This window comes from Aquitalea sp. USM4, assembly GCF_004328945.1.
In the GTDB taxonomy this organism is placed as follows: Bacteria; Pseudomonadota; Gammaproteobacteria; order Burkholderiales; family Chromobacteriaceae; genus Aquitalea; species Aquitalea pelogenes.
Genome location: NZ_CP029539.1, coordinates 1,773,873 through 1,831,543 on the forward strand (window position 1 = coordinate 1,773,873; position 57,671 = coordinate 1,831,543).

The following is a 57,671-nucleotide window of genomic DNA, read 5'->3' on the forward strand; positions in this document are numbered from 1 at the left end:
AGCGGCAAGTACGACGGCAAGTCCTTCTACGAAGCCTTCGATGCCATCGTCGGTGATCTGGAAGCCAAGGCTGCCGGCCAGAAGAAAACCCAGTACCGCCTGCGCGACTGGGGCATCTCCCGCCAGCGTTACTGGGGTTGCCCGATTCCCATCATCCACTGCCCGACTTGTGGCGATGTGCCGGTCCCGGAAAAAGACCTGCCGGTAGTACTGCCGGAAAACGTGATTCCGGATGGTGCCGGCTCGCCCTTGGCCAAGATGCCGGAATTCTACGAAACCAGCTGCCCCAAGTGTGGCGGTGCCGCCAAGCGCGAAACCGACACCATGGATACCTTCGTGGAATCCAGCTGGTACTACGCCCGCTATGCCAGCCCCAAGTGCGACACCGCCATGCTGGACAAGGCAGCCGCCGACTACTGGCTGCAAGTGGACCAATACGTGGGTGGTATCGAACACGCCATCCTGCACCTGTTGTACGCACGTTTCTTCCACAAGCTGATGCGTGACGAAGGCCTGGTATCCAGCGACGAGCCGTTCAAGAGCCTGCTGACCCAGGGCATGGTGATCTGCGAAACCTTCTACCGCGAGCTGCCCAACGGCAGCAAGGACTGGATCGCCCCGCAAGACGTGGTGCTGGAACGTGACGCCAAGGGCAAGATCACCGGCGCCACCCATCGTGTGGATGGCCTGCCGGTGGTGGTGGGCGGTGTGGAGAAAATGTCCAAGTCCAAGAACAACGGCGTGGACCCGCAGGAATTCATCGAGAAATACGGTGCCGATACCGCGCGCCTGTTCATGATGTTCGCCGCCCCGCCGGAGCAAAGCCTGGAATGGTCCGACGCCGGTGTGGAAGGTGCCTTCCGCTTCCTCAAGCGCCTGTGGAAACTGGCCAAGGAACATGCCGACGCGGGTGTGGTGGCCGCTTATGCCGGTGGCGAGCTGAATGCCAGCCAGAAGGAACTGCGCTTCAAGCTGCACAGTACCATCCAGAAAGTGGCCGACGACTATGGCCGTCGCCAGCAGTTCAACACCGCCATTGCCGCGGTGATGGAACTGTTGAACACCTACGACAAGACCGACCGCAGCGATGCCGCCGGCCGTGCCGTGGCACAGGAAGTGCTGGAAAGCGTCACCCTGTTGCTGTCGCCCATCGTGCCGCACATCACTGACGCCATCTGGTCGGTGTTGCAGCCGGGCAGCGAGCTGCTGGCACAAGCCTGGCCGAAGGTAGACGAGGCTGCGCTGGTGAAGAGCGAGATCGAGATGATGGTGCAGGTGGCTGGCAAGCTGCGTGGCAGCATCACCGTGGCTGCCGATGCCGCCAAGGATGTGATCGAAGCTGCCGCACTGGCGCACGAAAACGTACAGAAGTTCATGGAAGGCAAACCGGCCAAGAAGATCATCGTGGTGCCGGGCCGTCTGGTGAACATCGTCGTGTAAACCCCGGTCCGCCCTTGACGGGGCGGGCCAGCAATCCTGCCGGTCAGCTTTTCCTTCCCCTTCCCGTGGGGCAGGGCCTGACCGGCTCCTGTTACGGAGAACAGGCATGAAGCGAATCCTGCGCGGACTGGTCCTGACCAGCCTGGTGTTCCTGCTTGGCGCTTGCGGTTTTCATCTGAAGGGCATGGGCGGCAATGTCCGTCCGCTGCCGTTTGGCAGTGTGTATGTGGATGAGGGCAGCAGCAAGCTGGGTGGCGTGCTGCGCGAAACCCTGGCCCATAACGACAAGCTGATTGTTCTTTCGGCTCCGAAGCAGGCCGAGGCAGTGGTCAGCGTGGTGAGTGAAAGCCAGTCCAAGGACGTTTCCACCATCAATAGCGGTGGCAAGGTCAACGAGTACCAGCTGAGCTACAGCGCGACGGTGCGTACCGTGATTGGCGGCGTACCCGTCGAGCCGGACATGAACCTGACCGTGCGCCGTTACATGAATTATTCCGACAGCGACGTGCTGGGCAAGGAGCAGGAAGAAACCCTGCTGTGGAACGACATGCGTCACGACGCCGCCGAGCAGCTGGCCCGCCGCCTGTCCTATCTCAAGCGTCCGGGCGCACAAGGCCAGTCCGGCCCGCAAAGCCTGAAGCCAGTCAATGCCCAGCCTAAGCCCTGATGCACTGGCAGCGGTGCTGGACAAGGGTCTGGCGCCGCTTTATCTGATTCATGGTGAAGAAACCCTGCTGGCGCTGGAAGCTTCCGACAGCCTGCGTCAGCATGCCCGTGACCAGGGTTATCTGGAACGGGAAGTGCTCACCGTGGAGGCAGGTTTTGACTGGTCGCAATTGCGCGATGCCATGAGCAGCGTGTCGCTGTTTGCCAGTCTCAAATTGCTGGAAATCCGCATCCCTGGTGGCAAGCCGGGTACCGAAGGCGGCGAGGCGCTGCAACAACTGGCCGCCAATCCTCCGCAAGACACCATCACCCTGATTACCATGCCAAAGCTGGAAAAGACCCAGCTGCAATCCAAATGGTATCTGGCGCTGGAAAAAGCCGCTGTGGTGGTGGAAGCCAAACCGGTCGGGCGGCATGAGCTTGCCGGCTGGATTGCGCGTCGTCTGAAACGCCAGCAACAGCATCTGTCACCGGAGGCGCTCAGTTTTTTTGCCGACCGGGTGGAAGGCAATCTGCTGGCGGCACGGCAAGAAGTGGACAAACTGGCCTTGCTGTATCCGGCTGGCGAACTGAGCCTCGAGCAATTGCGCGAAGCGGTGGCCAATGTCGCCCGCTTCGATGTGTTCCATTTGTCCGAAGCCTGGCTGTCCGGCGATGCCGCACGGGTGGAGCGCATGCTGGAAGGTTTGCTGGCCGAAGGCGAATCGCCTGTGCTGGTGTTGTGGTCCTTCACCGAAGATGTACGCATGCTGCTGCGCTTGCGGCAGGGCTTGAAGGACGGGCGTCAGCTGCGCGATCTGGCGCGCGAGCTGCGTTTGTGGGGTGACAAGCAAAGGCTGGCGGAACCGGCCTTGCGTCGCATCGGTCCACGCAAGCTGATGACGGCCCTGACCGAATGCGCGCGCATAGACCAGCAAATCAAGGGGGTGGCCAATGGTGACCCCTGGCATGCCCTGCGCGGTCTGGCCATGTTATTGGCCGCCTGATGCAAAAAAATACAGTCATTTGAAACGGTCAGCGCAAGCTGGCCGTTTTTTTTTCAACTGATTTTCCATTTAATCTGTTTTGTTTAAATTTCTTTTAAGGAAGTATTGAGATTGAACAAGGCCTGCCATATGATAAGGATAAGTTAATACATTTTAAACAAAATAACATAAAGAACAAAGCATGATGCAAGACGAGGGAGTGCTCAGTGTGGCTGTTGCAGGTGAACACCGTACCCGCAGCAAAATTGTTTTGGTTGAAATCATTCACCAGACCCTGGATGTCCTGTTGACGGCAGAGGATGCGCGGCTGGTGCATTGGGATGGCCGTATCCTGCGGGTTCACAAACTGACATCGCGCAAGGCCAATCAGATTCTGCATGCGCCGGATGCCTATCCCGGGTTCCTGGGGGTGTTTGATCACCGTGCCCGCTATCGGGACCTGGCCGAGCCACTGAGCGAGATTGTGGGCGTGCAGCTGTGAGACCACAGCGCCTGCAGCGCGCATGGCGATAAAAAAGACCTGCGATTGCAGGTCTTGCGAGAGGGATGACCGGAACGGCTTGTCCTGCCCAGCTTTTGTTTTATAGTGCCGACGCCTGAGCATTGCTCAGTGCCGCAGGCAGCGGCAGTTTCTTGCTGCGCAGGATGCCGCCAGGCAGGCTGTCACGGAGGCCGGTGCCACTGCGCGTACGGTAGGACGCCAGCACCTTGGCAACGTAATCGCGTGTCTCTTCATAAGGCGGAATGGTATTGCGGTATTTCTGCACCGCCCCTTCGCCGGCATTGTAGGCGGCAATCACCAGCGGCAGGTCGTTGTTGAACTGGCTCAGCAGAAAACGCAGGTAGCGCGCACCGGCACGCAGGTTTTGCCGCGGGTCATCCAGCCGGCTGACGCCAAAGCGCTCACCGGTGGCCGGAATCACCTGCATCAGGCCAATGGCACCCTTGGGCGACACCGCCTGCGGGTTGTAGCCGGATTCCACCGTCACAATGGAGTGCAGCAGATTGGCATCCAGCTTGAATTCGCGCGCGGTCTGGTCGATCAGCGTCTTGTACTGGGCTGCCAGGTGCGGGTTGACCACCGGGGCCGCTACGGTTTTGAGGCCGTCCACCCGCGGGGCAGGCGGGCGGTTGTCGCCGCTCAGCGTTGCACCCAGGCCCGGTGTGGTGGCATCGTCCAGCGCAGCATTGGCGCTGCTGCCGGATAGCTGGCTTTTCTGATAGAGCTGATAGCGCTCGTCCACCTGCCGGTTGGCAAGGTGAACCTGGCCTTGTTCGTCGACAAAACCGTAAAGATCGGCATGTACGCTGCTGGCAGCAAGACAGGCCAGCAAGGCCAGAAGTCCGTTCAAAAAGCGCAATTTTTTCAAGATCAGCCAGTAAGAATTGGTAAAGTGAGCGCTATTGTACTGATTTTTCTATGCTATTTGGCAAGCAAGAATTGCTGAAGACATTTTAAAGCAGTTTTCGACGAGAGGATGAAAAATGAGCCTGTTTGATCAGTTGGGTGGTTTGCTGGGCGGTTCGGGCAACGAGATGACCGGTGCCGTTGCCGGCTTGCTGGAGCAACACGGCGGGCTCTCCGGCTTGCTGGAGAAGTTCAATAGTGGCGGCATGGGCGAGCTGGTGTCTTCCTGGGTGGGTAACGGCAGCAACCTGCCGGTATCGGCCGAGCAGATCCAGCAGGTACTGGGCAGCGAGCAGGTGAGCGCGCTGGCGCAGAAGTTTGGCCTGGACCCGCAACAGCTCAGCCAGGGACTGGCTGATTACCTGCCGCAGGCAGTGGACAAGCTGACGCCGGATGGTCAGTTGCCGCAAGGTGGTGATCTGCTGTCCCAGGGGCTGGGCATGTTGCAGGGCTTTTTCAACAAATCCTGAACAAACTGCCGCGTCATCTCCCGCAAGCCGCCTTTCAGGGCGGCTTTTTGCTGTGCTGGCCGTGGTATGACGACAACAATTCAGCCATTTCTGAATGAAAGATTCCGGTTTCTGGCGCAATGACAGCGCTTGCTGGATTCACGGCAATAGGAAATTTCTATTTTTAACATTTAAACAATCAAGTAGATCAATTGGTGCGGCATGCTTAAGATGCACCCATCGAATGCAAACGCAGCCAACCACTGCACTTTCTTATTTCACCGACTGGAGAACAACATGTCCGTATCGCTGATCAACACCGAAGTCAAACCGTTCAAGGCTACCGCTTTTCACAATGGCAAATTCATCGACGTAAGCGATGCCGACCTGAAAGGCAAATGGTCGGTAGTGTTCTTCTACCCGGCTGACTTCACCTTCGTCTGCCCGACCGAACTGGGCGACCTGGCTGACAACTACGCTGAATTCTCCAAGCTGGGCGTGGAAATCTACTCCGTTTCCACCGACACCCACTTCACCCACAAAGCCTGGCACGACAGCTCGGAAACCATCGGCAAGATCAACTACCCGATGATTGGCGACCCGACCGGCATCATCAGCCGCAACTTCGGCGTGATGATTGAAGAAGCCGGCCTGGCCGAACGCGGTACTTTCGTGATCGATCCGCAAGGCAAGATCCAGATCATCGAAATCAACGCCGGTGGCATTGGCCGTGACGCCAGCGAACTGCTGCGCAAGGTAAAGGCCGCCCAGTACGTAGCCAGCCACCCGGGTGAAGTATGCCCGGCCAAGTGGAAAGAAGGCGAAGCTACCCTGGCTCCTTCGCTGGATCTGGTTGGCAAGATCTAAGAACCAATTCATGGTCTGCTGCGCTTCGGCGATACTGCGTTAAAAACGCCTTCGAAATGCTCATTTACTGCCTGTAAATTCCGCTTTCTCAGTCGTTTTCGCCTTGTCTCGCTCTAGCTCGCGAGACCCTGAACAGGTTCTACGCCAACCTTGACTGCCGCATCGTCATCCCGGTGCGGCACTCCCGGGCAGTCGCCTCCTGGCTGCCCACCCCTACCACCCGATTGCAGCGGCAAGCTGTTGGCAGCGCATGAGCTTGCCAGTGCAATTGCCTGAGGATATTCCCATGCTCGACACCACCATCAAGACCCAACTGACCGCCTACCTGGAAAAACTGCAGCAGCCGATCGAACTGATTGCCAGCCTGGATGACAGCGCCAAGGCGCAGGAAATGTTCAGCCTGTTGCAAGACATCGCCAGCCTGTCGCCCAAGGTAACGCTGAACAGCAATGGCCAGGCCGCGCGTCGCCCGTCTTTTGCCATTGCCCGTCCGGGCGAAGCTGGCCGTATCGAGTTTGCCGGCATCCCGATGGGCCACGAATTCACCTCGCTGGTGCTGGCCCTGCTGCAGACCGGTGGCCATCCGCCCAAGGTGGACGAGGACACCATTGCCCAGATTCGCGGCCTGCAAGGCAGCTACCAGTTTGAAGTGTTTGTCTCGCTCAGCTGCCACAACTGCCCGGACGTGGTGCAGGCCGTCAACCTGATGGCAGTGCTCAACCCCAATGTACGTAGCGTGATGATTGATGGCGGTGTGTTCCAGCAGGAAGTTACCGACCGCCAGATCATGGGCGTGCCGGCCATCTACCTGAATGGCGAACAGTTTGGCAGTGGCCGCATGGGCCTGGAAGAAATCATCGCCAAGCTGGATACCGGTGCCGTGGCACGTGAAGCAGAGAAGATTGCCGCCAAGGAAGCATTCGACGTGCTGATCGTCGGCGGTGGCCCGGCCGGCGCTGCTGCCGCCATCTATGCGGCGCGCAAGGGCATCCGTACCGGTGTGGTGGCCGAGCGTTTCGGCGGCCAGGTGCTGGATACGCTGGCGATTGAAAACTTCATCTCGGTGCAGGAAACCGAAGGGCCGAAGCTGGCGATGGCGCTGGAACAACACGTCAAATCCTATGATGTGGACGTGATGAACCTGCAACGCGCTGCTGCGCTCAAACCGGCGCAAAACGGCCAGCTGGCCGAGGTGACGCTGGAAAGCGGTGCCGTGCTCAAGAGCAAGGCGGTGATTGTGGCCACCGGTGCGCGCTGGCGCGAAATGAATGTGCCGGGCGAAGCCGAGTACCGCGCCAAGGGCGTGGCTTACTGCCCGCACTGCGATGGTCCGTTGTTCAAGGGCAAGCGTGTCGCGGTGATTGGCGGCGGTAACTCTGGCGTGGAAGCCGCCATCGACCTGGCCGGCATCGTCACCCATGTCACCCTGCTGGAGTTCGGCGACAGCTTGCGTGCCGATGCGGTGTTGCAGAAGAAACTGCACAGCCTGCCCAATGTGCGCGTCATCACCAATGCCCAGACCACCGAAGTGACCGGTGATGGACAGAAGGTGAATGGCCTGAGCTATCAGGAGCGCATTACCGGGGAGACCCACCATGTGGCGCTGGAAGGCATTTTTGTGCAGATCGGCTTGCTGCCCAATACCGACTGGCTGAAAGGCAGCGTTGCCCTGTCGCCGCGCGGTGAAATCGAAGTGGATGCCAAGGGCCAGACTTCGGCTGAAGGCGTGTTTGCTGCCGGTGATGCCACCACGGCACCGTACAAGCAGATCATCATCGCCATGGGCGAAGGTGCCAAGGCCAGCCTGTCCGCCTTTGACTACCTGATCCGCAGCTAAGCCCTGCTGTAATCAAGCAAAAATCCCCTTGGGTCCGCGATGGACGCAAGGGGATTTTGTCATCTGTCACGCCACGTCCAGAGTGTGCTTTGGCACGGCTGACAGGTTAGTGTAGCGTCGCTGGGGCAAGGCGGCGCAATGCAGCAACAGGGTTTTTGTCAGCGGCGCTTAGTGGTGGTGTGCCTCGCCCGGCTCGGTCACCTGCAACACTGCGGCAGGGGACTTCAGGCTGTGGGCATCCTGGCCTTCGGCCGGAATCTCCACCCAGTTGGTGCTGCCCTGCGCGCATTGCTGCTTCACCTTGAAGAACAGCTTGCCCGGCTGGGCAGCAATGCGGGTCTGGAACACGAATTCATCGTAAAAATCAGCCGGCAGATTGCCACCGCTCCAGCTGATGCGGCTGACATCTTCCTTCACCAGCGTGCCATGATTGTCGAACGGCTTGACTGCGGATTTTTCCACTTGCACCTGCCAGCCGGCCTTGGGCATGGGGCGGGCCAGCTGTGCGCCTGCCGGTAGTTCCACGCTGATGCCGGTGGTGGGGCTGCCATCGCAGCCATGGCCCACTTTCAGCACGGCCTTGTAATAGCTGCCGCTGGCGGCAGTCGGGGTTTCCAGCGTGACGTGTGCCTGTGCGCTGGCGGCCAGCAGCAGGGCAAGGATGGCGAGCTTTTGCATGCTTGATTCCTGGATGAGAACGGTTATCAGCCATGGATTGTAAGGGAAGTCCATGGCCTTACCCTGCGACATCTTGTCGCAGTCATGGCTGCCGCGGTGCGCCGGCTGTGGCATGCTGAAGGCTTATTGCAGCAAAGGAGTTGTCGTGCAGCATTACCAGGACATCGAGGATTATCTGTATCAGGCCATCCCGCTGGCACAGGCCATGGGGGTGAAAGTACGTCATGCAGCAGAGGATGCCGTCACCCTGTGGGCACCGCTGGAGCCGAACATCAACCATTGCGCCACCATCTTTGGTGGCAGTGCTGCCGCTGTGGCCACGCTGGCGGGCTGGCTGCTGGTGTATCGCAAGTTGCAGGCCCTGGGGATCCGTGGGCAGGTGATGGTGCGACGCAGCCAGATGGATTATCAGAAGGCCATGCACGGCGCGTTCACTGCCAGCACCCTGACGGTGGCCGACACGGTCTGGCAGCGCATGGCTGGCGCCTTGGCCAAGGGCCGCATGGCGCGGGTGCAACTGGCGGTGGAACTGGAGTGCGGCGGGGTGAGTGTCGGTCGGCTGGATGGCGAGTTCGTGGTGCTGCCGCCCAACTGAGTGCAGCAGGCAAGGGGCGTGGAACCGCTAACAAAACCTTGTTCAGCGCCGATGTTGAGCACCCATGTCGATAACCGCGGCCAAGGCGGCCAGGTGCTGGCGCGCTGGTTTTGTACCGGGTTTTGATTCCGGGTTTTATTCGCGGTGGTAGGGGTGATTGTTGAGGATGGAGTAGGCGCGGTAAATCTGCTCGCCCAGCATCACCCGCACCATGCCGTGCGGCAGGGTCATGGCCGATAATTGCAGCAGCACGTCGGCACGCTGTTTCAGCTCGGCCGACAGCCCGTCGGCACCACCGATGATGAAGCACACGTCATCACCACCGGCCATCCAGCTTTTCAGCTCTTCGGCCAGCCGCACCGAAGTCCAGTTCTTGCCGCGTTCATCCATCACTACCAGCTTGCAGCGCGCCGGAATGGCCGCCATCAGCCGTTCGTGCTCGGCGGCAATGCCTTTTTCCGCCGTGACGCCACCACCACGTTTTTCCGGCTTGATTTCTTTCAGCTCCAGGCTGATGTCGCGGCCAAAGCGTTTGGCGTAGTCGTTATAGGCTTCGTCAACCCAGCGCGGCATTTTGGTACCGACGGCGAGAATGGTGATTTTCATGGCAGGAGTCTGGCAGGGCAGGGCAAAGAACAGCGGTGGCAGGAGGGCACCGTGACGGCAGGCGTGCCGTCACGGGCGGATCAGACCTGCAAGATCAGGAGTTGGCTTGCCAGGGACGGCCGCCAGCCGGGGTGAAGCTGGGCTTCTGGCCACCCCACAGCTGTTCCAGATCGTAGTAGTCGCGTACGGCCGGCAGCATGACGTGAATCACCACGTCGCCTGCATCCACCAGTACCCATTCGCCACTTTCCTGGCCTTCCGTACCCACCAGTTCCACACCGGCTTCTTTCAGGGTAACGGCTACATTGTTGGCCAGGGCTTTTACCTGACGGTTGGAGTCGCCGGTGGCCACGATCATGCGCTGGAACAGCGAAGTCAGCGTGGTGGTATCCATTTCGATGATGTCTTTGCCCTTGATGTCTTCCAGGGCGGTGACTGCCAGTTTGGCAATGTCTTGAACTTCCATGATGTCCTTTTGATGTCAGTCTTGATACATGGCGGCAGCCGGGCGGCCAGAGGTATCCGGTAAAGAGCGTTTGCCACGACCTGTGGCAAAAACGGGCAAGCGCTGCCCCGCATGCGGGACAGGCCTTGCGGCAGTGTCTGAATTTGCCCTGCCGGGCAGGCCTTGCTAGAGATATAGCCCGTGCTGACGGATATAAGCCAGCACCGGCGCACTCAGCAGGGTGCCGGTATCGGCACCGCTTTGCAGGCGCTGGCGTATGGCGGTTGCCGATACATCCAGCGGTGGCAGGGTCAGGGGGCGCATTGTACCGGAAGGCGCGCCATTTGAAAAATCAGTGACTTGGCGTTGTTGCCATTGTGTGCGCACGGCAGCCGGGAGCCGGGTTTCGTCGAAGCCCGGACGCAGGGCAACGGCGATATTGGCCAGCGCGAACAAATCCTCCCAGCGTCGCCAGGTGTGCAGGCTGGCGAGTGAGTCGCCACCGATCAGCCACCACAAGGGGCGCTCCGGGCCGATTTCGGCGCGGATTTCTTCCAGGGTGTCGACGGTATAGGCCGGTTTGTTGCGTTGTACTTCGCGCGCGTCCACGGCAAGGCCGGGCAGGCCGGCAATGGCCAGTTGCACCATCTCCAGCCGTTGCGCCGGGCTGGCATGCGGGCCTTGCTCGCGGTGATAAGGTTGACCGGCGGGAATCAGCCGTACCTCGTCCAGCTGCAATTCGCTGCGAAAGGCCTGCACCATGCGCAGGTGGGCGCTGTGGATGGGGTCGAATGTCCCGCCGAACAGGCCCAGTGCCGCCCGGGTGTTCATGCGTGCACGGGGGCCTTGCCGGTGTAGCCGTCGATGATCAGTTCCAGCCGGCCGGTAGAGGGATGAATCACCATGCCGTGCACCGGAATGTCCTTGGGCATCAGCGGATGGTTGCGGATGGTCTGCACGCTGTGGCGCACGCTGTCCGACACATTGTCAAAACCCTTCAGCCAGTTGTCCAGGTCGATGCCGGCATTGCGCAGGGTATCGATGGTTTCTTCGCTGATGCCGCGCTCGGTGGCATGTGCCAGAATCTTGTTGGGGTCGATGGCGCGCATGCCGCAGTCGCGGTGGGCCACCACGCAGATTTCCTCGGCACGCAGCTCATATACCGCCACGATGAGGGAACGCATCACCGAACCCCAGGGGTGGGTAATCAGCGCTCCTGCGTTCTTGATCAGCTTGGCATCGCCGTTTTTCAGGCCCATGGCCTTGGGCAACAACTCAACCAGACGGGCATCCATGCAGGCGAGCACGGCCAGGCCCTTGTCGGGAAACTTGTCGGTCTTGAATTGTTCGTATTCGTGATTTTCGACGAAGCTCCGATTGTGCTCGAGAATGGTATTCAGCACACCCATGCGCGTGATCTCCTGGCTGAGGTTAGATTGTATGCTCTAATCGCGGCGCCATGCTAACACGGAGTCAGCAGCGAAGAAGGGGTATTTCGCCATGGCAGCCGGCTCGGCAGCGGGGGCTATGGTAGCCAGTTTCCGGGGTGAGGGCCAACTTTGCCGACAGCAGATGATGCGGTGGAGACTGCGTATGTGACGGACCGGCGTGTCGCTCAGTCCTTGGTGTCCAGCTGCTTGCGGAAGGTGCGCTGGCTCAGTGCATAGCCCTGGCGCTGGTAGAAGTCTGCCGCTTCGTCGCGATGGATGGCCGCACGCAGGGTGACGGTGGTGGCCCCTTTGGTGCGGGCCCAGCGCTCCGCCACATGCACCAGCGCCCGCCCGGCACCATGCCGTCGCCAGCGCAGGCTGATGGCCAGTCCGCCTATTTCTACTGCCGCCGGGGCATCCAGCAGCGGCCGCCAGAACGCATGCAGCCAGCCGGCCACTTCGCCCTGGATTTCTGCCACCCACAGCTGGTGCAGGTCCGGACTGCCCAGCAGCATGGTCAGCCGGTCGCTCAGGGCCTGGCTGTCCGCGGGGTAGCCCATTTCCTCGGTCAGCGCGGTCAGTGCGGGGACATCCTGATAACTGGCGGGGCGGATGATGACAGTCATAGCGTTACCAACGGGCATAGTGGTCTTCGGTTACCCCGCTCAGCCCCTGCACCACATGACGTGCACCGCTGACGGGATGGACAAGATGGCCGTCGAAACGACCAATAACCTGAATATAACGGCTAGCGGCGATCAGAAGGTTCTGATTTTTCCGGCACAAGCCTTCCGGGGTGAACTGCAAGTCCAGCAAACCATCGTCATCGCTGATATGCCAGGGACGCAAGGGCTGCTGCGGCTCGAAGTGAAACTGTACACCTTCCAGCGCAAACAGCTGCTGTTCCAGCCAGACGGCGTTTTCGTGCTGGGCCATGTAACCCTGTTGCAGATTGAAGCCAAGCCCCGCCCGGTGCGCGCTGGCCCAGCGCCAGGCCGTCTCGCGGGGCAGCAAGCCGTTGCTGTAATCCAGGCTGGCCACCGCCCCGTCCAGCGAGTAGCGCTGGCCATGGCAGTCGGCAAAACCGCTTACCGCCAGAGCGCCGGATTTGTGCGTGCTGTGGCTGTGTGCACCTAAAGGTGCAATGGCGGCCAGTACCGGCGGCATGGTGCCGATGTCCACATGGGCGGCCAGTTTCAGGGCGGGTGATTGCAGGTCTACCGCCAGATAGCTGCCGCAGGCACTGAAGCGGATGGCAAGGGCGCGGCTGGAAAATGCGGCATCGGCAAAGGGCTGGTCGGCGACTTCTGCACCATGGCGGGGAAAGCTGTCGGTGGTGACATCTGCCAGCAGCCGTCCAGTGCGCCGATCAAACAGATAGGCAAAGGCGGCACCGGTCCAGCCGACATCCACCACCGCCAGTGCAATGACATAGTCCGGATGGGTCAAGGCCAGATACTGCCAGCGTTTGTGGCGCAGACGTTGCAGCATGCGCTGCCAGCGGCCTTCGGGCCGGGGCCAGTCCAGCCGGGCAATACAGCCCTGGTAGCGGCCGAACCTGATGTGGCCGTGTGCATCCTGCATACAGTCCGGTGCGGCGGGTAAAACGGCTGCTGGCATGACAGGGAGGTCCGGTTTGAAACACACGTTTGAGTCTACAACATATCCAGCGGTATTTTCAGGTAAGCCACGCCATTGCTTTCTGCTGCCGGAAAGCGCCCGGCGCGGATATTCAGCTGGATGGCCGGCAGGATCAGCAGCGGCATCTCCAGTGTGGCATCGCGTGCTTCGCGCAGGGCAATGAAGTCAGCCTGACTGATGCCTTGATGCAGGTGGATATTGTGCTGTTTCTGCTCCGCCACCGTGCTTTGCCAGGCAATGGCGCGGCCATTGTTCGGGTAGTCGTGGCACAGCAACAGGCGGGTATCGTCCGGCAGCGCCAGCAGTCGCTGTACTGATTGATACAGCGTGGCCGCATTGCCGCCGGGAAAATCACAGCGTGCGCTGCCTACATCGGGCATGAACAGCGTATCGCCGACAAAAACCGCATCGCCAACCTGATAGGCCATGTCCGCCGGGGTGTGGCCGGGAACCGACAGCGCCCGTGCCGGGAGGGTGCCGATGTAAAAATCTTCCTGATCGGCAAACAAGTGGTCGAACTGGCTGCCGTCGGTGGCAAAATCATGCCCCAGGTTGAACACCGCCTTGAAAATGCCTTGTACCTGCACAATGTCCTGCCCGATGCCAATCAGCCCGCCTGCCTGTTGCTGTAGCCAGGCGGCGGCGGACAGGTGGTCGGCATGGGCATGGGTTTCCAGTATCCATTGCAGCGTCAGGCGCTGCGCTTGCAGGAAGTCCAGCAATTGTTGTGCGCTGTGCCGGGCGGTACGGCCGGATTTGGCGTCGTAGTCCAGCACCGGGTCGATAATGGCGGCATGCCCGCCGGGATGGTCGTACACCACATGGCTTGCCGTGGCGGTGGCCGGATCGAAAAAAGTGGCGATTTCAGGTTTCGGCATGATGGATTCGGCGCTTCCCTTGGCGGTGTTCGTTAGGGCAGGGCTGACCACAGCGGTCAGCAATACAATATACTATAATATATATTATAATTTGCTACGCATCCTTGCCACGTTCAAGAGACAGTGGCGTGCGGAGTGCCAGAGGGGTGGATAACATGGATTTGAATGTGCTGCGGGCAAATGCCGGCCGGGCTGCGGCCTTGCTCAAGAGCCTGGCCAACCAGGACCGCTTGCTGTTGTTGTGCCAGTTGGTAGACGGCGAAAAGACGGTTTCCGAGCTGGAGTCGCTCACCGGCATCCGGCAACCCACCTTGTCACAGCAACTGGGCGTGTTGCGCAACGAAGGTCTGGTGAATACCCGGCGCGAAGGCAAGTGGATTTACTACAGCATCGCCAGTATCGAAGCGATGACCATGCTGTCTGCCTTGCATGGCCTGTTTTGCGCGGACGAGGCGGCCACGCTGCCTGCCGCCCATACCGAGGAGTGAATGTGAATATTGCCTGGGCTAGCTTTACTCCGGCTGCCGCACTGGCCGGTGGCCTGCTGATTGGCGTAGCTGCCAGCTGGCTGGTGTTGTTCAACGGACGGATTGCCGGTATCAGCGGCATGCTGGGCGGCCTGCTGGACCGGGCGAGTGACTGGTCGTGGCAACTGGCCTTTGTATTGGGCCTGCTGCTGGCACCCTTGTTGTGGTCGGGCCTGATTGGCCCGCTGCCTGCCATGCAACTGGACGCACCATTACCGCGCTTGCTACTGGCCGGCGTACTGGTGGGTGTCGGTACGCGCCTGGCATCCGGCTGCACCAGCGGACATGGTGTGTGCGGCCTGTCCCGCTTGTCGCCGCGTTCCCTGCTGGCCACGCTGACTTTCATGGCCAGTGCCATGTTGACGGTGCTGGTGGTGCGTCACTGGCTGAACGGGGGCTGAACATGAGCAAATTACTCTCTGCCGCACTGGCCGGCCTGTTGTTTGGCCTGGGCCTGCTGCTGTCCGGCATGAGCAACCCGGCCAAGGTGCTGGGTTTTCTCGATGTCACCGGCCAGTGGGACCCCAGCCTGATGCTGGTGATGGGCGGTGCCATTGCCATTGGTTTTTTCGCTTTTCGCCGGGCCGAGCGGCAAACGCACAGCCTGCTGGGGGAACCCATGCAATTACCGGACAAAAGCAGGCTCACGCCAAGGCTGGTGGTGGGCACTGCCCTGTTTGGCATTGGCTGGGGTCTGGCTGGTATCTGCCCGGGGCCGGGGCTGGTGCTGGTGGGCATGGGGCAGGCCGGAGGCGTGTATTTTGTCGTCGCCATGTTGCTGGGCATGTGGTGCGCCCGCCCGCTGATCAAATGGCTGTCCTGAACCGGGTCTGGCCGGTCTGGCTGACCGCTTACCGGCGGCAATGGCTGGCCGGTGACCTGAGCGCTGGTGTGGTTGTCACCCTGCTGTTGATTCCGCAAAGCCTCGCCTACGCCTTGCTGGCCGGCCTGCCGGCACAGGCGGGTTTGTATGCCAGCATTGTCCCCTTGCTGGTATATGCCCTGGTCGGGCGTGGTCATGCCCAGTCGGTAGGGCCGATGGCACTGACTTCCTTGCTGACTGCCGCCACGCTGTCCCGTTTTGCCGAGGCCGGCAGTAGCGACTATCTGGCACTGGCGCTGTGGCTGGCGGTGCTCTCCGGGGTGATGCTGCTGTTGATGGGCGTGGCCAGACTGGGCTTTGTGGCGGACTTTCTGTCCGAACCGGTACTCTCCGCCTTTACCACTGCCTCTGCTGTGCTGATTGTGCTCTCCCAGCTTGGCCCGCTGGCCGGTTTGCATCTGCCCGGCAGTTCTCTCCCGCAATGGTTGCTGGGCATCAGCCAGCAGTTTTCCGCCTGGCAGCCTGCCGCGCTGGGGCTGGGCATGCTGGCGCTGTTATTGTTGCTGGCCCTGCGTCAATGGGGTGAGGCGCTATTGCAATGTCTGCGCCTGTCCGCGCCCACTGCCCGCCTGCTGGTGCGTGCCGCTCCGGTGTTGCTGATGCTGGCCAGCCTGCCCTTGTCCGCGCAATGGCAGGTCCCGGTGGTGGGGCCGGTCGATGCACAGTGGCCTGCCGTGGCCATGCCGGCCATCAGCCTGTCACGTCTGGCGGATCTGGCCATTCCGGCATTTTTCATCGCCCTGATCAACTATGTGCAAAGCCTGTCCGTGGCCCAGCTACTGGCCGCACGACGACAGGAAACGGTGGATCCTGACCGCGAACTGCTGGCCCTGGGACTGTGCAATGTGGCCGCGGGGCTGGCGGGGGGCTTTCCGGTCACCGGCGGGCTGAGCCGTTCCGTGGTCAATGCCGATGCCGGGGCCAATACCCAGCTGGCTTCGCTGGTGACAGCGGCAGGCATGCTGCTGCTCAGTTGCTGGGGCGGCGCGCTGCTGGCCCGGCTGCCTTTGCCGGTGCTGGCGGCCATCATCATTGCTTCCTTGCTGTCCATGCTGAATGTCGCCAGCCTGCGGCGCGCCTGGTTGGCCGAGCGGGCCGATGCGGTAGCCTGGCTGCTTACCTTCGGGCTGGTACTGCTGCTGGGGGTAGATAGCGGCATCATTGCCGGGGTGATGGTGTCGCTCACCACCTTGCTGTGGCGCAGCAGCCGACCGCATATCGCGGTACTGGGCCGGGTGCCCGGCACCCATCATTTTCGCAACCGCGAACGCCATGCGGTGGAAAGCCTGCCCGGCGTGCTGCTGCTGCGGGTGGATGAAAGCCTGTATTTCGGCAATGCCCGTCAGGTACGGCAGGCCGTGCTGGCCCGCCATGCGCTGGCTACCGGCACGCAACAACTGGTGCTGGTGATGAGCGCGGTCAACCGGGTGGATACCACGGCCTTGTCCATGCTGGCCAATCTGGACCAGACCTTGCAACAGGCCGGCGTGAGCCTGCATCTGGCCGAAATCAAGGGCCCGGTGGCGGACATCCTGCAGCGCACCGGCCTGTCACAGCAATTTGCCGGACGGGTTCATCTGTCCACCCAGGCGGCCTGGCAGGCGTTGAGCCGGCCGGCGGATTATCAAATCTGAACAATTCTTCACCGTTTTCCCGACCAGCTGATGCTGGTCGGCCACGGCGTGCAGGGCTATGCTGTGGCGATTCCGGGCGCTGACCGTTTGTCAGGTCAGCTTGCAACCAAATCGCTGCTGCCTGTTCACATCCAAGATGAAAAAAACCTTGCTTGCCAGCTTGCTGGCCATGATGCTGGCCCAGCCACTGCTGGCCTATGCCGATCTGCCTGCCTTGCCCGATCTGGGCGATGTTTCCGATAGCACCCTCTCCATGGCGGACGAAGCGCGCCTGGGGCGCGACTTCATGCGTGCCATGCGCGATGCCGGCGACGTGCTGGACGATGCCGAAGTGAATGATTACATCAACACGCTGGGTCATCGCCTGTCGGCCAGCGTGCGGGTGCCCGGCTTGCAGCTGAGCTACTTTGTGGTCAACGACAAGCAGATCAACGCTTTCGCCATGCCCGGCGGCTATGTTGGCGTGAACAGCGGCTTGGTGGTGGCCACCCAGAGTGAGGGCGAGCTGGCCTCGGTGATCGGCCATGAAACCGCCCATGTCACCCAGCGCCACATTGCCCGCATGCAGGCAGCCACGTCGGCCACCAGCCCGCTCTTGCTGCTGGGTACGGTATTGGCAGCGGTTCTGGCCTCGCGTGCCGGTGGCAGTCAGGCTTCCATCGGCACCCTGTCAGCCGGACTTGGCTTGCAGATTTCCAACCAGCTGGCCTTTTCGCGCGATTTCGAACGTGAAGCAGACCGCGTAGGCATGCAATACCTGGCGCAAGCCGGTTTCGACGTGCGCACCATGCCGGCCTTCTTCCAGCGTCTGGAGTCGGCCAACCGTTACAGCGACAACAATGCCTATGCCTTCCTGCGCACCCACCCGGTCACTTCGCAGCGCATCAGCGAGGCACAGAACCGGGCGCTGGAGTATCCGGTCAAGATGAGGGCAGACAGCACCGCCTACCTGCTGGTGCGGGAAAAGCTGCGGGTGATGACCCTGGCTCCGGACGAGGCAGTGCGTTTTTATCAAATGATGCTGGATAAAGGTCAGTATCTGAACGAAGGTGCAATGTGGTATGGGCTGTCGCGCGCCCAGCTGGCCGCCCATCACCTGCCGGCTGCCCGCACGGCACTGGGCAAGGCCGAAGCACGTTTGCCGGCCGACCCCATGCTGTTTGGGCAGGAGGCCGCCATTGCCCGCGAGGCGGGCGACTGGGCTGGTGCACTGGCCAGTCTGCGGCGGGGCCAGCAGGCGTTCAAAGACAGCCAGCCCTTGCAAATGGCCGAGCTGGATGTCCTTATAGACAGCGGCAATCGCCCTGGTGCGCTGGCCCTGCTGCGGCAGCTGCAAAGCCGCTATCCGCGTGATGCGGCGCTGTATCGCAGTGAAGCACGCCTGTATGCCGACCGCGACGCCCAGCGTTATCACGCGGCACTGGGCAATGCCTTCTACTTCGAACGGCGTTACGAGGCGGCGCTGGAGCAATATCAGTTTGCTTCCCAGGCCAAGGGCGACGACTTCTACCTGCGTTCTTCCATCGAAGCGCGCATGCGCGAAGTTGAAAAATTGCTGAAAGAAGAAAAGAAGGATTCGGGGAAGTAAAGCGGAGGCGGTGCTGCTGATGGTGGTATCGCAAAAAAACAACATGATGCAGCGCAATATCCTGATAAATGGAGCAAATATTCAGTGATAACCCTAATTGCCTATTCCGTTGTTGCCTCATGAAACTATACACTCCGCAACACCAGAGGGCCTTTTCATAAATGAACATTTTTATTGCGAAAGTGATCGTTTATAATCTGTCCCTAGCGAGTCCGGTTCGTTTTTTCGTTTTCGATCCGGTAACACAATAAAGTGGGTCTGGACCTGATCCCGACCCCGGTCACCCCGATGTGAGGATGAGATATGGCTGCAACCTTCCCTGACGATATCGATCCCCTGGAAACCCAGGAGTGGACTGAAGCGCTGGAGTCGGTTCTGGATACCGAAGGTTCCGAGCGCGCGCACTTCCTGCTGGAAACCATGGTTGAGCGTACCCGCCGCCGTGGCGCCTACCTGCCCTTCGACGCGACCACCGCGTACCAGAACACCATCCCGGTGGGTAAAGAACAGAAATCCCCCGGCAATCACGAGATGGAGCACCGCATCCGCTCCATCAACCGCTGGAACGCCGCTGCGCTGGTTCTGCGCGCCGGCAAGAAAGACCTGGAACTGGGCGGCCACATCGCATCCTTCCAGTCCTCCGCTACCCTGTACGATGTTGGTTTCAACCACTTCTGGCGTGCTCCGAACGACGAGCAGGACGGTGATCTGATCTACTTCCAGGGCCACATTGCCCCGGGCGTGTATTCCCGCGCCTTCCTGGAAGGCCGCCTGTCCGAAGAACAACTGGACAGCTTCCGTCAGGAAGTGGACGGTAACGGCCTGTCCTCCTATCCGCACCCGTGGCTGATGGACGACTTCTGGCAGTTCCCCACCGTATCCATGGGTCTTGGCCCGCTGATGGCCATCTATCAGGCCCGTTTCCTCAAGTACCTGGAAAGCCGTGGCCTGGCCCGTACGCCGGGTCGCAAGGTTTGGTGCTTCTGCGGCGACGGCGAGATGGACGAACCGGAATCCCTGGGTGCCATCGCCCTGGCCGCACGTGAAGGCCTGGACAACCTGATCTTCGTCATCAACTGCAACCTGCAGCGCCTGGACGGCCCGGTGCGCGGCAACGGCAAGATCATCCAGGAACTGGAAGGCGACTTCCGCGGTTCCGGCTGGAACGTACTGAAAGTGATCTGGGGCAGCCGCTGGGATCCGCTGCTGGCCATGGACACCAAGGGCCTGCTGAAGAAGCGCATGGACGAATGCGTGGACGGCGACTACCAGACCTTCAAGTCCAAGAACGGTGCCTACGTTCGCGAACACTTCTTCGGCAAGTACCCGGAGCTGCGCGAAATGGTGGCCAACATGTCCGACGACGAGATCTGGGCCCTGAACCGTGGCGGCCACGATCCGCACAAGGTATACGCTGCTTACTACGAAGCCACCCACAATGCCAACGGCCGTCCGACCGTGATCCTGGCCAAGACCATCAAGGGTTATGGCATGGGTTCGTCCGGTGAAGCGCAGAACATTGCCCACCAGGCCAAGAAGATGGATATCGAAAGCCTGCGCAAATTCCGCGACCGCTTCGGTATTCCGGTATCCGACGAAGACCTGCCGAAGGTGCCGTACTACAAGCCAGCTGAAGACAGCCCGGAAATGAAGTACATGCGTGAACGCCGTGCCGCGCTGGGTGGTTACCTGCCGGCCCGCAAACCGGTGAAGGCCCCGCTGGCCATCCCGGGTCTGCACATTTTCGACAGCCAGCTGGGTGATTCGGGCGAGCGCGAGTTCTCCACCACCATGGCCTTCGTGCGCATGCTGGGTACCCTGTTGAAAGACAAGAACATCAGCAAGCAGATCGTCCCGATCGTACCGGATGAATCCCGTACCTTCGGTATGGAAGGCATGTTCCGCCAGTACGGCATCTGGTCCACCCAGGGTCAGAACTACGTACCGCAGGACGCCGACCAGCTGATGTTCTACAAGGAATCCAAAGACGGCCAGATGCTGCAGGAAGGCATCAACGAGCCGGGCGCGATGTCCTCGTGGATTGCCGCAGCCACCAGCTACGCCAACCACGGCATCCCGATGATTCCGTTCTACATCTACTACTCGATGTTCGGTTTCCAGCGTATCGGCGACCTGGCCTGGGCTGCCGGCGACATGCGCGCCCGTGGCTTCATGCTGGGCGGCACTGCCGGTCGTACCACCCTGAACGGTGAAGGCCTGCAGCACGAAGACGGACACAGCCACATCCAGGCTGGCCTGATTCCGAACTGCGTGTCCTACGACCCGACCTTCGCTTACGAGCTGGCAGTCATCCTGCAGGACGGTCTGCGCCGCATGTATGGCGAGCAGGAGGACGTGTTCTATTACATCACCCTGATGAACGAGAACTACACCCACCCGGCCATGCCGCAAGGCGCCGAGCAGGGCATCATCAAGGGCATGTACCTGCTGAAGGACGGCGGCGACGCCAAGGTGAAGGTACAGCTGATGGGCTCCGGCACCATCCTGCGTGAAGTGATTGCTGCGGCAGACCTGTTGCGCAACGACTTCGGCATCGCGTCCGACATCTGGAGCGTGACCTCCTTCAACGAGCTGCGTCGTGACGGCATGGAAGCTTCCCGCTTCAACCTGCTGCACCCGACCGAAGCCGCCCGCAAGTCCTTTGTCGAGCAGCAGCTGGAAGGCCGCAGCGGTCCGGTGATTGCCGCTACCGACTACATCCGCAACTACGCCGACCAGATCCGCGAATACGTACCGGGTCGCTACGTGGTACTGGGTACCGACGGTTTCGGTCGCTCCGACAGCCGCGCCAAGCTGCGCGAGTTCTTCGAAGTGGATCGTCACTACGTCGCCGTGGCTGCCCTGTCCGCCCTGGCCCGCGAAGGCAAGATCGAAGCAGCCAAGGTGGCTGAAGCGATTGCCAAGTACGGCATCAAGGCTGACAAGCTGCCTTCCTGGAAGGCATGAGGCCGGGCCGGATACGGCCAAGCTTGAGGTAGCGAGCCCGCCCCGCCGGGGCTGGCTTGCAACGTAGCCGAATATCGGTGGCGGTACCGTACAGGTGCCGCCGCTCTACGGATGGAAAGCTCATGAGCAATCTGATCGAACTGAAAGTGCCCGACATCGGTGGGCACAGCAATGTAGACATCATCGAAGTATTCATCACCGCCGGTCAGACCGTGGCAGTGGACGATTCGCTGATCACCCTGGAAACCGACAAGGCCACCATGGAAGTGCCGGCCGAAGCGGCCGGTGTCATCAAGGAAGTGAAAGTCGCCGTTGGCGGCAAGATTTCCGAAGGCGACGTCATCGCCATCCTGGAAGTCGGCGCCAGCGCAGCCGCGCCTGCTCCGGCGGCCGCGGCACCTGCTGCTGTTGCACCGGCCGCCGTTGCCGCCGCTCCGGCAGCTGCACCGGTTGCCGCACCGGCTGCCGCACCGGCTGCCAGCGGTCGCATCGACATCGTGGTGCCGGACATCGGCGGCCACAACGGTGTGGACGTGATCGAAGTATCGGTCAAGGTGGGCGACGTGATCAGCGTGGACGATTCCCTGATCACGCTGGAAACCGACAAGGCCACCATGGAAGTGCCAGCCACTGCCGCTGGCAAGGTCGTTGAAGTCAAGGTTGCCGTTGGCAGCAAGGTCAGCCAGGGCGACCTGATTGTGGTCGTGGAAGGCGCTGTTGCCGCTGCTGCACCGGTAGCCGCTCCTGCTGCCGCACCGGCCCCGGCTGTTGCTGCGCCTGCCCCGGCTCCTGTCGCCGCTGCACCTGCCGCCGCTGCCCCGGCTGCTGCCAGCGCCAGCCTGCCCGCCATCAACGAAGCCAGCTTCTCCAAGGCCCATGCAGGTCCGTCGGTACGCCGTCTGGCCCGCGAACTGGGTGTGGACCTGGGCCGCGTCAAGGGTACGGGCCGCAAGGGCCGCATCATCGACGCCGACGTGAAGGCCTTCGTCAAGAGCGTGATGCAGAACCCGGTGGCTGCCGCTCCGGCCGCTGCTGGTGGTTCCGGCGTGGGTCTGGACCTGCTGCCGTGGCCGAAGGTGGACTTCGCCAAGTTCGGCCCGATCGAAACCAAGCCGCTGTCGCGCATCCAGAAGATTTCCGGTGCCAACCTCAGCCGCAACTGGGTGATGATCCCGCACGTCACGTTCAACGACGAGTGCGACATCACCGAGCTGGAAGACTTCCGCAAGACCATCGGCAAGGAATGGGAAAAATCCGGCCTGAAGATTTCGCCGCTGGCCTTCATCATCAAGGCTGCTGCCGAAGCCCTGAAGGCATTCCCCACCTTTAACAGCTCGCTGGACGGTGACAACCTGGTGCTCAAGCAGTACTACCACATCGGCTTTGCAGCTGACACGCCGAATGGCCTGGTGGTACCGGTCATCAAGAACGTCGACCAGAAGGGCATCAAGCAGATCGCCAAGGAACTGACCGAGCTGTCGCTGCAAGCCCGCGAAGGCAAGCTCAAGCCGACCGACATGCAAGGCGCCACCTTCACCATCTCCAGCCTGGGTGGCATTGGTGGCAGCAGCTTCACCCCGATCGTGAATGCGCCGGAAGTGGCCATCCTGGGTGTGTGCAAGAGCCAGATCAAGCCGGTATGGAACGGCAAGGAATTCGCACCGCGCCTGATGTGCCCGCTGTCGCTGTCCTTCGATCACCGCGTGATCGACGGCGCTGCTGCCGCGCGCTTCACCGTGCATCTGGGCAAGCTGCTGTCCGACGTGCGTCGCCTGATCCTGTGATGGTAGGGCGGAACCCCGCAGGGGCATTCCGCCTTCTCCTTGCCGCATGAAATACGGCGGAATGCTCCCGGCAAAGCCGTCAGCTTCCGCCCAACGGATGGAAAACCATGAGCAATCTGATTGAACTGAAAGTCCCGGATATCGGCGGTCACAGCAATGTGGACGTGATCGAAGTCTTTGTGAAGCCGGGCGATGTGGTGAGCAAGGACGACAGCCTCATCACCCTGGAAACCGACAAGGCCACCATGGAAGTGCCGGCGGAAACCGCCGGTGTGGTGAAGGAAGTCAAAGTGGCCGTGGGCAGCAAGGTAAGCGAAGGTGATGTGATCGTCATCGTCGAAGCCGCTGCCGCAGCCAGCGCCGCCCCGGCAGAAGCCAAGCCGCTGGAAACCACCGGTGTGGCCTCGGCGCACACCGATGCCGGTTTCGCGCCGCAAGCTGCCCCGGTGGCCGCCAGCCACGCAGGTGGTGCCGATATCGAATGCGACGTGATGGTACTGGGCGGTGGCCCTGGCGGTTATTCCGCCGCCTTCCGCGCGGCCGACCTGGGCCAGAAAGTGGTCATCGTCGAGCGTTACTCCACCCTGGGTGGCGTGTGCCTGAACGTGGGCTGCATCCCGTCCAAGGCCCTGCTGCACAATGCCGCCGTGATTGACGAAGTAAGCCATCTGGCTGCCAACGGCATCAAGTTCGGCAAGCCGGAAGTGGATATCGACCTGTTGCGCGGCTACAAGGAAAAGGTCATCGGCAAGCTGACCGGTGGCCTGGCCGGCATGGCCAAGGCGCGCAAGGTGCAGATCGTACGTGGCAATGGCCGCTTCATCGACCCGCATCACATCGAAGTATCGGTCACCACCGGCAACGGTCGTGAAGAGAGTGGCGAGAAGACCATCGTCAAGTTCAAGAACGCCATCATCGCCGCCGGTTCGCGCGTGGTGAAACTGCCGTTCATTCCGGATGATCCGCGTGTGGTGGATTCCACCGGCGCGCTGGAACTGAAAGCCGTGCCGGAAAAGATGCTGATCATCGGTGGCGGCATCATCGGTCTGGAAATGGGTACCGTTTACTCCACGCTGGGCGCACGCCTGGACGTGGTGGAAATGCTGGACGGCCTGATGCAGGGTGCCGACCGTGACCTGGTCAAGGTATGGCAGAAGTGGAATGCCCACCGCTTCGACAACATCATGCTGAACACCAAGACCGTGGCTGTCGAGCCGAAGGAAGACGGCGTGTACGTTACCTTCGAGGGCGAGCAGGCACCGAAAGAACCGCAACGTTACGACCTGGTGCTGTACGCCACCGGCCGCGCGCCCAACGGCAAGCTGCTGGGTGCGGAAAACGCTGGCGTGGCCGTGACCGACCGTGGCTTCATCCCGGTGGACAAGCAGCAGCGCACCAATGTGCCGCACATCTACGCCATTGGCGACATCGTCGGTCAGCCGATGCTGGCGCACAAGGGCGTGCATGAAGGCCACGTTGCCGCAGAAAACTGCGCCGACCACAAGGCCTTCTTCGATGCCCGCGTGATTCCGGGTGTGGCCTATACCGATCCGGAAGTGGCCTGGGTGGGCATGACCGAAGACGAAGCCAAGAAACAGGGCATCAAGGTGGAGAAATCCGTCTTCCCGTGGGCTGCGTCCGGTCGCGCCATTGCCAATGGTCGTGATGAAGGCTTCACCAAGCTGATTTTCGATCCGGCTACCCATCAGGTGATTGGTGGCGGCATTGTCGGCCCGCACGCCGGCGACATGATCGGTGAAATCTGCCTGGCCATCGAAATGGGCTGCGATGCCGAAGACATCGCCAAGACCATTCACCCGCACCCCACCATGGGCGAATCCATCGGCATGGCTGCCGAAGTATTCGAGGGTAGCTGCACGGACCTGCCGCCGCAGCGCAAGAAGTAAGCTGCCAGTCCGGCCGCAAGGCCGGGCAGGCTGCCTGCAGTCCCGGCCCGCCGCTGGCGGGTCGTGTCTTATCTCTCTCAGTCTTGTGGCGGATCATTCCGCCCTTTTTTTTGGCAGTACCCTCCACCCGCTCTGCCAACAGCCCTCGCCAGACTGAACCAGTTTCGCTACCATCAGTCGGATTCCAGATGAATGCCGACATGCTGCCACGAACCTATCCCCTTGCCTTGTCATCCGCCCTTGCCCTGACGCTGTGTGCCGCACCAGCCTGGGCCAAGGTGGATTACACCGTCAGCGTGGATGCTCCGTCGAGCCTTGGCAGCCTGTTGAATGATCATCTGGAACTGGTTTCCGCCCGCAACGACCCGGACCTGGACGATTTCCAGCTGCAGGCCATCATCAAGGAAACCCCGGGTGCGGCCCAGGCACTGCTGGAGACCGAAGGCTATTTCAGTGCCGTTGTCCGGGTGGAGGAGCAGGGCGAGCATCACTATGTCATCAAGGTGGAACCTGGCGAACCGGTCATCATCGATGATGTCACCCTGCAACTGAATGGCGACATCCGCCAGCAAGCCGATTACCGCCAGCGTCTGGCCGCGGTGCTGGAAGCCTGGTCGCTGCCCATTGCGGCACCCTACCGGCAGGACGACTGGAGCAGCAGCAAACGCGCCATCCTGCGCCTGCTTACCGTTGATCGCTTCCCGCTGGCAAAAATCGCCAGGAGTCAGGCCGATATCGACCCGCAGACGCATCGCGCCCAGCTGCTGGTGGAGCTGGACAGCGGCCCGCTGATCCGTTTTGGCCCCACCCATATCAGCGGTAACAAGCGCTACCCGCTGAATGTGGCCACCGGCCTTGCCGACTTCCGCCAGGGCGACCCTTACCAGCAAAAGAAATTGCTGGATTACCAGTCGGCGCTGGAGCAGGCCCCGCAATATTCCGGCGTGGTGGTCAGTGCTGATATGGGCCGCATCAGCGATAAGGAAGTGCCGGTCGAGGTGAGTCTGACCGAATTCCCCAAGCAAAAGCTGGAATTGGGCCTCACTTATGATTCGGAAGACGGGCCGGGTGTCCGTATCGGTTACGACTACTACAATCTGTTTGGCAAAGGCTGGACCGGCTCGGCCTTGCTGGACTGGAAAAACAGCGACCGCAATCTCAGCCTCGGCCTGGGTTTCCCGCGTCAGGCGGACAATTACTCGCACTCCATTACATCCACATTCAAGGAAACCGATATCCAGGGGGTGAAAACCACCTCGATCGATGCCGGTGCCTGGCGCATTCGCAGCCACGAAAAAATCAACGCCCGCTTCGGCGTGGAGTTCATCCAGGAAAAGGAAACCATCGGCAACACGCCCAGCAACAATACCCGGGCCTTGCTTGGTGTGTTCGGCTGGACGCGGCGCGATGTGGACGACACCTTGCGTCCCCGCTCCGGCACCCTGCTGGATGCTTCCTTGTCCAGTACGCTGGGCGGCTTGCTGTCCACCACCAGCTTTGTGCGTGGCTATGCCCGCGGTGTCAGTTACTGGAGCCCCTGGCCCAAGTACGGCACCTTGCTGACCCGGCTGGAAGTGGGGCAGGTGTGGGCCAAGGACAGCGATGAAGTGCCGTCCTCCCAGCTGTTCCGTGCCGGTGGTTCCAATAGCGTGCGCGGTTATGATTACCAGAGCCTGGGTCTGCCAGGGCCGGATGGCGCGGTGGTCGGGGGGCGTGTCGTGGCGACAGCCACGCTGGAATACCAGATTCCGGTGGCAAAGGACTGGGCGCTGGCGCTGTTCCATGATGCCGGTAATGCCGCGCAAAGCTGGCAAAGCTTCAAACTGGAACACGCCAATGGTGTCGGTTTGCGCTGGATGAGCCCGGTGGCACCACTCTCTCTGGATATTGCCAAGGCAGAAAAGGACGGTAAGTTGCGCTGGAACATGAGCCTGGGGTTGGCATTCTGATGCAGGACACTCCATTGCCAGACCAGGCAGCAGGGCCGCAGGCCAGCCCGCCACCTCAGCCAAAACCGCCACGCCGCCGCTGGGGCCGTCTGCTCTGCCTGCTGGTGCTGCTTGCGCTGTGTACTGCACTGGGCTGGCTGGGTGGCAGCGCACAGGGCCTGAGCTGGCTTTGCCAGCAACTGCCGGCACTGAGCCAGCAGCAATTGAGCATTGCCCGTAGCGAAGGCAGCCTGTGGTCCGGTTTTACCCTGCACGATATCCGCTGGCGCGCACGCTACCAGGATGTCGACATCGACCGCCTGCAACTGCAATGGCAAGCGTCGGACTTGTGGCAGCGCCGCCTGCAAGTACAGCTGCTTGATATCGGCCATGTCCGGGTGAACAGCCGTCCGGCTCCGGCAACGCCACCTGCCGGTGCGCCCACCTCCCTGTCCTTGCCACTGGATATCCGGGTGGAACGCCTGCAACTGGCCAGCCTCACCCTGCTGCCGGCCGATGTCCGGCTGTATGGCTTGCAGGCCGGTTATGCCTACCAGAACCAGCAGCACCAACTACAGCTGGCGCAATTGCAAACACCTTGGGGCAGCACCAGCGCCCGTCTGTCCATCGCCGACAGCACGCCATTTGCCACTCAGGGCCAACTCAGTGCCCAGGGCGAGCTGGAGCAGATTCCGGTGCAGGCCCGGCTGCAATTGAGCGGCCAGCTGCTGGCCTTGCAAGTGGATGGCACCGGCAGTGGCAAAGGCATGCTGGTAGAAGCGCATGGTGTGCTGCGGCCGTTTGCCCTCAATCCCTACAACCGCTTTGGCCGACTGGATGTGCGGGTAGGCGGCATCAATCCCCAGTCGCTGTTCCCGGCCTGGCCCAAGGCGCGGCTGGGTTTTGCCGTACATGCCGAGCCGGATGGCGGCTCGCGCATCAAGGGCGGCCTGTCGCTGCTGAACAGCCAGCCCGGCCCGGTTTCTGCCAACCAGGTACCCATGTCGCTGCTGGTGGGCGAGTTCCGTGCTGATGACAAGGTGCTGTACCTGGACAAGCTGATGGCCCAGCTGGGTGAGGGGCAGCTGAACCTGACCGGCAAGGTGGAGCCTGGCTCGCTCGACATGGTGGCGCTGCTGCACAATATCAGTCTCAAAACCCTGTATGCGACCGCGCCGGATGACATCATCAAGGGCACCGCCCGTGTTGCCGGCCCACTGGCCGGGCCGGACATCCGGGCCAGCCTGTATGGCAAGAGCCTGCAGCTGGAAACCGCGCTGGGTTTCGAACAGGACGCCACAGGCAGAACCCTGTTGCTGCGCCAACTGGCGCTGACGGCAGGTGCCGGCAAACTGCAGGCATCCGGCAAGCTGGGTCTGGAGGGCAAGCAGCTTTACCAACTGGAAGGACAGTTGCAAAAGGCTGACCCGTCCCGCTTGCAAGCTGGCTTGCCGGTGGGCGAGCTCAATGCCGCCATCAAGGCCAGTGGCCAGCTGGCCCAGCCGCTCTCTGGCAAGATCGCCTTGAAGTTTTCTCCCAGCCGCCTGTCCGGCGCGCCCTTGTCCGGCCAGCTCAGTGCTGACTGGCAAGGCCAGCGCCTGCATCAGTTGCTGGCCGACCTCACCCTGGCCAGCAACCGGCTGCAAGCCAGTGGCGCTTATGGCGTGGCCGGGGACAAACTCAAGCTACTGATTGACGCTCCCAATCTCTCCCTGCTGGGCCGTGGTTTTTCCGGCACCATCAAGGGGCAGGCGGAATTGAGCGGAACACCCAGGGCACCGCTGCTCAGTACCAGCCTGCGCGCCGAGCGCTTGCACCTGCCTGGGGATATGTCAGTACAAAGCCTCAGTCTGGATGGCGACATCAAGGCCGATGCGGGCAGCCCCTTCCGCCTGCAACTGGCGGCGGACAAGCTGCAGGCGGGCAGCTTCAGTGCCGAACAACTGCGCGCGCAGGGCAATGGCACCCGTACCCGCCACCAGTTGCAACTGGATGGCCGACTGCGACTGGCCGGACAAGCCTATCAGCTGCAACTGGCGGCCAGTGGCGGCTTGCCGGCCAACAGCGGGCAATGGCAGGGCATGCTGGAGCGGCTGGAGCTTGCCGGCAAACCGGGCCTCAGCCTGCAATCGCCGCTGGCGGTCGAGGCCGGGGCCGCGCGGGTGCGGCTGGGTGCGGCACGCTTCCGCTTGCTGGGTGGCAGCCTCTCGCTGGCCGGACTGGAGCGCAGTAACGGCATTCTCACCACCCGCGGCCATGCCGAAGGCCTGCATCTGACCGAGCTGGCACCGCTCTTGTCCCTGCCGGTGGAACAGAACCTGGTGCTGGACAGTGCCTGGGCCCTGAATCTCAATGGCAAACAGCCGCAAGGCGAGCTGTGGCTCAAACGGGTGTCCGGTGATATCCGCCTGCCTGCCGAAGCCGGGCGGCCCGCGCCACTGGGCTTGAAGGCTGCGCAGCTCAACGCGCGGCTGGATGGCGGCAGCCTGCGCTTTGACACCAATATCGACAGCCAGTATGCCCAGCTGTCCGGCAAGGGCAGCCTGCCGTGGAATGGCGGCAATATTGATATGCGCACGCCGCTGGCAGCCAATGTCAGCGTGTCACTGCCATCGCTGGCCGCACTGGCACAGCTGTCTTCACCCGCGCTGGAACTGGGTGGCCAGTTGTCTGCCAACCTGGCCCTGACCGGCCCTCTGGGCCAGTTGCAGGGGCAGGGCAATATCCAGGGCAGCAAGCTGATGCTGGCAGACCACCGTACCGGTATTCATCTGGGCGATGGTGTGTTGCAGGCCCATCTGAATGGCCGCAGCCTGGTGCTGGACAAATTGCGCTTTGCCAGTGGTCAGGGCGATGTGGTGGCCAGCGGCAGCCTGGACTTGCGCGATGCCGGGCCGGATGCCGTGGTACGCGTGGCACTCAACAAATTCAGCGTGTTCGACAAACCCAGCCGCAAACTGGTGGTGTCCGGCAACGCCGAACTGAGCATGGTGGAGCACAAGATCGCCCTGACCGGCCGTATCCGGGCGGATCAGGGCCGGATCGACCTGCCCAAGGGCGGTGCGCCGACACTCAGCGACGATGTGATCGTCAAGGGCCGCAAGCCAGCCGAACCCTCGGCATTTGCCAGCCTGCCGCTGACCGTGGCGCTGGATCTGGATCTGGGAGACCGCTTCCGCTTTGTCGGCCAGGGGCTGGATGTCGAACTGACCGGGGTGGTCAAGGTCACCGCCAGTCCCGGCTTGCCGCCTGGTGCGCGCGGTCAGGTCCGGGTGGTGAAGGGGCGCTACAAGGCCTATGGCCAGGATCTGGATATCGAACAAGGCATCATCAGCTTTGTCGGCCCGCTGGATAATCCGGTGCTCAATGTGGTGGCCAAGCGCCATTTGTCCCCGGTGGGCGCAGGGGTGGAGGTGTCCGGCAGCGTCGCCGCGCCGCGCATCCGGCTGGTGGCGGATGAATCCATGTCGGAAAAGGACAAGCTGGCTTGGCTGGTGCTGGGGCATGCCGCCAGTGGTGATCGGGATGATTCCGCGCTGGCAGCATCGGCTGGCCTGATGCTGGCCGGGTCCATCAACGACCATGTCGGCCTGTTCGATGAACTGGGCATGGCCAGCCGCAAGGAACGGACCCTGGCCAATGGTACGGTCAGCCCGGCCGAGCAGGTGGTCACCGTTGGACGTCAGCTCACCCGTGAGCTGTATCTGGGTTACGAATATGGCGTGACCAGTGCCGACCAGGCAGTCAAACTGGCATATCAGCTCAGCAAGGGCTGGTCCATGGTGTTGCGTGCCGGTACCAATGCCTCGGTGGAGTCGCGCTACACCCTGCGATTTGACTGATACGTAACGGGTATTTTCCGTCTGCACCCCGCCCGGCCAGGGCTGTCCTGGCCGGCTTGATTCAAACTGCCCTTTCTTCCGGTATCGCAATACCCCGCTTTTCTTTCAGTCTCTGCACTTCCTTCCCTGCACTCGCGGAGACTTCCCACCATGTACAGCCCCATCCTGCCGGGTATCCAGCACATTGCCGATGAAATGATCAGCTTGCGGCGGCAGCTGCATGCCCACCCCGAATTGGGTTTCGAAGAGTTCAATACCAGCCGGCTGGTCAGCGAAAAGCTGCAGGCCTGGGGATATGAGGTGCATCACGGTATCGGTGGCACCGGTGTGGTGGCTACCTTGCGGTGCGGCAAGGGCCCGAGTATCGGTTTGCGCGCCGACATGGATGCCCTGCCCATCCAGGAAACCGGTACGCAGCCCTGGGCCAGCCGGATAGACGGCAAGATGCATGCCTGTGGTCATGACGGCCATACCGCCATCCTGCTGGCGGCCGCCTGCGAACTGGCCCGCAGCCGTCGTTTTTCCGGTACCTTGCACCTGTTTTTCCAGCCGGCCGAAGAAGGACATGGCGGCTCGGGTGCCAAGCGCATGCTGGATGAAGGCCTGTTCCAGCGCTTTCCCTGCGATGCCATTTTTGCCCTGCACAACATGCCGGGCATCCCGTTGGGCAAGCTGGGTTTTCGGGCCGGGGCCTTCATGGCCTCCACCGACACCATCACCATCCGCGTACATGGTACTGGAGGACATGGTGCATGGCCGCAGCGTGCCATCGACCCCGTGGTGGTGGCCGCCTCTCTGGTGATGGCACTGCAAACCATCGTGTCGCGCAATGTGTCACCGCTGGATACTGCGGTGGTGACAGTCGGTGCCTTGCTGGCTGGCGACGCGGCCAATGTCATTCCGGCTAGTGCTGAGTTGCGTCTGACTGTACGTGCCTTGAAGGCCGAAGTCCGCGAACTGCTGCATCTGCGCATTCGTCAGCTGGCCGAGCAGCAAGCAGCTGCTTATGGTGCCCACGCAGACATCACCTTCGAGCATGGCTATCCGGTACTGATCAACGACGACATCATCACCCACCAGGCCAGTCTGCTGGCACGCGAGTGCCTGGGGGCAGTCAATGTGCTGGAAGACCTGCCGCCGCTCACCGGCAGCGAGGATTTCGCCTACTGGCTGGAACAGGTGCCAGGCTGCTACTTCATTGTCGGTAATGGCGATGGTGAAGGCAGCTGCATGGTGCATAACCCCGGTTATGACTTCAATGATGAGGCCCTGCCGCTGGCCGCCAGCTTCTGGGTTCACCTGGTGGAGTACTGGCTGGCCAAGGACGACGTCGCGGCCCATACCTCCCGTTGAATTCCATTGCCCGCGCAAGCAAGGACCTCCCATGCCCCAAAAAATCATTCTCGATTGTGATCCGGGTCACGACGACGCCATTGCCATGCTGCTGGCGCATGGCAGCCCGGCCATTGAGCTGTTGGCCGTCACCACGGTGGCCGGTAACCAGACGCTGGAAAAGGTGACGCGCAATGCACTGGCGGTGGCCGAAATCGCCGGTATCCATGTTCCCATCGCAGCCGGATGTGACCGTCCGCTGGTACGGCCACGCGAAATCGCACCATCCATTCATGGCGACAGCGGCATGGACGGTCCGGTGCTGCCGCCACCCACTCGCCAGGCAGATTCCCGGCATGCGGTGGACCTGATCATTGAACTGATCATGGCGCACCCGCCGGGCGAAATTACCCTGGTACCAACCGGTGCGCTGACCAATATCGCACTGGCCGTGCGCAAGGAGCCACGCATTGCCGGGCGGGTACGGGAAGTGGTGCTGATGGGCGGCGGCTATCACACTGGCAACTGGAGCGCGGTGGCTGAATTCAATATCAAGATCGACCCGGAAGCCGCGCACATCGTATTCAACACACCCTGGCCGCTTACCATGGTGGGGCTGGACCTCACCCACCAGGCCTTGGCTACGTCTGAAGTCCAGGCACGTATTGCCGCCCTGGCAACCCGTCCGGCCCGCTTCGTGCAGGAGCTGTTGTTGTTCTTTGGCGAGACTTACCGCCGTGAACAGGGTTTTGCCTGGCCCCCGGTACACGACCCCTGCGCGGTGGCTTATGTGATCGACCCGCAGGTGATGACGGTACGCAAGGTGCCGCTGGATGTGGAGCTGCAGGGCGCGCTGACGCTGGGCATGACGGTGGCGGATTTCCGCGCCCCGCCTCCGCCCGACTGCCACACCCAGGTTGCGGTAAAGCTGGACCACACGGCGTTCTGGCGCATGGTGGAAACGGCCTTGCGGCAGATCGGGGAGGGTGGCCAATGAATGCCGGCAAATCTCAAGTGCCGGTTGTCAGCCTGATGACCGCACTGCTGGCGGCCTGTGTGGCCTTCCAGCTCAATGCCAGCATGCTCAGCCCGGTATTGGTCACCATGGCCAAGGAGCTGAGGGCCAGTGAGGCCGCAGTGGGCTTGTCGCAAACAGCATTCTTTACCGCTGCCGCGCTGTTTTCCCTGTTCCTGCCGCGGCTGGGCGACATGCTGGGGCGACGGCGTGTGTTGCTGGGCATGCTGCTGGTGATGCTGGCCGGCAGTGTGCTGGCTGCGTTGGCACCCTCCATCACCGTGTTGCAGCTGGCGCGGCTGGTGCAGGGCGTGTCCGGTCCGGTGGTGCCGGTGTGTCTGTTGATGCTGTACCACGAGGTGAATGAACCAAGGCGCTACGGGCTGCTGATGGGCGTGATAACGGCCGTAAACGGTGGTATTGCTGGCATCGATGCCATTGCCGGCGGCTGGCTGGCCACCCAGTACGGCTTTCGCGCGGTGTTCTGGTGCATCGCCGTGGTGGCGGCGCTGGCCTGCCTGCTGGTGGCCTGGCTGGCTCCGGAATCGCGGCCATCGCCACGGTCGCGCATGGACTGGCCGGGGGTGGCTGCCCTGGTCTGGACGCTCGGTTGCTGGTTGTGGGCATTGCAGCTGGTGGCTGCCGATAGCGGCTGGCCTGCTGTGCTTGGCATGGCGCTGGCCGGGGTGCTGGGTTTGCTGCTGTTTCTGTATCAGGAAAAGCGCAGCCCGCAGCCATTACTGGCCCTGAGCTTGCTGTGCCAGCGCCGGGTGTGGGCCTTGCTGCTCACCACGGTGCTCACCATGACCGGAGTATTTGCCATCATCAATGGCCTGGTCATGTCTCACGCTCAAGAGACGACTGGCCATGGCCTGACGGCAGAACAGGCAGCCTGGCTGTTGTTGACCCCCTATGCGCTGATTGGCTGGCTGGTAGGGCCCTGGGCCGGTCAGCTGGCGCCGCGTCTGGGTTATGGCCGGGTACTGCGCCTGGGGCTGGCAGGCAGCATGCTGGCCATCGTGTTGATGCTGCTTTACGGCTTGTCCAGCCTGTGGTGGATGGTGGCTGCCACCGTGCTGGCGGGAGTGGCTTATGCCGGCACTGCCAACATCATTCTCAACGGGCTGGGTGTGGTGCTGTCACCGGCCGATGCACCCGGCTTGCTGCCGGGCCTGAATGCAGGAGCTTTCAATCTGGGAGCCGGGTTGAGCTTTGCCTTGCTGCCGGCCATGGCCTATCAGACCAGCCCGGCTGGCGGCATGCTGCTGGGGCTGGTGGTTCTTATGCTGGCATGGCTGGTGTCCTTGCTGATTCCACGTCCCGGCGCGGCAGAACTGGCTGCGGTCGAGCCAGCAGCTCATCACACGGTCGCGTCGAACTGACTTTCCAGCTTGCTGGCTGTTTGTGGCCGTCCCAGCAGATAGCCTTGTACACCACCGCAGCCCAGCTTGCGCAAATACTGGTGCTGGGCGTCGGTTTCCACGCCTTCGGCCAGCGTGTTCATGCCCAGCGCCCGTGCCAGGTGAATGATGGCCGATACGATTGCGGCGTCTTCGCTGTCGCCGGGTAATTCGCAGACAAAGGAACGGTCAATCTTGATGGTGTCCGGTGCAAACCGTTTCAGGTAGGCCAGGCTGGAATAACCGGTACCGAAATCATCCACCGACAGTCGCACGCCCATGGCCTTGAGGATGGACAGCTGGCGGGCGGCCAGGTCGGCATCTTCCATTAGCGTGCTTTCGGTCACCTCGATTTCCAGGTAATGGCCGGGCAGCCCGCTGGCCTGCAAGGCTGCACGGACGTCGTCAATAAAGTCGGTACGGGCCAGTTGTCGTGCCGACACATTCACCGCCATCTTGGGCAGGGGCAGGCCTTGTGCCTGCCACCTGGCCATTTGCTGGCAGGCCTCACGCAATACCCAGCGTCCCAGCTGGACGATCAGGCCACTGTCTTCGGCAATCGGAATGAAACGGGAGGGCATGATCAGGCCATCGGTCGGATGCTGCCAGCGCACCAGTGCTTCGCAGCCGATCAGGGCATGGCTGTTGATGTCGTATTGCGGCTGGAACAGCAGGAACAGCTCATTTTGCTCCAGTGCATGGCGCAGACGGTTCTCCAGCTGCAAGCGCTCGGCCACCTGGCTGTTCATTTCCCGCGTGTAGAAGCGGAAGGTATTCCGGCCCTGGGATTTGGCATGGTACATGGCCAGGTCGGCATTCATCAGCAGGGTCTGGATATCCTGCCCGTCGTCGGGCAGCAGGCTGATGCCGATGCTGCAGCCGACCACCAGCGAGGCACCGCCCACATCAAACGGGGTTTGCATCGCACGCAGGATGCGTTCTGCCACTTGTGCCGCTTCGTCTGGCTGGCTGATGGCCGGCAAAATCAGCACAAACTCGTCGCCGCCGGTGCGGCCCACCGTATCCAGCTCGCGCACCGCAGCACACAGGCGGCTGGCCACCTGCTTGAGCAACTCGTCACCCTTGTTGTGGCCCAGGGTGTCATTGATGTTCTTGAAGTGGTCCAGGTCGACAAACAGCACCGCCAGCTTGCCGGCCAGGCGCTCGGCCTGTCGAATGGCTTGTTGCAGGCGGTCGTGGATGAGAATGCGGTTGGGCAGGTCGGTCAGGGCGTCGAATTCCGCCAGATGCTGGATGCGTGCCTCATGCGCCTTGCGTTCGGAAATATCGCTGAACAGGGCGACATGGTGGGTGATGTTGCCCTGTTCGTCGGTCAGCACGCTGATATTCAGCCATTCCGGGTAGGTTTCCCCGTTTTTGCGCCGGTTCCAGATTTCTCCGGACCATTGCCCGCGCTGGCTCAGGTTATGCCACATCTGCTGGTAAAAATCGGCATTGTGCTGGCCGGATGCCAGCAGGGCAGGGGTACGGCCCAGCACGTCCTGTTCGCTATAGCCGGTAATCTGGGTAAACGCATGGTTGACGGCCAGAATGCGGTTGTCGGCGCTGGTGATCAGGATGGCTTCATTGCTGGATTCGAACACCCGCGCCGCCAGGCGTTGCTGACGTGCCGCATGGTGGCGCTGGCTGATATCGCGTGCGGTGGCGCACAGATAATGCTCATCCTGATAGGCAAGGCCGGTCAGCGTCACTTCCAGGTGCTGGTGTCCATCGGCATTTTCCAGCCGGGTTTCAAAACTGTGCGGCAGGGCGTGATCGCCGGCCGTGGACAGGATGGACATCAGTTGCCGGTGATGGGCCTCGTCTTGCTCCAGATAATCCCGCGCCGCCCGGTTGGCATACACCAGTGTCCCGTGGCTGTCTTGCAGCAGCACCATGTCGGTGGCGTGGTCGATCATGAAGTGGCTGAGCTTCAGCTCGCGGCTATTGGCTTGCAGCTCGGCATGGCTGCGGCGCAAATCATCCTGGTAACGCGCCAGCAGTGCGTTGATCCAGCGGTTGAAAAACCAGTACAGCAGGCTGGCACAGCCCATGGCCAGCAACGTCATCAGCACGGTGGCCTTGATCCGCTGCAGCAACTGGGCTTCCAGCAAGGTGCTGGCCTGCTGGTTCTCCACCTGGATCGACTGCACATGCATGGCATTGATCAGCGTCCAGTTCCAGCCCGGCAGGCGGTGCACATAAGCCAGATGACTGACCGCCTGCTGCTTGTCCGGTTGCGGCACGCTGTAGCTGAGGTAGCCGCCCTTGCTGCCCAGCTGCATGGCTTCGCGTGCCCGGCTGCGCAAAGGCTCGGGCAGCGACTGGTAGTGCTTGCCCTGCAAGTCCGGCTGCGCCAGATACAGTCGCAGCACGCCGCGCTCGTCAATCACCATCAGGTCGTCCTTGTCCCCGTTTGGCTGGCTGCTCGCCAGCAGGGTCAAGGCCTGTTGCTGCAGTTCGGCTTCCACATTGGCCAGGTATTCGCCACTGCCGATCAACCAGTCATAAGGGGCAAAGTGCCGTGCGTAGGCAATCTTGTCGGCCATCTGCCGGGTGCCGGGCAGATACCAGCGATAACTGGAGAAACCGGCCGCTTGCGGGCCACGCACCGAGGCAATCAGGGTTTGCATGATGTAATGCCCCTGATCGTCGCGGTTATCCAGCAAGGAGCTGCCTTCGCGGTCCGGCACCGTGGGCAGCAGCACGCAGCGGCCATCCATGGTGTCGATGAAAAAATAGCCCCGGCCGTCAAAAAAACGCAGCGGGCGCAGCGCCGTCACGATCAGCGCCTTTACCTCGGCCGTCGGCAGGCGCTGGTGTTCATGTTCCCAGATGCGCTCGGCCAGCAGGTAGGCCTGGTCCACCTGGTCGCGCAATTGCTGGCGCATGTCCTCACGGGCACGGCTGCGCATGGCCAGCAGGATGTGGCTGGTCTGCTCTGCCGACGATTGCAGGTAGGCACGTGCATGCTGGTAGGCATCGCGTTCCACCTGTTGTTGGCGCGCATGGTAATCCGTCCGGCTGGCAAGCAGGAAATAGGTGGCCAGGGTCATGGCCAGCAAGAAGATGATCAGCAGGGTGCCTAATAACTGCAAACGCCACAGTCTGGCCTGGTTGCGCAGCATTGATAAACGGATTCCACAAAAATGGCCGGCCAGTATAAATGAATGTCATGGGGGTGCCGGAAAGAAAGTGCCACAACTTTGATCTGCTTCAGGTAAAATCGCCGGTTGGAAGTCAGACAGACAGTCGCCGCGCTGCTGCGCAAGCAGGGGCGGGGAGGAAAGTCCGGGCTCCGCAGAGCATGATGCCGGCTAACGGCCGGGCGCCGTGAGGCGACGGAAAGTGGAACAGAGAGCTGAACCGCCGATGGCTGACTTGTCAGCACAGGTAAGGGTGAAAAGGTGCGGTAAGAGCGCACCGCGGACGTGGCAACACGGACGGCAGGCTAAACCCCATCAGGAGCAAGACCAAATAGGGGGGCGTTAACGTGGCTCGCGTTGTCCCCGGGTAGGTTGCTTGAGACTGTCGGTAACGGCAGTACTAGAGGAATGACTGTCCAACGACAGAACCCGGCTTATCGGCTGACTTCCAATCCCCACCCCTTCTCGCAGTACCCGTCAGTACCATTTCTTCTCGCTATCGATCTTGCTCAAAAAATAAGCAAAAAGGTTTTTACTGCTTAAAAAAAAAGCATTACAATGGCCGCCCTTTTGCTTGTTTGACCGCAGAACACCTGATGCGCATTGGTCCCTACACCCTGAAAAACCGGCTGATCGTCGCTCCCATGGCGGGTGTGACCGACCGTCCGTTTCGCATGCTGTGCAAGAAAATGGGCGCAGCCATGGCGGTGTCGGAAATGATCACGTCCAACAAGTCATTGTGGGCGACGGCCAAGACCTTGCGCCGGGCCGACCACACTGGCGAAGTGGAGCCGATTTCGGTGCAGATTGCCGGTTCGGACCCGGCCCAGATGGCGGAAGCCGCACGCATCAACGTGGAGCAGGGCGCGCAGATCATCGACATCAACATGGGTTGTCCGGCCAAGAAGGTATGCAATGTGGCAGCCGGTTCGGCCCTATTGCGTGACGAAGCACTGGTGGGCCGCATTCTGGACGCGGTGGTCAAGGCAGTGGATGTGCCGGTGACGTTGAAAACCCGTACCGGTTGGAGTCCCGAGCATCGCAATGCCTTGCGCATTGCACGGCTGGCCGAGGACTGCGGCATCGCGGCGCTGGCGCTGCATGGCCGCACCCGTGAAGACATGTATCGCGGTGCTGCCGAATACGACACCATCCGCGCGGTCAAGGCCAGCATCGGTATTCCGCTGATTGCCAACGGCGACATCGACACGCCGCAAAAGGCGCAGCAGGTATTGCAGTACACCGGTGCCGATGCGGTGATGATAGGCCGGGCGGCGCAGGGGCGGCCGTGGATTTTCCGCGAAATGCAGCATTACCTGGAAACGGGTGAATGCCTGCCGCCACCCACGGTGACGGAAATCCGCCAGCTGTTGCTGGAGCATCTGGATGATTTGTACGGGTTTTACGGCGAGTATTCGGGTTGTCGCATCGCCCGCAAGCACATTGCCTGGTACACCAGGGGGCTGAGGGGCTCCAATGAGTTTCGCCAGACCATGTACCAGCTGGAAGAAACCGGCAGCCAGCGCCAGGCGGTGGCAGGCTATTTCGATCAGCTGGCAAGCTTGTCGGAACACCTGGAATACCTGGACGAGCTGGCCGAAGAGACGGTGTCGGCTTGACCGGCAGCCAGCAGCAGGAGGCCCGGGGGCGGGCTACAGTGCAGTACACAGCGTTCACACCATATGTTGAAGACAGAACAATAAACATGCAAAACAACGAACATATTTCCCAGTCGGTGCGGCTGGCGATGGAACAATACTTCCGTGATCTGGACGGCGAAATACCTGCCTCGATCTACGATATGGTGCTGGCCTGTGTGGAAAAACCCCTGATCGAGGTGGTGCTCACCCACACGCAGGGCAACCAGACCCGGGCGGCAGAGCTGCTTGGGCTCAATCGCAACACCCTGCGTAAAAAAATGAAGTCGTATGATTTGATATGAAGATAAACCGGCCATGCCCCACACAGGATGGCCGGTTTTTTTGTGCCTGCCGGCAAGGCAGGGCAAGCCGCATACGGCCTGGTGCGGGCATCAGGCCACAGTGAAAACAGCTTTTTCATTCATTAGCCAAGGTGGTAGAGAAACATGACCAAAATCGAACGCGCGCTGATCAGCGTATCCGACAAGACCGGTGTTCTGGAATTTGCACAGGAACTGGCCGCACTGGGCGTGCATATCCTGTCGACCGGCGGTACCGCCAAATTGCTGGCTGACAACGGCGTGCCGGTGACCGAAGTGTCCGATTACACCGGCTTCCCGGAAATGCTGGATGGCCGCGTGAAGACCCTGCATCCCAAGGTGCACGGTGGCATTCTGGGCCGTCGCGACCTGCCGGAACACGTAGCCAAGATGGCCGAATACGATATCGGCAACATCGACCTGGTGTGTGTGAACCTCTACCCGTTTGAAGCCACCATCGCCAACCCGGACTGTGTGCTGGAAGACGCCATCGAAAACATCGACATCGGCGGCCCCACCATGGTGCGCTCTGCTGCCAAGAACTGGGCCCACGTCGCCATCGTCACCGACGCTGCCGACTACGCTGCGCTGACTGCCGAACTGAAGGCCAATGACGGCAAGCTGGCCAAGACCACCCGCTTCGAACTGGCCAAGAAGGCCTTCACCCACACCGCCGCTTACGACGGTGCCATCTCCAACTACCTGACCAGCCTGGCCGATGGCGTGGTGAGCGGCAAGCCGGAACGCGTGGCTTTCCCGAACCGCCTGAATGCCCAGTTCGTCAAGGTGCAGGACATGCGCTACGGCGAAAACCCGCATCAGTCCGCCGCCTTCTACCGCGACCTGGACCCGGCAGCCGGCACCATCGCCGCCTACCGTCAGCTGCAGGGCAAGGAACTGTCCTACAACAACATCGCTGACGCCGACGCCGCCTGGGAAGCGGTCAAGACCTTCGACCAGACCGCCTGCGTCATCGTCAAGCATGCCAACCCCTGCGGCGTGGCCGTGGCCGGTGACACCCTGAGCGCCTACAAGCTGGCCTTTGCCACCGACACCACCAGCGCCTTTGGCGGCATCATCGCCTTCAACCGCCCGGTGGATGCCGAAACCGTGGAAGCCGTGACCGGCCAGTTCCTGGAAGTGCTGATTGCCCCGTCCTTCACCGAAGAAGCCAAGGCCATCATCGCCGCCAAGAAAAACGTGCGCGTACTGGAAATCCCGCTGGAAACCGGTGCCAACCGCTTCGAACTGAAGCGCGTGGGCGGCGGCGTGCTGGTACAGACCCCGGACATCCGCAATGTGGCACTGGACGAACTGCGCGTGGTGACCAAGCGTCAACCCACCCCGCAGGAAATGTCCGACCTGCTGTTCGCCTGGCGCGTGGCCAAGTTCGTCAAATCCAATGCCATCGTTTTCTGCAGCAACGGTCAGACCGCTGGTATCGGTGCCGGCCAGATGAGCCGTGTGGACTCCACCCGCATCGCCGCCCGCAAGGCGCAGGATGCCGGCCTGAGCCTGCAAGGTGCCGTGGCTTCCAGTGATGCCTTCTTCCCCTTCCGCGACGGTATCGACGTGATTGCCGAGCAGGGCATCAAGGCCATCATCCAGCCGGGTGGCTCCATGCGTGACGAAGAAGTGTTTGCCGCCGCCGACGAGCACGGCATCGCCATGGTACTGACCGGCGTGCGTCACTTCCGTCACTAAGCGCGGACTGCCTCCCCGTGCAGGCTGCATCGGGGAGGTGCGCAGTACCTTGCCTTGCTGCCCGCCGGAGAAACCGTGAACAAGACCACCAGGATCATGCTGCTGATTGTGCTGCTATTCGGCGTGGCTGCCACGGTGTACTGGCTGGAACAGCCGGCCCCGATGCCGGCTCCGGCCCCGCTTGCCCAGACTCCCGACCTTAACCGGCTGGCCGAACAGGCAGTGGCGGTGTACCGCAGCACGCAGAACATGCAGACCGCTGCCAAACCCGGCCAGTGGAAGCTGGACGCCAAGGCCAGCAACAGCGCAGGCCCGTTTGTCGGTACCTTCGGCCCCTTGCAACTGGCCCGGGACGGCCAGGGCCGTCAGTTGTTGCTGACCACCTTTGTGGCGGATACGGCGGATTCGGCTGGCGAGGGCATGGACAGCTTTGCTGCCTCCGGCATCAGCCGCCTGCTGCTGTTTGTATTGCAGAACGGCCAATACGTGCTGCAAACGGAAAAGCAGCTGGAAATGGGCACCAACGGCATGGCAGCGAGCGCACGCGTGGTACAGCTGGGCCCGCATGAGTGGGGCTGGACCTTGCACAGCAGCTACCTGCAGCAAGGCTATACCGCCAGCACGGTGGAGTTTTTCCACGCCACCGCCACGGATATCCGCAGCATGGGGCATCTGACCGAACAGGCCGACAACAAGGGCGTGTGCGGTGATGCCGGCGGTGATGGCTGCCCGGCGGTGACCGATGTGCAAGCCCGCTGGCAGTGGCGGCCCGTGACAGGCCCTGATGCGCGCTTTTATCCGCTGGATGTTCAATGGCAAGGGCTGATCGACGGCAAGAAAATCAGCCAGCACGCGCAGTTGCTTCCCGATGCAGGCAGCGGGATTTATCCGTTCCCTGCCAATCTGAATGTACAATTCTGAGCGCAGCCCGACAGGGCCTGTCGCTCCATGACGGCAGCCACATGCTGCCGCTAACGATGAAGGATCTCGCAAGATGAAAGTGTTGGTAATCGGTTCCGGTGGCCGCGAACACGCACTGGCGTGGCGTATTGCCAAGTCCAATCGCGTCTCCAAGGTATTTGTGGCACCGGGCAATGCTGGTACCGCGCTGGACCCAAATCTCACCAATGTCGAGCTGAGCGGCAACGATGCGCTGGTCGACTTTGCACGTCGTGAAGACATCCAGCTGACCGTGGTCGGCCCGGAAGCCCCGCTGGCTGCCGGTGTGGTGGATGCCTTCCGTGTTGCCGGGCTGAAAATCTTCGGCCCCACCCAGTACTGTGCCCAGCTGGAAAGCTCCAAGGATTTCGCCAAGGCCTTCATGCAGCGCCATGGCATTCCCACCGCCGGTTACCAGACCTTTACCGATGCGGCTGAAGCCCATGCCTATGTGGCCGGCAAGGGTGCGCCTATCGTGATCAAGGCCGATGGCCTGGCTGCGGGCAAGGGCGTGGTGGTGGCACTGACGCTGGACGAAGCCCATGCCGCCATCGACGACATGCTGGTGGGCAACAAGATGGGCAGCGCCGGTGCGCGCGTGGTGATCGAAGACTTCCTGCAAGGCGAAGAGGCCAGCTTCATCGTGATGGTGGATGGCGACCACGTGTTGCCGATGGCCACCAGCCAGGACCACAAGCGCCTGCTGGACAACGACCTGGGCCCCAATACCGGCGGCATGGGTGCCTACAGCCCGGCACCGGTGGTTACCCCGCAGGTGCATAACCGCGTGATGCGCGAAATCATCCTGCCCACCGTGCAAGGCATGAAAAAGGACGGCCACAGCTACACCGGCTTCCTGTATGCCGGTTTGATGATCGACCATGACGGCAACCCGTTCACCATCGAATTCAACTGCCGTTTTGGCGACCCGGAAACCCAGCCCATCATGGCGCGTCTGAAGTCGGACTTCACCGTGCTGCTGGAAGCCGGTGTCAACGGCAAGCTGGATCAGGTGGAAGCCGAATGGGACCGCCGCGTGGCGCTGGGCGTGGTGCTGGCTGCCGCCGGCTACCCGGATGCCCCGCGCAAGGGCGACGTCATCACCGGCCTGCCGGCGGAAACCGAAGACAGCATGGTGTTCCATGCCGGTACGGCGTTCAACGACAGCAAGCAGGTAGTCAGCAATGGCGGCCGCGTGCTGTGCGCGGTAGGCCTGGGCGACAGCGTGAAGATGGCGCAGCAAAAAGCCTATGCGGTAGCGGATGCCATCCATTTTGATGGCAGCCAGCTGCGCCGCGATATCGGTAGCAAGGCAATCAATCGCCCTAAGTAAGCCGGATTGGCAGCATGGCAGACAACGGCACCCAGTGGGTGCCGTTTTTCTTTATCTGTTTTTGATGCCCTGCATGGCCATTTCTATGCGATTTTGACTGACGGAACACTACATTCTGCTTGTCAGTCATCGTATAGCAGGTGTCCACCATGTCTGCACCGTTTCCCAAAACCTTGCTACTCCCGTGCAGCGTTCAGGCGCTGTTGCGCCATGCCCGCCGTTGCTGCTGCCGGGTGAGCTACTGGCTGCGCCAGTTCCGCAGCCCGGCCCAGGTCTCGCGCTGTTGTGCCTGGCGGCCCTTGCCGCCGGCCGCGGTAACACAGCAAAAAACCGACCTTTATGGCAGGCCCCCACAGGCTTGACTAGACTGCAAATGTCGCTGACATCCGGGAGTCGCTGCCATGTCCATCCGTCTGCTCCTTGCCAGCATATTCTTGACCGGCAGCCTTGCTGCCACGGCAGCCCCGCCGCTGCGCATCCTCACCGAGGATTATCCGCCCTTCAACATGATGGGCAGTGGGGGCCGCATCAGCGGTATGTCCACCGATGTCTTGCAAGAAGCGTTTCGCCGTGCCGGTATCAACTATGGCATCGAAATGCTGCCATGGGTTCGTGCACTCAACCTGACCATACTGGAAAGCAATACCTGCCTTTATTCCACCGCGCGTACCGCAGCACGCGAGCAGCAGTTCAAATGGGTTGGACCATTGGTTGATAATCCCTGGGTACTCTATGGCAGAAATGATAGCCGTCATGCCATCAAGTCACTGGAAGAAGCCAGACGTTTCAAGATAGGCGGGTATAGCGGTGACGCCACTGCCCAGTTCCTGATTGATCGCGGATTCGATGTTGATCTGGCCAGCACCGACCAGCTCAATATCAAGAAGCTGCTGGCGGGGCGCATCGACTTCTGGGCCACCGGGAAATATCCTGGTGCAGCCTTGCTGGCCAGAGAGAAAGTCACCCAGCTTCATCCCATCCTCACATTCAACACCCCCATGCTTTATCTGGCGTGCAATCCCGGCATGCCGGACGCCCTGATACAGCAATTGAATGATCAGCTACGCAGCATGCAGCGCGACGGCACGCTGGCACACCTCTACGCCAAATATATTAACCAGAAAGAGTGAGCGGACTGCAGATCGCGGTTTCATCCGGTGCCGCGCTGCCGCTACAATGGCAGCTTCGCTTCAACTCCTTGCTGATCTGCATGCCGTCTTCCTGCTTGTCCTCGCCATACCGTCTGCCCAAGGCGGGCCTGCTGACGCAGGCGCGCGCGCGTTTGCGCGCGGGAGGAGTGATTGCCTACTCCACCGAATCCTGTTTCGGGCTGGGTTGCCTGCCGCAGGATGTCAGGGCAATCCGGCGGGTGCTGGCCATCAAGGCAAGGCCGAATCACAAGGGCCTGATCGTGATAGCCGCCGACGTCGCCCAGATCCGTCATCTGGTAAAGCCGCTTTCCGCCGCACAATGGGCGGAACTTGGCCGTTACTGGCCCGGTCCCTATACCTTTTTGCTTCCGGCCTCGCGCAAGGTGGCACCGGCCCTGCGTGGCCGGCATGACAAGATCGCCGTGCGCATTACCGCCCATGGCGAGGCAGCCGCCCTGTGCCGGGCTGTGGGCAGTGCGCTGGTGTCGACTTCTGCCAACCGCGCCGGGCAACGTGCGTTAAAGACTGCACGGGCTTGTCGCATGGCATTTGGCAGCGCGGTACTGACCCTGCCGGGGCGGATAGGCAAACGCAGGAAGCCATCCACCATCATTGATTTCACCAGCGGCCGCGTATTGCGCTAGGCCGTTTTAATTCAGACAAGGAAACATCGTGCAGCAGATTTCCATATTCAGCCTGGTGATGAATGCCAGCCTGGTGGTGCAGCTGGTCATGGCAGGCCTGGCCTTGGTGTCGGTGCTGTCGTGGGCGCTGATTTTCAACAAGATTTCCGTATTGCGTGCCGCGCGTCGCCACAGCGACGAGTTCGAACGCAATTTCTGGAGCGGGGCCGACCTGAACCGCTTGTATGAAGACGCCAACCGCCGCAACGACAGCGTGGGCATGGAGCGCATCTTCCAGTCCGGTTTTGCCGAATTCCTCAAGCTGCGTGGCCGCACGGGTGCCGAGCTGTCGGACATCATGGATGGTTCGCGCCGTGCCATGCGCGCTGCCGCCCAGCGCGAACTGGATGCGCTGGACAGCCATACTTCTTTCCTGGCAACAGTAGGCTCGGTCAGTCCCTATATCGGTCTGTTCGGTACGGTGTGGGGCATCATGCATGCCTTTATCGGGCTGGGTAATGTGGGGCAGGCCACCTTGTCCACCGTGGCACCGGGTATTGCCGAAGCGCTGGTGGCCACCGCCATCGGCCTGTTTGCTGCCATTCCGGCGGTGGTGGCCTATAACCGCTTTGCCACCGATGTGGACCGTCTGGCTACCCGCTTCGATACCTATATGGAAGAGTTTTCCAACATCCTGCAACGGCTGGCCACCCGCTGATCGCCACCAGAGGCAGGGATTGTTCTGGCTCAAGAACAGAGCTTTCCCTGCCGGTGCTTGAGTTTTTTACAGGCCGAAGGCATGGTGGACGACCACCCACCCCGAGTCCGCCATGTCTGCCCGTCCCGCCGCGCTGTCCTTGCTGACCTTGTCAGCCTTCTTTGCCCTGTACGTGATCTGGGGCTCGACCTATTTCTTCATACGCATCGGTATCGAATCCTGGCCGCCTTTCATGATGGCCGGTCTGCGCTTTCTGTTTGCCGGCAGCGTGATGCTGGCCTTCCTGCTGCTGCGCGGCCATCGTTTGCCCAGCCGGCAGGAATTGCGTGGCGCAGCCATTCTGGGTGTGTTGATGCCAGCCATCGGCAATGGTTTTGTCACGCTGGCAGAAAAGCAGGTGTCATCCGGGGTGGCGGCGCTGGTGGTGGCCACCGTACCCCTGTTCACCGTGCTGTTTGGCCGTTTCTGTTTCGGCTTGCGTGCACGTGGTCGCGAGTGGGCAGGTATCGCGCTGGGCATGCTGGGCATGCTGGTGCTGAACCTGGGTTCCAATCTGCGTGCCAGCCCGATGGGGGCGTTCTGGCTGCTGTTCGCTTCTGCCGGTTGGGCGCTGGGTTCGGCCTGGAGCCGGGTGATGGTCCAGCCCAAGGGGCCGATGGGCAGTGCCTGGATGATGATTTTCGGTGGCTTGGCCTTGTTGCTGGGCAGTGCCGCCACCGGCGAACAGCTGACAGCGATGCCGTCATGGCAGGGCTGGGCCGCCATTGCCTACCTGTCGGTATTCGGTTCCATGGTGGCCTACAGTGCCTACCTGCATCTGCTGAAAACCGTATCACCGGCCGCTGCCACCAGCTATGCCTATGTCAATCCCATCATCGCCGTCCTGCTGGGCATGGTGTTGCTGGGTGAACATGTCGGTCAGCAGGAAGTGCTGGCCATGGTGATCATCCTCTCCGGCGTGGTACTGATCAGCTGGCGCAAATAAAGTCGTCGCCGCGACTTTGTCCTCATCCAGACAGGGGCCCTTCGCGGCCCCTGTTGCATTGCGCCAGTTTCACTGTGGTTTTCTGGCGACGTTACGGCAATTGGCCTGCAGCCCGTGCTACGCCACAGTGCTGCACCTGGCTGCTTAAGACTGTCTGTCTGGCCAGTCATGACACATTCACGATGCTATCCACGTTTTAGTCGCAAAAAACATCCACTTCAATACCACTTTGTCGGTCTCTTGATTTCCTCACCAGTCTTGTCCTGGCCCTCAGTGCTGCCTGGCTTTCTGTATTTCCTGTATTCCGGCCGCGTCACTTCCTGTCATTTGGCAGGGTTATCGTGAAATTGGTATTGACGTGGTATTTAAGTGGTATTAATTTTGCAGCCATGACGGGTGTGGTCTTGCAGGGCAAGGAATGCGATATTCGCCGTGTTACCAACCAGACCAGTTGCAGACCGCTTATGGAAAACCGATGGAGTGCACTCAAGCCGGAAGGCGAGTCCACCACGCCGCTGTATTTGCAGCTTGCCCGCAAACTGGCCGAAGCCATCAATGCCGGCTGGTGGCAGGCAGACGAAGCCCTGCCATCCGAACGCACCTTTTCCGAGGAGCTGGGCATATCGCGGGTGACGGCACGCAAGGCGATGGATGTGTTGCTGGAGCAGGGCTTGATCCGGCGCCGGCATGGTTCCGGCACTTTCATCACGCCAAGACTGGAACAGCCCTTGTCACGGCTGGTGGGTTTTACCGAGCAATTGCGCCAGCGCGGCTTCGAACCTTCCTCGGTATGGCTGGAGCGCGGCATTCATCCGCCCAGCAATGACGAGGTGATCAAGCTGGGCTTGTCCCCCACCTCGCAGGTGGCGCGGCTCAAGCGCCAGCGCCTGGCAGACGGGGTCGTGATGGCGATAGAGATGACCACATTGCCAGTAGCCGTTTTGCCCGAGCCACATAAAGTGGGCAACTCGCTGTATGCCTACCTGGACAGTGCCGGTCATGCCGTGGTGCGCGCCTTGCAGCATATCCGCGCGGTGAATGCCTCGGCCGAGATTGCAGCGCTGGCCGGCATCCGGCAGGGGGAGGCGATGTTGCTGATCACCCGCATCGGCTTCAATGCCGATAACCAGGCGATAGAACTGACCGATACCTATTGCCGTAATGATTATTACGACTTTGTAGCTGAACTGAGACGATGACGACACGACATGTACTGCAGGGCCGCATCCTGACTGCCGATGGCTGGCGGGATGGCAGGCTGGAAACCGGGCCGGATGGCCGCATTGCCGCTGTGGACGGCAGCCTGCCGGGTAGTGGCACGGCGGCACGCTACATCCTGCCCGGCTTCATCGACCTGCATGTACATGGCGGAGGCGGGGTGGACATCATGGAGGGGGGCCAGGCGGCCGAATCGGTGGCACGGCTGCATGCCCGCCACGGCACCACCGCCATGCTGGCCACTACCATGACCGCCCCCATGGACGAGATAGAAAACGTACTGGCAGCACTGGGGCCGTCTTGCCGCCAGCGCGCCAGCGGCAGTGCCCGCCTGCTGGGCGTGCATCTGGAAGGCCCGTATATCAACCCCGGCAAGCTGGGCGCACAACCGGACGATGCCTGTCAGGCGGTGCTGTCGCAAATCGAAAAACTGGCTCAATTGGCCCCGATTGCGCTGCTGACACTGGCACCGGAAATTCCCGGACACATGGACATCATCCGTGCCTTGAGCGATGCCGGCATCCGGGTGCAAATCGGCCACACCCTGGGCAGTTATGAGGATGGCGTGCAGGCCTTGCAGCAAGGTGCCACCGGTTTTACCCATTTGTTCAATGCCATGACCGGCCTACATCACCGCGAGCCGGGCATGGTGGGAGCGGCGCTGGCCCATGCGGAATACGCCGAGCTGATTCCTGACTTGCTGCATGTGCATCCCGGTGCCATCCGCACCGCCTTGCGCGCCATTCCGCGGTTGTACTGCGTGACCGACTCCACTGCCGCAGCCGGCATGCCGGATGGTGAATACAAGCTGGGCTCACATACCGTGCACAAATGCCTGGGCGGGGTGCGGCTGGCCGACGGCACGCTGGCCGGCAGTACGCTGACCATGGATCAGGCCTTGCGCAATCTGGTGTCCATCGGCCTGCCACTGGCCGAGGCCTCGCACCGGTTGTCGTTGTACCCGGCCGATTATCTGGGCCATGCAGACCGTGGCCGTTTGCAAACCGGGGCATGGGCCGATGTGCTGGTGCTGGATGCCGAGCTGAATTTGCTGGATGTCTATCTGGAAGGGGAACACCTTGTCGTCTCTGATGTATGAAGAAGCACTGTCCGCTGCGGATGCCGTGGCCGCCCAACACATGTATGCGGACGAAGGCCTTGCCGTGCTGGGCCGCGAGCTGGCCACCACCCCGCCCACGCTGGCGTTGACGGTGGCGCGTGGCAGCTCGGACCATGCTGCCAGTTATTTTGCTTACCTGGCCATGCAGCGCCTGGGTGTGCCGGTGGTGTCCTTGCCCATGTCGCTGGTTACCCTGCACCACGCCCCGCTGGCGGTAAAGGGCCAACTGGCAGTTGCCCTGTCCCAGTCCGGCCAAAGCCCGGACCTGATCGACACCATGAGCCGCCTGGCCGCTGCCGGTGCGCGCACCGTCGCCCTGGTCAACAAGCATGAATCGCCGCTGGCGGCAGCGTGCGAATGGTCGTTGCCGTTGTGTGCCGGTGAAGAAAAGAGCGTGGCCGCCACCAAGAGCTATATCGCTTCGCTTTCCGCTGTAGCCCGTCTGGTGGCGCACTGGCAGGGCGATGCCACGCTGCTGCAGGCACTGGACCAGCTACCTGCCCAGCTGCAACAAGCATGCCGTCAGGACTGGAGTGCAGCCCTTCCTGTTCTGGCCGGTGCCGAACGCATCATGGTGGTGGGACGCGGACTGGGTTTTGCCGTGGCGCTGGAAGCGGCGCTCAAGTTCAAGGAAACCTGTGCCATCCAGGCTGAGGCTTTCTCCGGTGCAGAAATCAAGCATGGCCCGATGGCCCTGATCGACGAAGGTTATCCGCTGCTGGTGTTTGCGCCACGTGGCCCGGAACAGCAAGGCCTGATCGATCTGGCAGCGGAAATGCGCGGTCGTGGCGCACGAGTATTGCTTGCCGCACCAGACACAGTAGCCACTCGCGACCTGACGCTGAGCGTGGCCGACGATGAGGCGCTGGACCCCTTGCTGGCCATCCAGAGTTTCTACCTGATGGCGGCGCAACTGTCCGAAGCACGTGGGCTCAATCCTGACACCCCGCGTCATTTGTCCAAGGTCACCCGTACGCATTGAGCGCTGCCCTGAATCCGGTCACCACCAGGTGGCCCATTGCCAAACCGTTACGGCTTGTCGCCGTGCAAGGTGCCATCCGGGCCGTCAGGCGGCCCGGCGGCACCGGCATGGACTGAGCCGCAGGAGTCCCGCCACCCCATCGGCCACTCCTGACATGACAGGAGGTGTCCGATGTTGTCCCGTCATCCCCGTGCAGGCCCGGCATCCATGGTGCCGCCCCCCATGTCTGCACATCGTCATTGGCCGATAACGGCCACCAGCCTGGTTTTTCCGCTTGTCCGATGGGCCCCATGCGCCCCAAAAGCCAGGCATGGTCACGACCACACCCTATCCTGCGCGGCCAGCCGTGTTGGCGACTGCAGCGCAGACAAGACGGAATGGCAACTGACCATTCCACATCCAAAGGAGGCATTGAGGTGAGTACACAAAACAGATTTGCAGGCATTCAGCAGCTGGGCCGGGCCCTGATGCTGCCGATTGCGGTATTGCCGGTCGCCGGTTTGCTGTTGCGGCTGGGGCAGCCGGACCTGCTCAACATCAAGGTGATGGCGCAGGCCGGAGATGCCATCTTCGGCAATCTGGCGCTGATTTTCGCCATTGGCGTGGCGGTGGGCTTTGCCCGCGACAACAATGGCGCGGCGGGCCTCGCCGGTGCCATCGGCTATATGGTGCTGACGGCGGTATTGAAGGTGATGCCGGATACCCTGCTGGCCTATGCGGTATTCAAGCCGCTGGTGCATCTGGATGCAGAGGGCAAACCGTTTGCCATCAATATGGGCGTGCTGGCCGGGATACTGTCCGGCCTGATTGCCGGGGTGCTGTACAACCGCTACAAGGACATCAAGCTGCCCACCTACCTGGCCTTCTTTGGCGGGCGTCGCTTTGTGCCGATTGCCACCGGCTTTGCCATGCTGCTGCTGGGTGTGGTGCTGGGCCTCGCTTGGCCGCCGGTGCAAAACGGTATTGATGCCGTCGGCAAATGGCTGATCGGCGTCGGCGAAATCGGGCTGTTCATTTATGGCGTGCTCAACCGCCTGCTCATCGTCACCGGGCTGCATCACATTCTCAATACCATGGTGTGGTTCCAGGTGGGCGATTACACCGATGCAGCAGGCAAGCTGGTGCATGGCGACCTGACCCGCTTCTTTGCCGGGGACAAAACCGCCGGCATGTTCATGAGCGGCTTTTTCCCGGTGATGATGTTCGGCCTGCCCGCTGCCTGCCTGGCGATGTACCGGGCGGCCAGGCCGGAGAACAAGGCCGCCGTGGGCGGGGTGTTGTTTTCCATGGCGCTGACTGCCTTCCTGACCGGCGTGACCGAGCCGGTCGAGTTTGCCTTCATGTTCCTGGCTCCCATGCTGTATGCCATCCATGCAGTACTCACCGGCATTGCCATGGCCCTGATGTATGCACTGGGTGTGCATCTGGGCTTTGGCTTCTCCGCCGGCCTGTTCGATTACCTGCTTAACTTCGGCATTGCCCAGAAGCCGCTGCTGTTGCTGCCGGTGGGCCTGCTGTACTTCGTCATCTATTACGGCCTGTTCAGTTTCTTCATCCGCAAGTTCAACTTGCAAACCATGGGCCGCGAAGCGGTTACACAGCTTACCGTGGTGGCCGTGGAGGGCTCTTCCCGCGCCCATGGTTTCATCCTGGCCCTGGGCGGGGCGGCCAATCTGAAGTCGGTGGATGCCTGCACCACGCGCTTGCGCTTGCAGGTGGCCGACAATGACAAGGTGGACGAGGCCGCACTCAAGGCATTGGGATCGCGCGGCCTGATCAAACCGGCGGCCGGCAGTGTGCAAGTGGTACTGGGGCCGGAAGCGGATCTGATTTCTGATGAAATCCGCACCGCCCTGCAACAGGCTGACAGCAACCCGGCAGCCCCTGTGGTAGTGGCTGGTCGTGTTTCAGGCGCACATCAGGCAGCCAGCACCAGCATGCAGCGTGAAGACTGGCTGCAAGCACTGGGCGGGCAGGCTAATGTGAAGCGTGTACAAGCGGTGGCTGGTGGCCGCCTGCGTATCGAGGTGACTGACAGCGCGCTGGTGGATATCGCCGCGTTGCAAGCCCTGGGTGCGCGGGGTGTTACCACCTTCTCCTCCAGCTTGCTGCATGTGCTGCTGGCGGAAGACCCTGCTCACTTTGCCAGTTTCCTTCAGGTATAAAACCTGCATTGCACTACATGGCGGTGAGCCTTGACTGGCAAGGATTTCACCGCTTTGTTGGTAACCCGCACACTACTTTTGTAGTCACTTGCTTACAGCGCAAAAGGAGCAGAAATTGAATGGCGCAGGGCACGAGATGACCTTGCACCATTATCAAATTAGGAGGATGCATCATGACGTTGAAAGTTGCCATTAATGGTTACGGTCGTATCGGCCGCATGGTGGTCCGCGCCTGGCAGGAGCGTTTTGCTGACCGCGATATCGAAATCGTGGCCATTAATGACCTGGGCAAGCCGGAACTGCACGAACACCTCACCCGTTTTGACAGCGTGCATGGCCCGTTTGGTGGCACCATCGCGCTGGAAGGCGATGCCCTGGTGGTGAACGGCAAGCCGATCAAGCTGCTCTCCATCCGCAACCCGGCAGAACTGCCGTGGAAAGAACTGGGCGTGGATGTGGTACTGGAATGTACCGGCATCTTCACCAAACGTGAAAAAGCTGCGCTGCACCTGGAAGCCGGTGCCAAGCGTGTGCTGATTTCCGCTCCGGCCAACGATGCCGACGCCACCGTGGTATTCGGCGTGAACGATGATGTGCTGACCAGCGCCATGACCGTGGTGTCCAATGCCTCTTGCACCACCAACTGCCTGGCCCCGCTGGTTGAGCCGCTGATCGATACCATCGGTATCGAACGTGGCCTGATGACCACCATCCATGCCTACACCAACGACCAGGTGCTGCTGGATACCGACCACTCCGACCTGCGTCGCGCCCGCTCCGCAGCTGTCTCCATGATTCCTACCAAGACCGGTGCCGCTGCAGCGGTGGGCCTGGTTCTGCCCAAGCTGCAAGGCAAGCTGGACGGCTTTGCCGTTCGTGTACCGGTCAGCAATGTATCGCTGGTGGACCTCACCTTCACTTCCAGCCGTGACACTACGGTGGCCGAAGTGAATGAACTGATCTCCACTGCTGCCAAGGGCAAGCTGGCCGGTGTACTGGCCGTCAACACCCTGCCGCTGGTATCGCGTGACTTCCTGCACCACCCGGCTTCCAGCGTGTTTGACTCCACGCTGACCCGCGTGATTGCCGGTCGTGAAGTCAAGGTACTGTCCTGGTACGACAACGAGTGGGGCTTTGCCAACCGCATGCTGGATACCTCGCTGGCCTGGGCTGCTGCCAAGTAATCTGGCAAAAGCGATTTAGCCAATCCGTTCTCCCGGGCAGCGTCAGAACTGCCGGGGAGAAGCCGGTGCAGTAAACCCGGTTGTCATTGGTCAGAAGGTGGCAGCCTGGGTGTTTCGTTCGTAGATGTGCTTCTATATGGTCTCTCCCAAGAGCTTGGCCGAAGAATCAATGATTCTTCGGCCATTTTTTTGCCCATGGCCGGGCATCTGCGCCCGCGAGAGTCACCTCCGCCATCCTGATGACAGGCTTGCCCCCACCGCGTCATGGCTGCGTCCGCTACCTGCCTTGCTCAGTCGTCCGCCAGTAGCTGTGGCATGCGTGGCGGAACCGGCATGTCGATGATGATGGAGGTTTTGGTGTCGCCAAACTGCATTAACTGGGCAATCAGCGTTTGCAGGCTGGGCATGGTATCGACCGCCACTTTCATCATCAGGCCGCTGGTGCCGGTGATGGATGCACACTCCAGTACCTGGGGCATGCTGCGGATGCGATCAATCACCACGTAATACTCCAGATGCTTCACTGTCAGTTCAATCATGCACAGGATGGGTAAGCCGACCTTGGCCGGGTCGATCTGCGCCCGGTAGCCGGTAATCACGCCCTGCCGCTCCAGTTTGTCCACCCGGTCGGCAATGGCGGGGGAGGACAGATTCACCCGTCGGGCCAGTTCGGCAAAGCTGATGCGGGCATTTTCGTGCAAGCTGCTCAGTATTTTTTTGTCGAATTTATCCAAGTTTGGATTCCAAGGTTTTTTGCTGCAAAAAAGCCATTTTACAAGGTTAAATCAGGAAATTTCCAATATTTCCACATTAAGAAATGGCTTCTTGCTCCGTACAATGCCTGCCTTATCGGAGCTGTTGCGGCACTGTCCCGCCGTGATGGTTCTTGTCTGGATTCGTTGCTGATGGGTACATGTCCCTGTACCTGTTTGAAACTGTCCTGGTGATCTCTTTGTCCCTGGTCTCAAGTCAGACAAACAAATTTTTGACGAAGGCCATTCCGGGTCTGCCATGCGGCAGGCCCGTTTTTTTTGTCGGTACGGCATGCTCTACGTGGCAAGATAGGGTGGTGGTGCACTGGATGACAGGATTTGCAGAAGTTTTGGCAACTATTTAAGAAATGTCATATTTCTGTAATCGCTGCTTTTTATCCTTGCCATCATCAAACCGGGACTGGACCGATACATGGCTGCCAATATTCTGCTTGTCGAAGACGAGCCTGCAATTCAGGAACTGATTGCGTTTAACCTCAACCAGGCTGGACATCACGTCTTGCGTGCCAGCACGGCCGAGGCTGCGTTGACCCTGGTGCGCAATGCACTGCCGGATCTGGTGCTGCTGGACTGGATGCTGCCGGGTGCGTCCGGGGTGGATATTGCCAAGCGCCTGCGTTCGGATGAGCGCACCAAGCATATCCCCATCATCATGCTCACTGCCCGTTCCGATGAGCAGGACAAGATTACCGGGCTGGAATCCGGCGCTGACGACTACATCACCAAGCCGTTCTCGCCGCGCGAATTGTTGGCCCGTATCAAGGCCGTGCTGCGCCGTCGTGCTCCGCAGATGACTGACGATGCGGTCGAGGTGCAAGGCTTGCGCCTGGACCCGATCACCCATCGCGTCAGCGGTAATGGTGACACCATCGACCTGGGTCCGACCGAATTCCGCCTGCTGCACTTTTTCATGACCCACCCGGAACGCGTGCATTCCCGTTCGCAACTGCTGGACCAGGTGTGGGGCGATCATGTATTTGTTGAAGAACGCACGGTAGACGTGCACATTCGCCGCTTGCGCAGTTCGCTGGAAAGCACGGGCCATGATGCCCTGATCCAGACCGTGCGCGGCACCGGCTACCGTTTCTCCACCCAGCAGTGAGGCTGACTTGCGCGAATTCTTGCAGCGTACCCTGGTCTGGCTGATTGTCATCCTCTTCATCGGCCTTGCCTTCTGGGCATTCTCCGGCCCGATCGAAGGCCTGATCGCTGCCGGTGTCGCCCTGCTGGCCTGGCTGGGTTTTCATCTGTACCACATCGCCTTGTTGCTGCGCTGGCTGGAGCAACCCACCGCCGAGCGGGTACCCGATGGCTTTGGTGCCTGGCATACCGTGTTCATGACGCTGTATCGCACCATGCGCAGCCAGATGCAAAGCAAGCGCAAGCTCACCAATGTGCTGGAACGCTTCATCAATGCCGGTGAAGCCATGCCGGATGGCGTGGTGGTGCTGGACGAGAATGATCGCATCGAGTGGATCAACCCGATGGCGATGGAACACCTGAACCTGGATCGCAAGCACGATGTGGGCAACCAGATTCTCAATCTCATCCGCCAGCCCAGTTTTCATGCCTACATGAAAAATGCCAGTTTCAGCCAGCCTCTGGTCTTGCAGCTGACCCAGCCGCGTGAACTGGTGATTTCGGTGCAACTGGTGCCGTTTGACTCCACCCGCAAACTGCTGCTCAGCCGCGACATCACCTCGCTGGAGCGGGTACAGACCGTGCATCGCGATTTTGTCGCCAATGTGTCTCACGAATTGCGCACTCCGCTGACTGTGGTCGGTGGCTTTCTGGAAACCCTGTCCGATATGGAAGAGGTCGACCAGGCCACCCTCAGCCACTTCCTGCCCATGATGATGGAGCAGTCAAGGCGCATGCAGAGCCTGGTGGAAGACCTGCTGACCCTGTCCCGGCTGGAAAACAGCCCCAAGGCGGTGATGGCGGAAAAAGTGAACATGCAGGACATGCTGGATACCCTGATGGTGGAGGCCGAAGGCCTGTCGCAGGGCCGCCATCATGTCCGGCTGGAAAAGGGCTGCAATCAATGGCTGTGGGGTAGCGCGCAGGAGCTGCATTCCGCCTTTGGCAATCTGGTATCCAATGCCGTGCGTTACACGCCTGAAGGCGGCGATATCGTGCTGTCGTGGAAGGCAGAAGGCGAACGGCTGTGTTTCTCGGTCAAGGACAGCGGTATCGGCATCCCGCGTGAGCACATTCCGCGCCTGACCGAACGCTTTTACCGGGTCGACCGTGGCCGCTCGCGCGGCAATGGCGGCACCGGACTGGGGCTGGCCATCGTCAAGCATGTGGTGGCACGGCATAACGCCCGGCTGGATATCCGCAGCGAGCCGGACAAGGGCAGTACCTTCAGTGTGATTTTCCAGCGCGAGCGCTCGGCCGAGCCGGAGGCACAGCCGGAAAACCAGGCCTGACCGGCAGGCTGCGTACTTGCACGCATGGTCAGTACCTGGTGAAGGCAGCATAATCAGCGGCTGAATGGAATCCGGGAGTGACCATGCTGCACCATGTCGTGTTGATCCGCTTTCTGCCTGCCGCTACGGCGGAGGACATTGCCCGCATCAGCCAGCAGTTTGCCGGTCTGGCCCGGCAGATTCCCGGCATCCTGACACTGGGAGGTGGCTCCGATGTCAGCCCGGAAGGTTTGCAACACGGCTTCACCCATGGCTGGCTGGTGCAGTTTGTCGATGCCGCCGCCCGTGATGCCTACCTGGTCCATCCGGCCCACCAGGCTTTCGTCTCCATGCTTAAACCGTTTGTTGATGACGTTTTAGTTTCTGATTTCCCGGCAAATTGACAGCATATCGCTGCAATATGGGCTTGGCCTGCCTGCACAGTCGCGCTAGGATGTTCTTCTTTATGCGCCAACTTTCCCGACCCCGGACCACAACATGAATCGTCTGCAATCCATCCGCCCGT

At 61.2% G+C, this 57,671-nt stretch carries 50 protein-coding genes and 1 other RNA gene (2 of these 51 cut by a window edge); 40 read left to right on the forward strand and 11 right to left on the reverse strand.

What is annotated here, in order from left to right:
* From leuS to DKK66_RS08455, 4 genes are all read left to right on the forward strand, one after another.
* On the forward strand, nt 1-1,440 hold the 3' portion of the coding sequence (leuS, locus tag DKK66_RS08440; RefSeq protein WP_131357111.1) for a leucine--tRNA ligase. It extends 1,179 nt beyond the left edge of the window; the window shows 1,440 of its 2,619 coding nt (coding positions 1,180-2,619); its start codon lies beyond the left edge, outside the window; the stop codon is at nt 1,438-1,440.
* A gap of 106 nt (nt 1,441-1,546) precedes the next feature.
* On the forward strand, nt 1,547-2,107 hold the full coding sequence (gene lptE / locus DKK66_RS08445; protein WP_131357114.1) for an LPS assembly lipoprotein LptE: 561 nt from the start codon (nt 1,547-1,549) through the stop codon (nt 2,105-2,107).
* Complete coding sequence (gene holA, locus DKK66_RS08450) at nt 2,088-3,092, forward strand: DNA polymerase III subunit delta (protein ID WP_045845830.1); 1,005 nt, start codon at nt 2,088-2,090, stop codon at nt 3,090-3,092. Before lptE ends, holA begins: the two co-directional genes overlap by 20 nt.
* Before the next feature lie 181 nt (nt 3,093-3,273).
* On the forward strand, nt 3,274-3,573 hold the full coding sequence (locus DKK66_RS08455; protein WP_231588823.1) for a hypothetical protein: 300 nt from the start codon (nt 3,274-3,276) through the stop codon (nt 3,571-3,573).
* A 100-nt stretch (nt 3,574-3,673) separates the two neighbouring features.
* Here the strand turns inward: DKK66_RS08455 and DKK66_RS08460 are convergent, their stop codons facing one another.
* Entirely contained in the window at nt 3,674-4,444 is a 771-nt protein-coding gene (locus DKK66_RS08460) for a lytic transglycosylase domain-containing protein (RefSeq protein ID WP_082086351.1), read from the reverse strand.
* Nucleotides 4,445-4,577: 133 nt separating this feature from the next.
* Here DKK66_RS08460 and DKK66_RS08465 point away from each other — a divergent pair, with 133 nt between their 5' ends.
* From DKK66_RS08465 to ahpF, 3 genes are all read left to right on the forward strand, one after another.
* Complete coding sequence (locus DKK66_RS08465; protein ID WP_045845829.1) at nt 4,578-4,970, forward strand: YidB family protein; 393 nt, start codon at nt 4,578-4,580, stop codon at nt 4,968-4,970.
* 276 nt (nt 4,971-5,246) lie between these two features.
* Nucleotides 5,247-5,816, forward strand: a complete 570-nt coding sequence (gene ahpC / locus DKK66_RS08470; protein WP_045845828.1) for an alkyl hydroperoxide reductase subunit C — start codon at nt 5,247-5,249, stop codon at nt 5,814-5,816.
* Nucleotides 5,817-6,102: 286 nt separating this feature from the next.
* Nucleotides 6,103-7,653 (forward strand): alkyl hydroperoxide reductase subunit F, encoded by a 1,551-nt coding sequence (gene ahpF, locus DKK66_RS08475; protein ID WP_131357117.1) that lies wholly within the window; start codon nt 6,103-6,105, stop codon nt 7,651-7,653.
* 168 nt (nt 7,654-7,821) lie between these two features.
* On the opposite strand, the gene DKK66_RS08480 is transcribed toward ahpF, so the two are convergent.
* On the reverse strand, nt 7,822-8,331 hold the full coding sequence (locus DKK66_RS08480) for a YcnI family protein (protein ID WP_131357120.1): 510 nt from the start codon (nt 8,329-8,331) through the stop codon (nt 7,822-7,824).
* 145 nt (nt 8,332-8,476) lie between these two features.
* Between DKK66_RS08480 and DKK66_RS08485 the strand changes: the two genes are divergently transcribed.
* Nucleotides 8,477-8,926, forward strand: a complete 450-nt coding sequence (locus DKK66_RS08485; RefSeq protein ID WP_165494135.1) for a YiiD C-terminal domain-containing protein — start codon at nt 8,477-8,479, stop codon at nt 8,924-8,926.
* Nucleotides 8,927-9,061: 135 nt separating this feature from the next.
* On the opposite strand, the gene rlmH is transcribed toward DKK66_RS08485, so the two are convergent.
* From rlmH to DKK66_RS08520, 7 genes are all read right to left on the reverse strand, one after another.
* On the reverse strand, nt 9,062-9,532 hold the full coding sequence (rlmH, locus tag DKK66_RS08490) for a 23S rRNA (pseudouridine(1915)-N(3))-methyltransferase RlmH (RefSeq protein ID WP_045845823.1): 471 nt from the start codon (nt 9,530-9,532) through the stop codon (nt 9,062-9,064).
* 94 nt (nt 9,533-9,626) lie between these two features.
* Complete coding sequence (rsfS, locus tag DKK66_RS08495; protein ID WP_045845822.1) at nt 9,627-9,998, reverse strand: ribosome silencing factor; 372 nt, start codon at nt 9,996-9,998, stop codon at nt 9,627-9,629.
* Nucleotides 9,999-10,163: 165 nt separating this feature from the next.
* Complete coding sequence (gene nadD, locus DKK66_RS08500; protein ID WP_131357126.1) at nt 10,164-10,808, reverse strand: nicotinate-nucleotide adenylyltransferase; 645 nt, start codon at nt 10,806-10,808, stop codon at nt 10,164-10,166.
* Entirely contained in the window at nt 10,805-11,386 is a 582-nt protein-coding gene (locus tag DKK66_RS08505; protein WP_045845820.1) for a carbonic anhydrase, read from the reverse strand. The genes nadD and DKK66_RS08505 overlap by 4 nt, the downstream gene beginning before the upstream one ends.
* A 206-nt stretch (nt 11,387-11,592) precedes the next feature.
* Nucleotides 11,593-12,033 (reverse strand): GNAT family N-acetyltransferase, encoded by a 441-nt coding sequence (locus DKK66_RS08510; RefSeq protein WP_062790422.1) that lies wholly within the window; start codon nt 12,031-12,033, stop codon nt 11,593-11,595.
* Nucleotides 12,034-12,037: 4 nt separating this feature from the next.
* Entirely contained in the window at nt 12,038-13,027 is a 990-nt protein-coding gene (locus DKK66_RS08515; RefSeq protein ID WP_131357129.1) for a DUF2804 domain-containing protein, read from the reverse strand.
* A gap of 35 nt (nt 13,028-13,062) precedes the next feature.
* Nucleotides 13,063-13,926, reverse strand: coding sequence for an MBL fold metallo-hydrolase (locus DKK66_RS08520; protein ID WP_131357131.1), 864 nt, complete (start codon nt 13,924-13,926; stop codon nt 13,063-13,065).
* Nucleotides 13,927-14,081: 155 nt separating this feature from the next.
* Here DKK66_RS08520 and DKK66_RS08525 point away from each other — a divergent pair, with 155 nt between their 5' ends.
* The 13 genes from DKK66_RS08525 to DKK66_RS08585 all read left to right on the forward strand — a co-directional run bounded on the left by DKK66_RS08525 (nt 14,082) and on the right by DKK66_RS08585 (nt 34,715).
* Entirely contained in the window at nt 14,082-14,414 is a 333-nt protein-coding gene (locus DKK66_RS08525; RefSeq protein WP_045845817.1) for a helix-turn-helix transcriptional regulator, read from the forward strand.
* A gap of 2 nt (nt 14,415-14,416) precedes the next feature.
* Entirely contained in the window at nt 14,417-14,854 is a 438-nt protein-coding gene (locus tag DKK66_RS08530) for a YeeE/YedE family protein (protein ID WP_131357134.1), read from the forward strand.
* A 2-nt stretch (nt 14,855-14,856) separates the two neighbouring features.
* Nucleotides 14,857-15,276: a DUF6691 family protein gene (locus tag DKK66_RS08535; protein ID WP_131357137.1), complete on the forward strand. Its 420-nt coding sequence runs from the start codon at nt 14,857-14,859 to the stop codon at nt 15,274-15,276.
* Nucleotides 15,264-16,970 (forward strand): SulP family inorganic anion transporter, encoded by a 1,707-nt coding sequence (locus DKK66_RS08540; protein ID WP_131357140.1) that lies wholly within the window; start codon nt 15,264-15,266, stop codon nt 16,968-16,970. Before DKK66_RS08535 ends, DKK66_RS08540 begins: the two co-directional genes overlap by 13 nt.
* Nucleotides 16,971-17,106: 136 nt before the next feature.
* Nucleotides 17,107-18,558 carry a M48 family metalloprotease gene (locus DKK66_RS08545; protein ID WP_045845814.1) on the forward strand — a complete coding sequence of 484 codons (1,452 nt, stop codon included), beginning with the start codon at nt 17,107-17,109 and terminating at the stop codon, nt 18,556-18,558.
* 303 nt (nt 18,559-18,861) lie between these two features.
* The gene (aceE, locus tag DKK66_RS08550; protein ID WP_062790434.1) at nt 18,862-21,525 is read left to right on the forward strand and encodes a pyruvate dehydrogenase (acetyl-transferring), homodimeric type; all 2,664 of its coding nucleotides are present in this window, start codon (nt 18,862-18,864) and stop codon (nt 21,523-21,525) included.
* Between the two features lie 122 nt (nt 21,526-21,647).
* Nucleotides 21,648-23,309, forward strand: a complete 1,662-nt coding sequence (gene aceF / locus DKK66_RS08555) for a dihydrolipoyllysine-residue acetyltransferase (RefSeq protein ID WP_131357143.1) — start codon at nt 21,648-21,650, stop codon at nt 23,307-23,309.
* A 107-nt stretch (nt 23,310-23,416) separates the two neighbouring features.
* The gene (gene lpdA, locus DKK66_RS08560; protein ID WP_045845811.1) at nt 23,417-25,216 is read left to right on the forward strand and encodes a dihydrolipoyl dehydrogenase; all 1,800 of its coding nucleotides are present in this window, start codon (nt 23,417-23,419) and stop codon (nt 25,214-25,216) included.
* Nucleotides 25,217-25,416: 200 nt separating this feature from the next.
* The gene (locus DKK66_RS08565; protein WP_242673590.1) at nt 25,417-27,165 is read left to right on the forward strand and encodes an autotransporter assembly complex family protein; all 1,749 of its coding nucleotides are present in this window, start codon (nt 25,417-25,419) and stop codon (nt 27,163-27,165) included.
* The gene (locus tag DKK66_RS08570) at nt 27,165-30,986 is read left to right on the forward strand and encodes a translocation/assembly module TamB domain-containing protein (protein ID WP_131357146.1); all 3,822 of its coding nucleotides are present in this window, start codon (nt 27,165-27,167) and stop codon (nt 30,984-30,986) included. Before DKK66_RS08565 ends, DKK66_RS08570 begins: the two co-directional genes overlap by 1 nt.
* 150 nt (nt 30,987-31,136) lie before the next feature.
* Nucleotides 31,137-32,339: a M20 aminoacylase family protein gene (locus tag DKK66_RS08575; protein WP_131357148.1), complete on the forward strand. Its 1,203-nt coding sequence runs from the start codon at nt 31,137-31,139 to the stop codon at nt 32,337-32,339.
* A gap of 31 nt (nt 32,340-32,370) precedes the next feature.
* On the forward strand, nt 32,371-33,315 hold the full coding sequence (locus tag DKK66_RS08580) for a nucleoside hydrolase (RefSeq protein WP_131357151.1): 945 nt from the start codon (nt 32,371-32,373) through the stop codon (nt 33,313-33,315).
* Entirely contained in the window at nt 33,312-34,715 is a 1,404-nt protein-coding gene (locus DKK66_RS08585) for an MFS transporter (protein ID WP_207389864.1), read from the forward strand. The genes DKK66_RS08580 and DKK66_RS08585 overlap by 4 nt, the downstream gene beginning before the upstream one ends.
* Here the strand turns inward: DKK66_RS08585 and DKK66_RS08590 are convergent.
* Entirely contained in the window at nt 34,694-37,861 is a 3,168-nt protein-coding gene (locus tag DKK66_RS08590) for an EAL domain-containing protein (protein WP_131357154.1), read from the reverse strand. The genes DKK66_RS08585 and DKK66_RS08590 overlap by 22 nt on opposite strands.
* A 108-nt stretch (nt 37,862-37,969) precedes the next feature.
* Between DKK66_RS08590 and rnpB the strand changes: the two genes are divergently transcribed.
* From rnpB to gap, 15 genes are all read left to right on the forward strand, one after another.
* Nucleotides 37,970-38,332, forward strand: an RNA gene (gene rnpB, locus DKK66_RS08595) — RNase P RNA component class A.
* A gap of 143 nt (nt 38,333-38,475) precedes the next feature.
* Nucleotides 38,476-39,498: a tRNA dihydrouridine synthase DusB gene (gene dusB / locus DKK66_RS08600; RefSeq protein WP_131357157.1), complete on the forward strand. Its 1,023-nt coding sequence runs from the start codon at nt 38,476-38,478 to the stop codon at nt 39,496-39,498.
* An 86-nt stretch (nt 39,499-39,584) separates the two neighbouring features.
* Entirely contained in the window at nt 39,585-39,821 is a 237-nt protein-coding gene (locus DKK66_RS08605; RefSeq protein ID WP_045845804.1) for a helix-turn-helix domain-containing protein, read from the forward strand.
* Nucleotides 39,822-39,965: 144 nt separating this feature from the next.
* Entirely contained in the window at nt 39,966-41,543 is a 1,578-nt protein-coding gene (gene purH / locus DKK66_RS08610) for a bifunctional phosphoribosylaminoimidazolecarboxamide formyltransferase/IMP cyclohydrolase (protein WP_062790014.1), read from the forward strand.
* Nucleotides 41,544-41,618: 75 nt separating this feature from the next.
* Nucleotides 41,619-42,464, forward strand: a complete 846-nt coding sequence (locus tag DKK66_RS08615) for a hypothetical protein (protein ID WP_131357160.1) — start codon at nt 41,619-41,621, stop codon at nt 42,462-42,464.
* Between the two features lie 73 nt (nt 42,465-42,537).
* Nucleotides 42,538-43,815 carry a phosphoribosylamine--glycine ligase gene (gene purD / locus DKK66_RS08620; RefSeq protein WP_131357163.1) on the forward strand — a complete coding sequence of 426 codons (1,278 nt, stop codon included), beginning with the start codon at nt 42,538-42,540 and terminating at the stop codon, nt 43,813-43,815.
* Nucleotides 43,816-44,216: 401 nt separating this feature from the next.
* Nucleotides 44,217-44,945: an ABC transporter substrate-binding protein gene (locus DKK66_RS08625; RefSeq protein WP_131357166.1), complete on the forward strand. Its 729-nt coding sequence runs from the start codon at nt 44,217-44,219 to the stop codon at nt 44,943-44,945.
* Nucleotides 44,942-45,610, forward strand: coding sequence for an L-threonylcarbamoyladenylate synthase (locus DKK66_RS08630; protein ID WP_242673591.1), 669 nt, complete (start codon nt 44,942-44,944; stop codon nt 45,608-45,610). Before DKK66_RS08625 ends, DKK66_RS08630 begins: the two co-directional genes overlap by 4 nt.
* Nucleotides 45,611-45,647: 37 nt before the next feature.
* Nucleotides 45,648-46,307 (forward strand): protein TolQ, encoded by a 660-nt coding sequence (gene tolQ, locus DKK66_RS08635; RefSeq protein ID WP_370302998.1) that lies wholly within the window; start codon nt 45,648-45,650, stop codon nt 46,305-46,307.
* Between the two features lie 112 nt (nt 46,308-46,419).
* Nucleotides 46,420-47,292 carry a drug/metabolite exporter YedA gene (yedA, locus tag DKK66_RS08640; RefSeq protein WP_131357169.1) on the forward strand — a complete coding sequence of 291 codons (873 nt, stop codon included), beginning with the start codon at nt 46,420-46,422 and terminating at the stop codon, nt 47,290-47,292.
* Nucleotides 47,293-47,756: 464 nt separating this feature from the next.
* A complete protein-coding gene (locus tag DKK66_RS08645) occupies nt 47,757-48,491 on the forward strand; it encodes a GntR family transcriptional regulator (RefSeq protein WP_045845798.1) in 735 nt (244 codons plus the stop codon).
* The gene (gene nagA, locus DKK66_RS08650) at nt 48,488-49,609 is read left to right on the forward strand and encodes an N-acetylglucosamine-6-phosphate deacetylase (protein ID WP_062790032.1); all 1,122 of its coding nucleotides are present in this window, start codon (nt 48,488-48,490) and stop codon (nt 49,607-49,609) included. The genes DKK66_RS08645 and nagA overlap by 4 nt, the downstream gene beginning before the upstream one ends.
* Complete coding sequence (locus DKK66_RS08655) at nt 49,590-50,612, forward strand: SIS domain-containing protein (protein WP_242673592.1); 1,023 nt, start codon at nt 49,590-49,592, stop codon at nt 50,610-50,612. The genes nagA and DKK66_RS08655 overlap by 20 nt, the downstream gene beginning before the upstream one ends.
* A gap of 416 nt (nt 50,613-51,028) precedes the next feature.
* The gene (nagE, locus tag DKK66_RS08660; RefSeq protein ID WP_242673593.1) at nt 51,029-52,777 is read left to right on the forward strand and encodes an N-acetylglucosamine-specific PTS transporter subunit IIBC; all 1,749 of its coding nucleotides are present in this window, start codon (nt 51,029-51,031) and stop codon (nt 52,775-52,777) included.
* A 173-nt stretch (nt 52,778-52,950) separates the two neighbouring features.
* Complete coding sequence (gap, locus tag DKK66_RS08665; protein ID WP_045845794.1) at nt 52,951-53,961, forward strand: type I glyceraldehyde-3-phosphate dehydrogenase; 1,011 nt, start codon at nt 52,951-52,953, stop codon at nt 53,959-53,961.
* A 290-nt stretch (nt 53,962-54,251) separates the two neighbouring features.
* Here the strand turns inward: gap and DKK66_RS08670 are convergent, their stop codons facing one another.
* Complete coding sequence (locus tag DKK66_RS08670; RefSeq protein ID WP_062790046.1) at nt 54,252-54,695, reverse strand: Lrp/AsnC family transcriptional regulator; 444 nt, start codon at nt 54,693-54,695, stop codon at nt 54,252-54,254.
* A 451-nt stretch (nt 54,696-55,146) separates the two neighbouring features.
* Between DKK66_RS08670 and phoB the strand changes: the two genes are divergently transcribed.
* From phoB to tal, 4 genes are all read left to right on the forward strand, one after another.
* The gene (phoB, locus tag DKK66_RS08675) at nt 55,147-55,836 is read left to right on the forward strand and encodes a phosphate regulon transcriptional regulator PhoB (RefSeq protein WP_045845792.1); all 690 of its coding nucleotides are present in this window, start codon (nt 55,147-55,149) and stop codon (nt 55,834-55,836) included.
* Between the two features lie 7 nt (nt 55,837-55,843).
* The gene (gene phoR / locus DKK66_RS08680; RefSeq protein WP_045845791.1) at nt 55,844-57,166 is read left to right on the forward strand and encodes a phosphate regulon sensor histidine kinase PhoR; all 1,323 of its coding nucleotides are present in this window, start codon (nt 55,844-55,846) and stop codon (nt 57,164-57,166) included.
* Nucleotides 57,167-57,249: 83 nt separating this feature from the next.
* Nucleotides 57,250-57,549, forward strand: a complete 300-nt coding sequence (locus DKK66_RS08685; protein WP_131357175.1) for a Dabb family protein — start codon at nt 57,250-57,252, stop codon at nt 57,547-57,549.
* Between the two features lie 94 nt (nt 57,550-57,643).
* Nucleotides 57,644-57,671 carry the start of a transaldolase gene (gene tal / locus DKK66_RS08690; protein ID WP_045845790.1) on the forward strand. Its footprint extends 1,034 nt past the window's final position, so the window shows 28 of its 1,062 coding nt (coding positions 1-28); the start codon lies at nt 57,644-57,646; the stop codon falls past the right edge of the window.

Excerpts from the sequence above, each read along its gene's own strand:
- holA (WP_045845830.1), top strand. The coding sequence starts at position 2,088 with ATGCCCAGCCTAAGCCCTGATGCACTGGCAGCGGTGCTGGACAAGGGT.
- DKK66_RS08570 (WP_131357146.1), top strand. The coding sequence starts at position 27,165 with ATGCAGGACACTCCATTGCCAGACCAGGCAGCAGGGCCGCAGGCCAGC.
- DKK66_RS08685 (WP_131357175.1), top strand. The coding sequence starts at position 57,250 with ATGCTGCACCATGTCGTGTTGATCCGCTTTCTGCCTGCCGCTACGGCG.
- aceE (WP_062790434.1), top strand. The coding sequence starts at position 18,862 with ATGGCTGCAACCTTCCCTGACGATATCGATCCCCTGGAAACCCAGGAG.
- DKK66_RS08625 (WP_131357166.1), top strand. The coding sequence starts at position 44,217 with ATGTCCATCCGTCTGCTCCTTGCCAGCATATTCTTGACCGGCAGCCTT.
- purD (WP_131357163.1), top strand. The coding sequence starts at position 42,538 with ATGAAAGTGTTGGTAATCGGTTCCGGTGGCCGCGAACACGCACTGGCG.
- DKK66_RS08505 (WP_045845820.1), bottom strand. The coding sequence starts at position 11,386 with ATGGGTGTGCTGAATACCATTCTCGAGCACAATCGGAGCTTCGTCGAA.
- rlmH (WP_045845823.1), bottom strand. The coding sequence starts at position 9,532 with ATGAAAATCACCATTCTCGCCGTCGGTACCAAAATGCCGCGCTGGGTT.
- dusB (WP_131357157.1), top strand. The coding sequence starts at position 38,476 with ATGCGCATTGGTCCCTACACCCTGAAAAACCGGCTGATCGTCGCTCCC.
- DKK66_RS08590 (WP_131357154.1), bottom strand. The coding sequence starts at position 37,861 with ATGCTGCGCAACCAGGCCAGACTGTGGCGTTTGCAGTTATTAGGCACC.
- gap (WP_045845794.1), top strand. The coding sequence starts at position 52,951 with ATGACGTTGAAAGTTGCCATTAATGGTTACGGTCGTATCGGCCGCATG.
- DKK66_RS08480 (WP_131357120.1), bottom strand. The coding sequence starts at position 8,331 with ATGCAAAAGCTCGCCATCCTTGCCCTGCTGCTGGCCGCCAGCGCACAG.
- rsfS (WP_045845822.1), bottom strand. The coding sequence starts at position 9,998 with ATGGAAGTTCAAGACATTGCCAAACTGGCAGTCACCGCCCTGGAAGAC.
- DKK66_RS08525 (WP_045845817.1), top strand. The coding sequence starts at position 14,082 with ATGGATTTGAATGTGCTGCGGGCAAATGCCGGCCGGGCTGCGGCCTTG.
- DKK66_RS08465 (WP_045845829.1), top strand. The coding sequence starts at position 4,578 with ATGAGCCTGTTTGATCAGTTGGGTGGTTTGCTGGGCGGTTCGGGCAAC.
- DKK66_RS08545 (WP_045845814.1), top strand. The coding sequence starts at position 17,107 with ATGAAAAAAACCTTGCTTGCCAGCTTGCTGGCCATGATGCTGGCCCAG.
- DKK66_RS08515 (WP_131357129.1), bottom strand. The coding sequence starts at position 13,027 with ATGCCAGCAGCCGTTTTACCCGCCGCACCGGACTGTATGCAGGATGCA.
- ahpC (WP_045845828.1), top strand. The coding sequence starts at position 5,247 with ATGTCCGTATCGCTGATCAACACCGAAGTCAAACCGTTCAAGGCTACC.
- DKK66_RS08575 (WP_131357148.1), top strand. The coding sequence starts at position 31,137 with ATGTACAGCCCCATCCTGCCGGGTATCCAGCACATTGCCGATGAAATG.
- aceF (WP_131357143.1), top strand. The coding sequence starts at position 21,648 with ATGAGCAATCTGATCGAACTGAAAGTGCCCGACATCGGTGGGCACAGC.
- lpdA (WP_045845811.1), top strand. The coding sequence starts at position 23,417 with ATGAGCAATCTGATTGAACTGAAAGTCCCGGATATCGGCGGTCACAGC.
- DKK66_RS08510 (WP_062790422.1), bottom strand. The coding sequence starts at position 12,033 with ATGACTGTCATCATCCGCCCCGCCAGTTATCAGGATGTCCCCGCACTG.
- lptE (WP_131357114.1), top strand. The coding sequence starts at position 1,547 with ATGAAGCGAATCCTGCGCGGACTGGTCCTGACCAGCCTGGTGTTCCTG.
- DKK66_RS08540 (WP_131357140.1), top strand. The coding sequence starts at position 15,264 with ATGGCTGTCCTGAACCGGGTCTGGCCGGTCTGGCTGACCGCTTACCGG.
- yedA (WP_131357169.1), top strand. The coding sequence starts at position 46,420 with ATGTCTGCCCGTCCCGCCGCGCTGTCCTTGCTGACCTTGTCAGCCTTC.
- DKK66_RS08585 (WP_207389864.1), top strand. The coding sequence starts at position 33,312 with ATGAATGCCGGCAAATCTCAAGTGCCGGTTGTCAGCCTGATGACCGCA.
- ahpF (WP_131357117.1), top strand. The coding sequence starts at position 6,103 with ATGCTCGACACCACCATCAAGACCCAACTGACCGCCTACCTGGAAAAA.
- purH (WP_062790014.1), top strand. The coding sequence starts at position 39,966 with ATGACCAAAATCGAACGCGCGCTGATCAGCGTATCCGACAAGACCGGT.
- DKK66_RS08605 (WP_045845804.1), top strand. The coding sequence starts at position 39,585 with ATGCAAAACAACGAACATATTTCCCAGTCGGTGCGGCTGGCGATGGAA.
- nagA (WP_062790032.1), top strand. The coding sequence starts at position 48,488 with ATGACGACACGACATGTACTGCAGGGCCGCATCCTGACTGCCGATGGC.
- nadD (WP_131357126.1), bottom strand. The coding sequence starts at position 10,808 with ATGAACACCCGGGCGGCACTGGGCCTGTTCGGCGGGACATTCGACCCC.
- DKK66_RS08580 (WP_131357151.1), top strand. The coding sequence starts at position 32,371 with ATGCCCCAAAAAATCATTCTCGATTGTGATCCGGGTCACGACGACGCC.
- DKK66_RS08455 (WP_231588823.1), top strand. The coding sequence starts at position 3,274 with ATGATGCAAGACGAGGGAGTGCTCAGTGTGGCTGTTGCAGGTGAACAC.
- DKK66_RS08645 (WP_045845798.1), top strand. The coding sequence starts at position 47,757 with ATGGAAAACCGATGGAGTGCACTCAAGCCGGAAGGCGAGTCCACCACG.
- DKK66_RS08535 (WP_131357137.1), top strand. The coding sequence starts at position 14,857 with ATGAGCAAATTACTCTCTGCCGCACTGGCCGGCCTGTTGTTTGGCCTG.
- DKK66_RS08520 (WP_131357131.1), bottom strand. The coding sequence starts at position 13,926 with ATGCCGAAACCTGAAATCGCCACTTTTTTCGATCCGGCCACCGCCACG.
- DKK66_RS08565 (WP_242673590.1), top strand. The coding sequence starts at position 25,417 with ATGCTGCCACGAACCTATCCCCTTGCCTTGTCATCCGCCCTTGCCCTG.
- phoB (WP_045845792.1), top strand. The coding sequence starts at position 55,147 with ATGGCTGCCAATATTCTGCTTGTCGAAGACGAGCCTGCAATTCAGGAA.